Source organism: Streptomyces sp. OR43 (genome assembly GCF_008042275.1).
Classification (GTDB): Bacteria; Actinomycetota; Actinomycetes; order Streptomycetales; family Streptomycetaceae; genus Streptomyces.
The window spans coordinates 271,881-328,093 of record NZ_RDBK01000022.1 but is presented as its reverse complement, the minus strand read 5'-3'; the positions used below and the strand labels follow the sequence as shown (position 1 = coordinate 328,093).

The following is a 56,213-nucleotide window of genomic DNA, read 5'->3' as shown; positions in this document are numbered from 1 at the left end:
TCCCAAAGCTGCGGAGTGGCGGCGTGGCGTAGGGGTCAGGCTGCGAAGAGAAGTGCGGCCGAGACAAGGACTGCGACTGCCGTGGCCAGGTGGATTCCGAAGGCCACTGCTCTGGTACCACCGTTACGGAGGACGATCACCGTGTCTCCCAGCGGGGTCAGCGCGATCACGAGCATGAACCAGGCCGCTGCGTCGGCGTCCGAGAAGGCCAGCAGGGCGAGCCCGAGAAGGCCCGAGACGAGGTCGCGCAGCCCTTTGATGGTCAGGTACGCGGAGTCGCCGTTCTCCTTGGCCGGCACGCCGTAGCCTGCGGCAGCGGCCCGCGGCTGGAAGAAGAAGCGGAGCCCGATGAAGACCACCAGGAGATCAAGCACCACGGCCAAGCCGTACGCGAGCGGTGTGAGCACGTCATCTCCCTGCGCCTGCGCTGAGTATCAGTGGATGTCCGTGAAGAGGATGGGATCCAGGATGCAGCGCGCGAAACGCGCGAACAACGCCCGGCTGCACATGGTCTGATAACCCAGGAGTTATCGCTGAAGGCGGGGGCAATGGAACTACGGGACATCGAGATCTTCCTGACGCTGGCCGAGGAACTGCACTTCGGCCGGACCGCGGAGCGCCTCCACGTGTCACAGGCGCGAGTGAGCCAGTCGATCGCCAAACAGGAACGGCAGATCGGCGCGCGCCTCTTCGCCCGGAACAGCCGCCAGGTCGAGCTCACTGTCATCGGAACACAACTTCGGCAAGACCTCAGCGCGGGCTACCAGCAGATACTCGAAGGCACTCGTACCGCCACCGCTGCCGCCCGCGGTACCACCAGCACGCTGACCCTCGGGCTGCACGGCCCGCAGGCACACGACCAAGTACGCATACTTGACCTGTTCCGGAGCCGGCACCCCGAGGTCGACCTCCGCATCCAGGAGATCATCTTCACGGACCCCTTCGGCCCCCTGAGGAACGGCTCGGTCGACGTGGCGACCGCCTGGCTGCCCGTCCGTGAACCAGATCTCACCGTCGGGCCGATCGTCATCACCGAACCCCTGCTTCTCATGGTCGCCACCGACCACCCTCTCGCCCGCCGGGAAACCGTCAGCATGGAGGACCTGGCCGACTGGCCTTTCCCCCACCCCGCCACGCCCGTCCCCGACTACTGGCTGCAGACGCTCGTCCCCACCCACACCCCCGGCGGCCGGCCCATCCGGCGCGGCCCGAAGGTCTCCTCGTTCCAGGAGCTCGCCGCCGTGGTCGCGGCAGGCGAGACGATCAGCCTGGTCCACGGCGATGCCGCACGCTACTACCAGTGGCACGGCCTCCGCTATCTCCACCCGCACGACGCCCCGATGGCGAGCTGGGCCCTGATCTGGCCGACGGCCGGAGAGACAGAACTGGTCCGTGCACTCGCAAGGGCGGCGCGGGACACGGGACCACTCACAGGGTGAGAGGCCACCCGAAGAGCCCAGGCTCAGTTCTCCCTCGGGCTCGAGATGGTGCGACGCCGTCGGCATCGTCTCGGTCGGCTCCGTCCCTTCTGTCCCGAGGCTCGGGCTTCCACCACGCCGGAGGGACAGATCAGCGCCCGAGTGCCAAAGTCGGTGGCATCGCCACGTACAAGGCGGCAGGGTCGAGGCGCGGCCGGAGGTACGGGACCGGATCCGGGCGGCCTGACAGCGTGGCTGCCCGGCAAGGCGGGTCCGGCCGCCGGTCCGCCCTTCGTGCGGCCGGCCTCCCCTCATCCGCGTCACCAACACCACGGGTCAACGCACTTGGCGTCAGCGCCCCCGAGCGCTTGCCTCCACACTGTCCCCCAGAGCACCGAGCAGACCGGCGAGCCGGCGTCTGTCCGCCGCGCTCAGACCGGCGAGCAGTTCCTGCTCCTGGGCCGACCGCACGGCGTGGACCCGGTCGGCCAGTTCGAGACCCTCCGCGGTGAGGCGGAGCCGGATGATCCGGCGGTCGTCCGCGTCCCGTTCCCGCTCGACCAGGCCCGCCGCCTCCAGGCGGTCCACATGCTGGGTGAGGCCACCCGCGCGGACCCGGCCGGCTGCCGCCACCTCACCCGTCGTCCGCCGGTAGGGTTCTCCCGCATCGCGGAGCGCGGCGAGCACGTCGTAGGCGGACAGGCTGATGCCGTACTCACGCAGGGTTCTGCCGATCAGTTCCTGATGGGCGGCGGAACATGCGTCGAGTCGCGCGAAGAGTGCGGCCGGAAGTCCGTCCGCCGCCGGCCCCTGGAACTGCGGACGGAAGTCGGCGGGAAGCGGAGGAGCGGGGGCAGCCGGGGAAACGGGGTCCGTCTCGCCGTCCGCCGTCCCGTGCCGCGCAGGCGGTGGGGGTACGGCGTCGAGGGCGTCGCCGAAAGCGGTGACGAGCACGTCCGTCAACGCCGGGGCGAACTCCTCGGCCGGGACGGAGGCCGCCGGTTCATGCGCGAAGAGGTAGCGCTCCATGATCACGCCGAACAGGACACTGCGGATGAGCGCGGCACGCACGTCCGCACCGGCCGAGTCGCCGAGCAGACGCGCGAGGGGCTCGCCGACCTGCTTCTCCAGGATCGTACGCAGGAGTTCGGCGCTCGGTGGATGGCTGAGGGCGGAACGGATCAGGGCGGGCCAGGGGTCGTCGGCCGGCAGGCTGTCCCACCGGCCGAGGTAGGCGCGGGCGAGTGCCGCGGGCACTTTGTCCGCTCCGGCGGACATGGCGGACAGGACGTCACCGGTGACGCCCGTCCCGCCCGCCACCGCCTCGCGGAACAGGCCGTCCTTGGTTCCGAAGTACGCCATCACCAGGCCGGGTGTCACTCCGGCCTCGGCAGCGATGGCACGGACGCCCACGCCTCTGTACCCGTGCGCGCCGAAGAGCCGCCGGGCCGCTTCGAGAACCGCATGGCGGTTGCCCTCCGGGTCGTGCGAGCCGGGGCGGCGCTGTGATGCCTGTCCCGGCTCGGGGCGCTCGGCGGGCCGTCGACGGCTCTGGTGCTCTGGATCCACGGGTTCTACATTAAACGAGCGTTCAAATTAAACGGTCGTTCATAAAAACACGCGTTCAAAAACAGTCACCTTGCGTGGACAGGCCCCGTCCCCAGAGTGAGCGGCAGGGCGGTTCCGCCCCGCCTCACCGCCACGATCTCGGCCAGGATGGACAAGGCGGCCTCTTCAGGGCCCCTGCCGCCCAGATCGAGCCCGATCGGCGAGCGCAGCCTCGCCGTCTCCGCCTCCCCCACACCCGCCGCGCGCAGTCGGTCCATCCGGTCCTCGTGCGTCCGGCGGCTTCCCATGGCTCCGACGTATCCGGCCGCGCTACGCAGGGCGAGGGTGAGAACCGGCACGTCGAACCGTGTGTCGTGGCTCAGCACGCAGACGGCGGTCATGGCGTCGATCCGGTCCTCGTGGGTGCGGAACCAGCGGTCCGGGCGTTCCACGACGACCTCGTCGGCGCGCGGGAACCGCTCGGCCGTCGCAAAGGCGGGCCGGGCATCGCAGACCGTGACCCGGTGGCCGAGCGCTGCGCCCATGTCGGCCAGGGGCCGGGCGAACTCCGCCGCACCGAAGATCAGCAGGCGGGGCCGCGAGCCGAAGGACTGCACCAGCAGCTCACGCCCCGGCGCGCAGACCGCCCCGCCGGCTGCATCGTTTCCACTGGTCACCAGCCCTTCGGCGGCATCATTTCCGCTGGTCACCAGCCCTTCTGCGGCATCGATTCCATTGCCCACCGACCCGCGGCCGACATCACTCCCACTCGTCACCAGCCCGTCAGCGTCACGGCCGAGCATCCCCTCGGCCGCCAACGCCGCAGCTCGGTCCCTCCGCGGGTCGCCCAGCGAGCCGCTCACCGTTCCACCGCCGACGACCAGCCAGCCATCGCCGACCACCGGGGTGACGAGAGCCACCGGCACGCCGGCCGCGATGTCGGCGGCAAGCCGGCCGAGAGGCACCTGCGCGGCTATCTCCCTGATCAGCACCTCGATCGTTCCGCCGCAGGTCAGGCCCACCGCGAAGGCGTCCTCGTCGCCGATGCCCCAGCGTGCGAGCACCGGGGCCGCGCCCGCGAGCACGTCCTCCGCCAGCGCACAGACCTCGGCCTCGACACAGCCCCCGGAGACGCTGCCGACGACGCGGCCGTCCTCGGACACGAGCATCGAGGCACCCGGTCCGTGCGGGGACGAGCCCCAGGTACGCACGACGGTCGCCATGACGAAGCGGGTTCCGGAGCGTTGCCAGGCGGCCGCCCGGTCGATGACATGTCGCATATCGCCCTCCGCGGGCCGTGAAGTTTCGGACAGCCTCTTGCCAAGAGGAAACTTTAATGTAAATCATTTCAGGTACTAGATAAGTCGCTCGTTCCGAAGACGACGGTGCGACGAGAACACGAGAGGTTCGGTGGCAGCGGGTTGAAACCCACATCCTTCGACTACACCGCCCCCAGCACCGTCGGCGAAGCGGTCGCCCTCCTCCGCGACGAGGAACGGGAGGTCAAGGTCGTCGCGGGCGGCCAGTCCCTGATCCCCATGCTGAACATGCGCCTCGCCAGGCCCGAGCTGCTCGTGGACATCACCCGGATCCCCGAACTCGGCCGCCTCCACGTGGACGGGGCGGGCGACCTGCGTATCGGAGCCGCCGTGCGGCAGGCCCACGCCGCCGCGGACAGCTCCGTACGGGCCGGCTGGCCGCTCCTGGCCGCCGCGATCGGCCGGATCGGGCACCCCCAGATCCGCCACCGCGGCACCGTCTGCGGCAGCCTCGCCCACCATGACCCGGCCGCCGAACTCCCCACCGCGGCGCTGTGCCTGGGCGCCCGCTTCGTGATCACCGGGCCCCGGGGCACCCGTACCGTCGGCGCCGAGGACTTCTTCGTCGCCACCTTCTCCACGGCCGTCGAAGCCGACGAGCTTCTCACCGAGGCCGTGTTCCCGGCGCTGCCCGCACACCACGGCTGGGCCTTCGAGGAACTCACCCGCAGGCACGGTGACTTCGCCACCGTGGGAGTGGCCGTCGTCCTGGAACCGGACACCGCCACGGACACCGCCCGCACCGCCCGCGTCGTCTTCTGCGGCGCGGGGCCCGTCCCCGTACGCCTGCCCGCCGTCGAGGACGCCCTCGTCGGCACCGACGTCGGCGAGCACGCCCTCGCTGCCGCGGCCCGCGTCGCGCTGGCCGGCCTCACCCCCGCCGACGACGTCCACGCCACCGCCGAGTACCGGCGCGAGGGCGCCGCCCATCTCCTCGTCCGCGCCTGCACCACCGCCTGGGAGCGCTGCTGATGACCACCTCCGTCCCCGCCCCGCTCGTCGCGCGCACACCGCCGCTCGCCGAGCCCTCCGCCTGGCACGCGATCGGGCTCACCGTCAACGGACGGCCGGTCACCGCGCAGGTCGAGTCGCGGCTGCTGCTCAGCGACTTCCTGCGCGACCGGCTCGGTCTGACCGGCACCCATGCCGGCTGCGAACACGGGGTCTGCGGCGCCTGCACCGTCCTCGTCCACGACGAGCCGGTACGCGCCTGTCTGACCCTGGCCGTGCAGTGCGACGGGACCGTCCTGCGCACCGTCGAGGGCCTCGCTCCCGCCGACGCCCCGCTCTCCCCCGTACAGCGGGCCTTCCACGAGTGCCACGGCATGCAGTGCGGGTTCTGCACACCCGGATTCGTCATGACGACGACCGCCCTGACCGAGCAGGGCGAACGCCCCGACGAGGAACAGGTCGCCGACGCGCTCAGCGGGCACCTCTGCCGGTGCACCGGCTACCGCAACATCCGCCGTGCCGTGTGCCAGGCACTCGACGAGCGATTCGGGGAGTGATCCGCATGTCCCACGCCTCCGACCGGGACCGGTCCGGCCAAAGCAACGGCAACTGGATCGGCCGGTCCGTCCCGCGCGTCGAGGACGACCGCCTGCTGCGCGGTGCCGGCCGCTATGTCGACGACATCGCCCTCCCGGGCGCCGTCGAGGCGGCCTTCCTGCGCAGCCCGCACGCCCATGCCCGTATCGAGTCGGTCGACGTGACCGCGGCCCTGACCGCGCCCGGCGTCGTCGCCGTGTGGACCGGCGACGACGTGGCGGACCTGCCCGCGATGCTGAACAAGGAGGAGTTGCGCACTCCGCCCGGTCTCGCCGCACTCCTCGATCCGCTGGTCCGCATGACTCCCATGCCGCTGCTGGCCCGCGACAAGGTCCTCTACGTCGGCCAGCCCGTCGCCGTCGTCCTCGCGGAGAACCGCTACCTCGCCGAGGACGCCCTGGAGCTCGTCGAGGTCCGGTACGCCCCGCTGCCGGTTCTGGTCGACCCCGAGCACGCCCTGCGCGAGGACGCGGTCCGGCTGCACGAGGACCTGCCGGACAACACCGCGGTCGCCGTCGCCGCCCGCGTCGGCGACCCGGAGACGGCGTTCGCCGGCGCGCACGCCGTGGTCAGCGAGCGGTTCGAGGCCCACCGGTACGTCGCCTCACCGATCGAGACCCGCGCCGTCTCGGCCCAGGTCGATCCGTACAGCGGCCGGCTGACCGTCTGGTCGGGCACCCAGACCCCGCACCGGCTCCGGGACGCCGTCGCCCACACCCTCGGCCTCGATTCCGCCGCGGTCCACGTCATCGCGGCCGATGTCGGCGGTGGCTTCGGCCAGAAGGGCATCCTCTACGTCGAGGAACTCCTCGTGCCGCACGCCGCTCGTCGCCTCGGCCGCCCCGTGCTGTGGCGCGAGGACCGCAACGAGAACCTCACCGCCTCCTCGCACGCCCGAGAACAGATCCACCGCATCGAACTCGCCGCGGACGCCGGAGGACGCATCGTCGCCGTACGCGACAGGATCACCGTCAACTTCGGCGCGTACAACATGACCGGCCTGGTCGTGCCGTACAACTCGCTGTGCCATCTGCTGGGGCCCTATCGCGTGCCGAACGTGCACATCGATGTCACCGGCGTACTCACCAACACGACCTTCGCCACGCCCTACCGGGGCGCCGGACGTCCGGAGACGGTCTTCGCCATGGAACGGGCCATGGACCGGCTGGCCGTGGAACTCGGCATCGAGCCAGAGGAGTTGAGAGCACGCAATCTGGTGCGGCCCGACGAGATGCCGTACGCGACCGGCCTGGTGGACCGCTCGGGCAGCCCGCAGTCCTACGACTCCGGGGACTTCCCCGAACTCCTGCGGCGGGCGGTGGCGAAGGCCGACGTCGAAGGGGTGCGCGCCCGGCAAAGCGCTCGCCGGAAACCCCACCACGCCTCCCGGCAGCCTTCCCGCCGACGCGAAGACGGCCGCGACGGCAAGCACCTCGGCATCGGCTTCGCCCTGTACATCGAGGCGACCGGCCTCGGGCCCTTCGAGACCGCCCGCATCGACCTCCTGCCCAGCGGCCGGGTGCGGCTCGCCATCGGCGCCCCGTCCCAGGGGCAGGGGCACCGCACGTCCATGGCACAGATCGCCGCCGACGCCATCGGGGTGCCGCTCGATGTCATCGACGTGATCGGCGGGGACACCGACGCCACCCCGTTCGGTGTGGGCACCATCGCCAGCCGTGCCCTCGTCAACGCCGGGAACGCCACCCACCGGGCGGGCCGGCTCGTCCGCGAGCGGATCGTCGAAGCGGCTGCCCGCCGCCTCGGTGTCACGGCGGAGAGCCTCGTCCTGAGCGAGGGCGTCGCGTCGTCCGACCAGCCGGGTGGCCCTTCCATCGGCCTGGCGGAGCTGGCGGGCAAGGCACCGCTGCCCGGCGTCCCCGAGCCCACCGACGGCCGGCACGGAACCGAGATCAGCGAGACCGTGCACTTCCGTCCGCCGGGTTTCGCCGTCGCGAGCGGCGCGCACGCGGCGGTCGTCGAGGTCGACGAGCACACCGGCGAGATCGAGATCCTGCACTACGTCGTCGTCCATGACGCGGGCAACATCGTCAACCCGATGATCGCGGAAGGCCAGGTCACCGGCGGCATCGCGCAGGGCATCGGCGGAGCGCTGTACGAGGAGATGGTCTACGGCCCCGACGGCCAGCCCCGCACCGGCACGTACATGGACTACCTGGTGCCCACGTCCTCGGAGATCCCGGACCTCGACATGGACGAGATCTTCACCCCGAGCCCCATGAACGACCTCGGCGTCAAGGGACTCGGCGAAGGCGGCGCGATCGCACCCCAGGCGGTCCTCGCCGGCGCCGTCGAGGACGCGCTGCGCCCCTTCGGCGTGGTCGTCCGCCGCGGCCCCCTCTCACCGAGCCGGGTACGCGCGCTGATCCGCGCGGCAGTCGACGCCTGAGTCCTCCCCACACCCGGACCGGCTCCTCCATCACAGCCGGCCGCTCCCAGATCGGACGATCATGCAACTGGACCACTCCTTCACCGTCCCCGCCGGCCCCGACGACGCCTGGGAGCTCTTCCAGGAACTCGACCGGGTCGCGCCCTGTATGCCCGGCGCCGTGCTGGACACCCTCGACGACGACTCGTTCACCGGCCGCGTCAAGGTCAAGGTCGGTGCGGTGCAGATGAGTTACCGCGGCGAGGGAACCGTCTCCCGCGACGGAGCCGCCCGGTCGATGTTCCTCGACCTCAGCGGGAGCGAGACCCGTGGCGCGGGCACCGCATCGGCCCGCGTCACCGCGACCCTGAGCGCCGCGCCGGGCGGCACCCTGGTCCGCGTGCGCACGGATCTGGACATCACGGGCCGGCCGGCGCAGTTCGGCCGGGGCATCATGACCGAGGTCGGCGACCGCATCGTCCAGCAGTTCGCCTCCCGGCTCGAAGCGCTGTTGCGGGATGCCGGTCCTGTCCCGCCGCCGACATCCACGGCGAGCGCCGCCCAAGCGCTCCGTGGCGGGCCCGCACCGGAGCCGGAGGCCATCGACCTGGGCGCGGCCGCGCTGCCCGTCCTGCTCAGGAAGGCCGCGGCGCCCGCGGCGGCCGTGCTGTGCGCGGTGGTGGTGATCCGGCTCCTGCGTCGGCGTACGCGCGGCTGAGCACCACTACGCTGAGCGCCCTCACACCTGGGAGGTCCGGTTGGTACGCGGGAACGCGCTCGGGCGGGACTTCCGGCGGCTGTGGGGCGCGTACGCGGTCAGTGCGGCGGGCAGCGCCGTCGGGATGGGGGCGCTGCCGCTGGTCGCCCTCCTGGTGCTGCACTGCTCGGCGTTCCAGGTCTCCCTGCTCGCCGCGATGTCCGCCGTGGCCAGCGCCCTCATCGCCCTGCCGCTCGGTGTCCGTATCGAGCACCGGTACAAGCGGCCGGTCATGATCACCGCCGATCTGGTCCGCTGCGCGGTGCTGGCGAGCATTCCGGTCGCCATGGCCGTCGACGGGCTCACGTTCACCCAGCTGTGCGCCGTCGGAATTCTCCAGACGGCCGCGTCCGTCGCGTTCGACGCGGCGAGCGGCGCGCATCTCAAGGCACTCGTCCCGCCCGCGCACCGGCTTCGCGCCAACAGCCTGCTCGAGACCACCACCTGGATCAGTGTCAGCGCGGGTCCGCCCGTCGGCGGGCTGCTGATCGGGGTGCTGGGCGCCGCCGCCACGATGGTGGCCGATGCGCTGTCGTTTCTCGGCTCGGCCCTCGGGATCCGTCGCGTCCGGCAACCCGAACCCGCGCCACCGGTGCGCGCGGCCGGCTCGCACCCGGGGCGCGACATCGCCGCCGGCTGGCAGTACCTCCTGCGGCATCCAGGGCTGCGCCCGCTGTTCTTCAACGCGCTGCTCTTCGGCGGCTCCGTCATGATGGCGTCTCCGCTGATGGCCGTGCTCATGCTGCGTGACCTCGGTCTGGAGCCGTGGCAGTACGGACTCGCCCTGGGCCTGCCGTGTCTGGGTGGCGTGCTCGGTTCGCGGCTTGCGCCGCCGCTCACCCGGCGGTTGGGACAGCGCCGCGTTCTGCTGCTCTCCGGAGTCCTGCGCACGTGCTGGCTGGTCCTGCTGCCCCTGGCGCCGTCCGGCGCCCCCGGTGTGTTCACCGTCGTGGCCGCCGACTTCGGACTGCTCCTTTCCGCCGGCGTCTTCAATCCGTCGTACACCACCTATCGGATGGCGGCCACACCCGACGCGTTCATGTCCCGCGTCGGCACCTCCTGGTCGGTCGGCGCGAAGACCTCCCAGGCCGCGTTCATGATCGCCGGTGGCATCCTCGCCGGTGCGGCGGGCGTACGCGGCGCCCTGCTCATCGCCGGACTGCTGTGCGTGACGAGTGCGCTGCTTCTGCCCTGGCAGGAGGCGCGCACCGCCGCCGCGATTCCGGCCCCTTCGGCGGAAGCGGCATCCGACGCACATCGCGCTTGACCCTCACGTGGCGTCAGGCCGCATAGTCGGAGCCGTGGAAGATCACTGGACCGTGGGACGCGTGGCGGAGCTGGCCGGCGTGAGCGTCCGCACGCTGCATCACTACGACGCGATCGGCCTCGTCCGGCCGTCGGCACGGACCCCGGCCGGCTACCGGGCCTATGCGGCGGCCGACGTGGAACGACTGCGCGAGGTACTGGCCTACCGGCGGCTCGGCTTCGGGCTGCGGGAGATCGCGGAACTGGTCGGCGACCCGGCCGCCGACACGGTCGCGCACCTGCGCCGGCTGCGCGGCCTGCTGGTGGAACGGCGTGATCGCGCCGACGCCATGGTAGCGGCCATCGACAGCGAACTGGTAGCCCGGGCGAAGGGACTGAAAGTGACACCGGAGGAACAGTTCGAGATGCTCGGTGCACGGCTGTACGACGCGATCGGCGGCGCCTACACCGCGACCCGGCGTACCGACCCGAGGATCGCCGCACAGATCTGGGACGCGCTCGGGGACGCGCGGACGGTGCTGAACGTCGGGGCCGGCACCGGCTCCTACGAGCCGCCCGACCGCGACGTGACCGCGGTGGAGCCCTCGGCGGTCATGCGGGAGCAGCGTCCGGCCGGGTCGGCACCGTGTGTGGCCGCCGCGGCGGAGAGCCTGCCGTTCGAGGACCGCTCCTTCGACGTCGCGATGGCCGTCTCTACGGTTCACCACTGGGAGGACCCGGTGGCCGGGCTACGCGAGATGCGGCGTGTGGCCCGCCGCGTGGTGGTGCTCACGTTCGACACCGACGAGCCCGGATGGCAGGACCGGTTCTGGCTCACGCGTGACTACCTCCCCGAATTCGCCGGTGTTCTGACGGGCTTTCCCTCGCTGGCCGGGATGGCCGGCGCGATCAGCGCCCGCGTCGAGCCCGTGCCCGTCCCGTGGGACTGCGCCGACGGGCTGTTCGAGGCGTACTGGCGCCGGCCCGGGGCGTATCTGGAGGATCATGTGCGGCGTGCGATGTCGGTGTGGACGAGGGTGGGTCCGGAGGCGGAGCAGCGGGCGGTTCGCCGTCTCGGCGACGACCTCGGCTCCGGCCGGTGGGCCGAGCGCAACAGCGGCCTCGCCGGCCTCGACGCGGCAGATCTGGGTCTGCGTCTGCTCATGGCCTGAGCCCCGCGCCGGAGCGAGGGGGCGGGGCGGGCCCGCTCAGAGCACTCCTGCCAGCACGACGGCCGTCACCAGGGCGAACACGCCTCCCACCGCGGGGACGAGCACCCTGATATGACGCGGCACGAAGGACGGCGTGCGGGCGGTCGCGGAATCGGGCGCGTCCTCGGCGTAGTACACCGTGACGAACTCGCCCGTCTTCACGTCGAGTCGGGCCTGGCGTTCCTCGAAGGAGACGGTCCGGCCGTCGGGCGTACGGAATTCCAGCGTGTGATGGTGCTGGGTCATCGGCGCACCCTCGGAGTCCTGGATCTCCTCCGTACGCACCGCTGTGCACCGCGCCTCGGCGGTGAGGCCGTCCCAGGCGCTCCGCAGCCGCGGGCCCTGGAGCTGGTGGTCCAGGCTCCTGCCGAAGAACAACGCGGCGCCCAGGGCGACGAAGAAGTAGACGACAGCGACAGCCATGACTCTCCAGGGACGATTCCGGTCCGGCTGCCGCCCCCTGCGGAGGCCGGGCGCCGCGGCGCGCTCACCATGATCTCCCGGTGCGGGTACGGCCGACAAGGGCCGGGGCCGGCCTCGCGCGGCCCCGAAGTACGCCTTGTCGTGGAGAGATCGTACGGATTCCCTACGCGGGGGTAGGCCCGCACGGCCCTCTTGCTATACCTTCCGTCTAACAGCTTGCTAGACGGAGCGTCTAACAAGCGGGAGGCGGCGCCCGGCGGCCGTCGCTCTCATCGGGCAGACACGGGATGAGAGAGGAGTCCGGGCACCGTCGGGTCGATCTGTCTCGATTCAAGGAGCCGCACCATGGCAAGCAGCACCGTCCGGCCGGAGGACCAGGACCGTCTCGCCGGGGAGGACGTCGCCCGGCGCCTGCTCGACTCGGCCGCGAAGCTCTCGTACGACCCGTCCACCGAGGTGGACTGGAACACGCCCCTGGACACCGCGCACCATGGCGCGAGCCCGGAGTGGAGCACCCTCTACGGCACCGCGTACTGGCAGGAGTTGACCGATGACCAGCGCAAGGCACTGACGCGCCAGGAGGCGGCCTCCGTCGCCAGCACCGGCATCTGGTTCGAGATGATCCTCCAGCAGATGGTGCTGCGCGACATGTACGCCAAGGACCCCACGGACCCCCGTTTCCAGTGGGCGCTCACCGAGGTCGCCGACGAGTGCCGGCACTCCATCATGTTCGCGCGCGGCGCCGCGAAGCTGGGCGCACCGGCCTACCGGCCGCGTCGCCCGGTGGTCGAACTGGGCCGCGCCTTCAAGACACTTGCCTTCGGCGAGGCGGCGTACGCGGCGATCCTCGTGGCGGAGGAGGTGCTCGATGTGATGCAGCGCGACTGGATGCGGGACGAGCGGGTCGCGCCGTTCGTCCGGACGATCAACAACATCCATGTGGTGGAGGAGTCGCGGCACATGAAGTTCGCCCGCGACGAGACCCGCAGGCGCCTGCGCACCGCGGGGCCGCTGCGCCGGCAGATCAACTCACTCGTGGTCGCCATCGCCTCGTACTACATCGTCACCAGCATGGTGAACCGGGATGTCTACGCGAACGCGGGGCTGGACGGCGCACGCGCCCGCGCCGAGGCGAAGGCCAACGAGCACCACAAGTCCCTGATGCGCTCCAGCTGTTCGGGCCTGATGGAGTTCCTGGCCTCGGCCCGCCTCCTCACCGGACCGGCCCTGTTCTTCTACAAGCGCGCCCACCTGATCTGACCCCCGGTCCCCCGCGGGCGCGCCGCCCCGATCCGATCCGAGCCGAGAGCCCGAGCTGACGCGATGACCTACGCCATCACCCAGACCTGCTGCAGCGACGCCACCTGTGTCGCCGTGTGCCCCGTCAACTGCATCCATCCCGCGCCCGGGGAGCAGGCCTTCGGCAGCACGGAGATGCTGTACGTCGACCCCGAGACCTGCATCGACTGCGGCGCCTGCGCGGACGCCTGCCCGGTCGACGCGATCTTCCCGGTGGACAGCCTCTTCGGAGCGCAGCGGGAGTACGCCGGCATCAACGCGGCGTACTACGCGGACCGGAAGCCGGAGCGGGCCGCCGGCCCGAACTTCCACGCCTGGGGCGAGCCGTCGTTCCCCCGCAGCCTGCCGTCGGACTTCGCCCCGATCCGGGTGGCCGTCGTCGGCACCGGCCCGGCCGGGATGTACGCGGCCGAGGACCTGCTGCTGCACACCAACGCCGAGGTGTCGCTGATCGACCGGCTGCCGGTGGCGGGCGGCCTCGTCCGGTACGGCGTGGCGCCCGACCACCCCGCGACGAAGGGGGTCGGCGAGACCTTCGCGCGGTTCCACTCCCACCCCCGGGTCCGCATGCATCTGGGGGTCGAGGTCGGCAAGGACCTCACCGTCGAGGAGCTCGCCGCCCATCACGACGCGGTGATCTACGCGGTCGGGGCGTCGGACTCCCGCCGGCTCGGCATCCCGGGCGAGGAGCTTGCGGCCAGCATCCCGGCCACCTCGTTCGTGTCCTGGTACAACGCCCACCCGGAGGTCCCGCCGCATGCCTTCGACCTGTCCGCGGAGCGGGTGATCGTCGCCGGCAACGGCAACGTCGCGCTGGATGTGGCGCGCATCCTCGTCACCGACCCCGCCGCGCTCGCGGGCACGGATATCGCCGGGCACGCGCTGGCGGCCCTGCGGGAGTCCAAGGTCCGCGAGGTCGTCCTGCTCGGCAGGCGCGGCCCCGACGACACCGCCTGCACCGCGTCCGAACTGCTCGCCCTCCGGCACCTGCCCGGCGTGGAGCTGGTGGTCGACGACGGCGACCCGCGGACCGGAGCGGCGATCGAGGCGGCGGCCACGGGCGAAAAGGCTGCCCTGCTACGTGAATTGCTCCGGGAGGCGGTCGACTGGTCGCAACCCCCGCCGCCCGGGCGTCGTCTCGTCTTCCGCTTCCATTCCTCGCCGGTGGAGGTGCTCGGCGGCGATGGCGTCGAGGCGGTGCGGGTGACGGCCGCCGACGGCGAACAGGTCGTTCCCGCCGGGCTGTTCCTGCGGGCGATCGGCTACCGGGGCCTGCCGGTGCCCGGTCTGCCCTTCGACGAGGCGACCGGCACCGTGCCGCACGAGGGCGGCCGGGTGGCGGGCATGCCCGGCAGCTATGTCGTCGGCTGGATCAAGCGCGGCCCCTCGGGCGGCATCGGGGCCAACCGCACCTGCGCCGCCGAGACCGTCGGCACCCTCCTGGCCGACGCCGTCGCGGGCGCGCTGCCCTCACCCGCGTACCCGGCGAAGGCGTTCGCGCGGCTGGCCCGCAACCGTGGCCGTCAGGTGGTCGACGCCCGGGGCCTGGCCGCCATCGACCGCGCCGAGCAGGCCCGGGGCCGCGAACAGGGCCGCCCGCGCGTCAAGTTCGAGACGGTTCCCGCGCTGATCGCCGCGTCGAAGGCGAGCCGCTGGAGGCCGGTGCGCTGAGCCCGGCACCCAGCAGGGCTCAGAACTCCTCCGGCTCCGCGACCTGTCCCTTGGCCCGCTTGCCGACGACGGCGACCGCGGCCGCGGCGCTGCCCACGAAGGCCAGCGCCACCATCCAGGGCTGGTTGAACGCGTGCCGGGTGGCGTGGTCCACGGAGTAGCGGCCGGGTCCGGTCAGGCCGATCGCGGCAGCGGTGAAGCCGAGGAAGGCGGGGTATTCGTAGCCGCCGCCCTGCGCGAAGAACCCGGCGGGGGCATGGACGGCCACGGCTCCCGCCATAGCGCCCGCCGCGGCCGCGCCGGCGGCCGGGGTGGCCAGGCCCAGGGCCAGCAGGACGCCGCCGCCGGCCTCGCCCAGGCCGGCGGCGATGGCGCTGTGCTTCGGCGGGTGGAAGCCCATAGCCTCCATCGCGGCCGTGGTGCCCTCGATGCCGCCGCCGCCGAACCAGCCGGCGAGTTTCTGGCTGCCGTGCGCGGCCAGCACCGCGCCGGTGCCGACACGAAGGACAAGCAGGCCGAGGTCACGACGGTTGACGCTGCCCATGAGGGTCTCCGGAAGGGTCGGGGGCCCGGCCGGAAGGAAGGGGCCCGGGTGCGCTACGTCATCCACTCTCCGCGCACCGGGGTCCCGAGGGGTCACGTTGTTACGCCGTCCGGGGGACCCGGGAGCGGCGCGTGACCCGTGACACAGTGCGACGTACCTCATTGTGCAACTTGTTGCACAACAGCGATCCGGTGGTCTAGAACTGGCGTACCCACACCGCGCGAGGAGCCCCCGCATGAGCCCGTACCCGCATCTGCTGAGCCCGCTCGACCTCGGGTTCACCACCCTCCCCAACCGGGTGCTGATGGGGTCGATGCACATCGGCCTGGAGGAGGCCGAGAACGGCTTCGAGCGCATGGCCGCCTTCTACGCGGCCCGTGCCCGCGGCGGTGTGGGCCTCATGGTCACCGGGGGCATCGCGCCGAACGAGCGGGCATGCTCCCTGCCCGGCGGCGCCAAGATGACGACCGAGGCGGAGGCGGCGCAGCATGCCGTGGTGACGTCTGCCGTGCACGAGGCGGGCGGCCGGATCGCCATGCAGATCCTGCACTTCGGGCGCTACGCGCACCACCCCGCTCTGGTGGCGCCGAGCGCGATCCAGGCGCCGATCAGCGGCTTCGTCCCGCACGCCCTGACCGACGACGAGGTCGAGTCGACGATCGAGGACTTCGTCACGGCTGCGGCGCTGGCCCGGAGCGCGGGGTACGACGGCGTCGAGATCATGGGCTCCGAGGGCTATCTGATCAACGAGTTCATCGCGTCGGCGACCAATCACCGCGAGGACCGCTGGGGCGGCTCGTACGAGAACCGCATCCGTTTCCCCGTCGAGATCGTGCGGCGGGTCCGGGAGCGGGTCGGCAGCGACTTCATCCTGATCTACCGGCTCTCGATGCTGGACCTGGTGCCCGGCGGATCGTCGCTGGAGGAGGTCGTGCGGCTGGCCCGGGAGATCGAGGCGGCCGGGGCCACGATCATCAACACCGGCATCGGCTGGCACGAGGCCCGCATCCCCACCATCGCGACGTCCGTGCCGCGCGGCGCCTTCACCTGGGTCACCGAGAAGGTGCGCGGCGCCGTTTCCGTACCGCTGGTGACGAGTAACCGCATCAACACCCCCGAGGTCGCCGAGGACATCCTGGCGGCGGGCCGGGCGGACATGGTGTCGATGGCCCGGCCCTTCCTCGCGGACCCGGATTTCGTCGCGAAGGCGAGCGAGGGCCGCGCGGACGCGATCAACACGTGCATCGGCTGCAACCAGGCCTGCCTGGACCACGTCTTCAGCGGCAAGGTCACCTCCTGCCTGGTCAACCCGCGCGCCTGCCACGAGACCGAACTCACCCTGTCGCCGACCCGCACCCGTAAGCGCGTCGCGGTCGTCGGTGCCGGTCCGGCCGGGCTCGCCTGTGCCGTGACCGCCGCCGAGCGCGGGCACGGGGTGACGCTCTTCGACGCGGCGGAGGAGATCGGCGGGCAGCTCAACGTGGCACGCCGGGTGCCGGGCAAGGAGGAGTTCAACGAGACGCTGCGCTACTTCCGTACCCGGCTGGCGGAGGAGAAGGTCGAGCTTCGGCTCGGCGCCGAGGTCGGTCCCGAGGAGCTCGACGGCTTCGACGAGGTCGTCCTGGCCACCGGTGTCACGCCCCGGACGCCGGTGATCCCGGGCGTGGACCACCCGAGCGTGGTCAGCTACCTGGACGTGCTGCGGCACGGGGCGCCGGTCGGTGACCGGGTGGCACTGGTCGGTGCGGGCGGGATCGGCTTCGACGTGGCGGAGTTCCTGACCGACGGCGGGGACGCGGCGAGCCTGGACCCGGAGGCGTTCTTCCGGCAGTGGGGCGTCGACACCGAATACCGCGAGCGGGGCGGACTCGGCACCGCCGAGCGCCCGAAGTCCGCGCGCACCGTCCATCTGCTCCAGCGCAAGGCGAGCAAGGTCGGCGCGGGTCTCGGCAGGACGACGGGGTGGATCCACCGCACCGAGCTCCGCCACCGCGGTGTCACCATGATCGCGGGAGTCGGCTACGACCGGATCGACGACGACGGACTGCATGTCACGGTCGACGGAGAACAGCAGCTGCTGCCGGTCGACACGATCGTGCTCTGCGCGGGCCAGGAGCCCCGCCGGGACCTGTACGAGGAACTCCTCGCCGCCGGCCGTCCCGCGCATCTGATCGGCGGCGCCGATGTGGCGGCCGAGCTGGACGCCAAGCGGGCGATCCGCCAGGGCACGGAACTCGCCGCCACGCTCTGATCACGGTCTCCGGGGGCCGGACCTCCCGTCCGGCCCTCCGGGGCTCCTTAGGATGCACCCCATGTCACTCCCGCACGCGATCCTCACCGCCCTGCTCGAGAAGCCGTCGTCGGGGCTGGAGCTGACCCGCAGGTTCGACCGTTCGATCGGCTACTTCTGGTCGGCCACGCATCAGCAGATCTACCGCGAGCTGGGGAAGCTGGAGCAGGCCGGACAGATCAGGGCACTGGCGCCCGCACAGCCGGCCCGGGGGCAGAAGAAGGAGTACGAGGTGCTGCCCGCGGGCCGCGAGGCACTGTCCGCCTGGGTCGCCCGCCCGGAGGACCCCAAGCAGATCCGCGATCCGCTGCTGCTGCGGATGCGGGCGGCGGCGGTCGTGGGCGCGCCCGGCCTCGACGCGGAGCTGCGCCGCCACCTCGCGCTGCACCGGCTCCGGCTCGCGGAGTATCTGGAGATCGAGGAGCGGGACTTCCCGCCCGGTCGGGACGCCGCTCAGGACCGGCTGCGCCATCTCGTGCTGCGCGGCGGCATCGATCTGGAGAACTTCTGGGTCGGCTGGCTGACCCGGGCACTGGACGAGGACGCCGGCGCCGCGGCGGCCGATCTCGGGTAGCGGTCGCCGGGCGGGCCGGTCCTAGGAGCGGCCGGCCCGGATCCGGCGCAGGTGGCCGTGTTCCTGGTGGAGTGCGGCCCGCGGGCTCTTGATGACCACCCTCGACGGGGTGGCCGGAGGCCGTCCGGCCGGGACCGCGTCCACGGCCGGCGCGGTCTGCGCCTGGGCGCGGCTGAGCAGGATCACGCCCCGCACCGCCGCCGCCGAGCCCAGCAGCGCCGGGACCAGGCTGATCGTCCCGCCCTGGAGCCGCTCCCCCAGCAGGGCCAGGCCGATGGCCGCCGCCGCGACCGGATTGGCGAGGGTGACCACGGCGAGCGGCGCACCGAGGCCGCCCCGGTAGGCGGTCTGGGAGAGGAGCAGTCCGCCCATCGCGAAGGCCGACACGAGCACCGCGACGACCACCAGGCGCCAGCTGAACAGCGGGCCCGTGGTGTGGTCGGTGACGGCGACGGTCAGCGTCTGCGTCAGCGCGGAGGCGACGCCCGAGGTGATGCCCGAGGCCGCGGCGTGCCGCAGGCCGGGGCGGGCGCCGGGGCGGCTGAGCCCGGCGACGACGGCCACGGTTCCCGCTCCGACGGCGAGCGCCTCGACCAGGCTCAGCGTCTCGTGCGGAGCGGAGCCGCCCGCGGTCATCAGCAGGGCGCCCAGGCCCAGCAGCGTCAGGAGGGTGCCGCGCCACTCGGTCGTCGAGACCCTGCGGCCGGCGGCCCGGGCCCCCAGTGGCACGGCGGCGACCAGGGTGAGCGCGCCGAGCGGCTGGACGAGGGTGAGCGGACCGTACTTCAGTGCGGCGACGTGCAGCAGGGCGCCACCGGCGTTCAGCCCGACGGCCGACCACCATGCGCCGCTGCCGAGCAGCCGGAGCGTCCCGGTGCCGGGCGTGGTGCGTCCCGCGAGCCGCGCCTGCGCCACCGCGGCGGAGGCGTAGGCGGCGGCGGAGACGAGCGACAGCGCGACGGCGACCAGGGTGGCGTTCATCGGCCGGCCCCAAAGGAGGCGTAGGAACGGCCCGACACGTCGGTGGCGGCGACGGCGTAGGCCGGCTCGCCGGCCGTGGACGGCCACGGCAGATGCTTGCGGACCGGCTCCGCGCGCGGCAGCCGCAGCGCCGCGAAGGCCACCGAGAGCAGCGCGGCCACCACGATCGAGTCCAGCCAGTAGTGGTTGGCGGTGCCGACTATGACGAGCAGCGTGATCGCCGGGTGCAGCAGCCACAGCCAGCGCAGGCGCGAGCGGGTGGCGACGACCAGGCCGACGCCGACCATGACCGCCCAGCCGAAGTGCAGCGAGGGCATCGCGGCGAACTGGTTGGCCATCGAGTCGGTGGCGGGCGTGGACCCGTACACCGTCGGTCCGTAGACCTGACCGGTGTCGATCAGGCCGGTGGCGGCGAGCAGCCGGGGCGGGGCGAGCGGGAACAGCAGGTGCAGGGCCAGTGCGGCGCCCGTGAGGACGGCGAGGATGCGGCGGGACCATACGTAGTGGCGCGGACGGCGCCAGTACAGCCAGCCGAGGAAGAGCAGGGTGGCCGGGAAGTGCACGGTCGCGTAGTAGGTGTTCGCGAGGTGGACCATCGTCTCGTCGTGGAGCAGCAGCCCTTGCACGGCGCCCTCGCCGGGCAGGTGGACGGCCCGTTCGAGATCCCATACGCGGGCGGCGTTGTGGAACGCCTCGTCGACGTGACCGTTGGCCGCCTGGCGGCCGAACTTGTAGATCACGAAGAGTCCTACGACCAGAAGAAGCTCGCGGACGAGGGGTGGTCGGGCAGTGGTGTCCGGCTCCCGATCGGCGGGCCTGCTACCGGCGAACATCATCCGGTGCCCCTTTGCTGACGAAGCGGTGTTTCGGTGGCAGGGACGGGTCCGCGCCGTATCGATACGCCAGTGTACCGATACGGAGGCGTATCGGAACACTCGCGTATCGGTACACTGGCGTATCGATGGACCTCGTCGCAGAGTCGCAGAGAGGGAAAGCGCATGTCGTCGCTGGAAACGGAGCCGGAACAGGCCACCGCGTCACGCCGCTCGAAGATCACACCGGAACGGGCCCAGGAGCTCTACACGGCCGTGCTCGACATGCTGAGGGAGAGCGGCTACGAGTCACTCACCATGGAGGGCGTCGCCTCCCGGTCCCGCTGCGGCAAGTCCACTCTCTACCGCCAGTGGGGCTCGAAACCCGAGCTGGTGGTCGCCGCACTGCACGGGACCCGGCGCGGACTGCTCGGCCGGATCGACACGGGCACACTGGCCGGCGACCTGCGTGAGGCGGCGCGCGCCATCGGCGAGGGCTCCGGACGCGACACGCCCCTGATGCTGGCCCTGAGCCATGCCGCGCTGCAGAGCCCGGAGCTGCTGTGCGCGCTGCGCGAGTCACTGATCCTGCCCGAGCTGGCGGCGATTGACGCCATGGTCGCGCGCGGCGTGGAGCGCGGCGAGGTGGCCGCGGACAACCCGGCGGCGGAGTTCGTCTCCGCCCAGCTGCTGGGCGTGATGCGCGCCCGGCCGCTGCTGGACTGCGCCTACGCGGACGAGACGTTCCTCGTCCGCTTCGTGGAGGGCGCGGTCTTTCCCGCACTCGGCCTGGACGCACGGGTGTCCGGGTCCTGACAGACGTGGGCCGTCGTCCCAGCGGATGACGACGGTCCGCCCGCGCCGCACCGTGGGGACGGGGGCGGCGCACCTCCCGGCCGGCCGGTGACCTCTGCGGAGGTCACCGGCCGTCCGCGTTTCCCGCCATGTCCCGGGCCTTCTTTTCGTCCACTTGACGATATTCAGGGCGACCCCATATCGTCTCAATGACGAGAACAAGGGGGTCCCACCATGGCCGACATCACCCGGCGCTTCGGCTGGCGTCATCTGCGCTCAGCTCCCACCGCCCACATCCGCCACCACAAGCGCGGCCGGCTCGCCCACGACGGGGCCGGGCTGAGCTTCTGGTACCGGTCGCTGAGCGCCGCGCTCTCCGAGGTCCCGGTCAACGACCGCGAGCTGGCCATGGCCTTCCACGCCCGGACGGCCGACTTCCAGGACGTCACCGTGCAGGCCACCGTCACGTACCGGATCAGCGATCCGGCCGAAGCGGCCGCACGCCTCGACTTCTCCGTCGACCCCGACACCGGCGCCTGGCGCGGCGCCCCGCTGGAACAGATCGCGACCCTGCTGACCGAGACCGCCCAGCAGCACACCCTGGACGTCCTGGCCCGCACCCCGCTGGCCGCCGCACTGGTGGACGGCGTCGCCTCCGTACGCGAACGCGTGGCGGCCGGCCTCGCCGACGAGCCCAGGCTCCCCGCCACCGGCATCGAGGTGGTGGCGGTGCGCGTCGTCGCCATCCGCCCCGAGGCCGAGGTCGAACGGGCGCTGCGCACCCCCGCCCGCGAGCAGATCCAGCAGGAGGCCGACCGGGCCACCTACGAACGCCGGGCCGTGGCCGTCGAGCGCGAGCGGACGATCGCCGAGAACGAACTGGCCAGCCAGATCGAGCTCGCCCGGCGCGAGGAACAGCTCGTCGAGCAGCGCGGCACCAACACCCGTCGGGAGGCCGAGGAGCATGCGGCGGCCGACGGAGTGCGCGCCGAGGCCGAGGCCGCGCGCACGGTGCGCCTCGCCCGCGCCGAGGCGGAGGCGGCCCGCGAGGTCGGCGCGGCCCGTGCCGAGTCCCAGGCGGCCTGGCTCCGGGTGCACGCAGAGGTGGCCCCCGCGACCCTGCACGCACTGGCCGCGACCCGGCTCGCCGAGAACCTGCCGCGCATCGACAGCCTCACCCTCTCCCCCGACGTCCTCACCGGCCTGCTCACCAAGCTCGGCCGGACCACGCCGGAGACCCGGGCGTGAGCCTGGCCCCGAGGGCGGTCCTGGTCCACCGCACCACGGAGTACGAGGAATTGCTGGCCCGGCACGGCACGCACGGCCAGGCGGCGTTCTTCCTCTCCAGCCGCGGCCGGTCCATCGACGAGGTGGCCGGGCGGCATCGACGGACCCAGCAGGCGCTGGCCGATGTGGCGGCGGCCGTTCCGCTCCAGTGGCGCCACTCGCGGGTGGAGCGGGCGGATCTGGACCGGTTCCTGTTCGCACCCGAGGACGTGGTGGTCGTCGTCGGCCAGGACGGCCTGGTCGCCAACGCCGCCAAGTACCTCTCCGGCCAGCCGGTCCTGGGCATCGACACCGACCCAGGCCGCAACCCCGGCGTCCTGGTCCGCCACCGGCCGGGCGACGCCGCGGCCCTCCTGCGGGCGGCCGTGGCGCCGGGTGCCGCGGCGGACGAGCTCACCATGGTGGAGGCGGTGGCCGACGACACCCAGCGGCTGCTGGCACTCAACGAGATCTACCTCGGCCCGTCCGGGCACCAGACGGCGCGCTACCGGCTCGGCGCCGGACCGGCGGACTCCCCCGCCGAGCCGCAGGCCTCGTCCGGTGTCCTGGTCGGCYCGGGCACCGGCGCCACCGGATGGCTGCGCTCCCTGTGGCAGGAACGCCGCAGCCCGCTCACCCTGCCCGCGCCGACCGACCCCCGGCTGCTCTGGTTCGTCCGGGAGGCGTGGCCGTCGCCGGCGACGGGCACCTCACTCGTCTCGGGCGAGCTGGGCAGCGGTCAGGCACTGCGGCTGACCGTCGAGTCCGACCGGCTGGTGGTCTTCGGCGACGGCATGGAGACCGACGCGCTGGAGCTGACCTGGGGCCAGACCGTACGGCTCGGCATCTCGGCCACCTCGCTGCGGCTGACGGTGTGACCGCGGCCGGAGCCGCGCGTACCGGCCCCCCGCCCGTACGCTCTATGCCTCGTACCGGTCACCGAACTGCATGAGGAGCACCATGGACACGGTCCCCGCCCGCAACTCGTCCCCGCCCGCAACTCCCGCCCGCCCCTGGCCCAGGCGGCGCTGGGTGTCGGGGTGCTGGTGCAGGACGGGCAGCGGCGGATCCTGCTCGGGCGGCACCACAGCGGCACCTGGGAACTGCCCGGCGGCAAGGTCGATCCGACGCATGAGTCGATCGCTGCGGCGGCCGTGCGGGAGCTGCGGGAGGAGACGGGGCTGGCGGCCGCCGAACGCGAGGTGCGGGTCTTCGCGATGCTGCACGACGCGGTCCACGGGATCAACCGGGTCACGATGGCCGCGCTGGTGACCATCGGGGACGGCACCGCGCGGGTGACCGAACCCCATCTCATCAGCACCTGGCAATGGATCCGGCCCGAGGACCTGCCCGCGCCGCTCTTCGACCCTTCGGCGCAGATCATCGCGGCCTGGCGCCCCGACCTCGGGATCACACACCCGCCCGTGCACCGGCTGGACATCGCGGCCGGGGGCATCACAGCGAGCGCCGAAAGCATTCAGCCTCAGCCCTACACCCATTAATCATTTGCCTAGGGCTCATAGGCGGCGTTAGCGTCGTCGGTATGAAGGCCGTGACCGAGCAGGACATCCGCACATCGTTCGTCAACTGCTCCAAGGGAGAAGCAGGGCGTCTGCCGCTGCCCCGCGATCTCGACGAGCTGGCATGGGACGATCTCGACTTCCTGGGATGGCGTGATCTCTCCGCCCCCGGGCGGAGCTACATCGTCACCGAGCACGAGGGCCGGCTGACCGGCATCTCGCTGCGCTTCCCCTCCCAGCAGCGCGGGTTCCTCCACCGCAGCATGTGCTCGCTGTGTCTGACCACGCACCCGGGCAGCGGGGTGTCGCTGCAGACCGCCCGCAAGGCGGGACCGGCGGGGCGTGACGGCAACTCGGTCGGTCTGTACATGTGCACCGACCTGGCCTGCTCGCTCTACGTGCGGGGGAAGAAGGCCGTGGCCTCGGGCGCCCGCTTCAAGGAGTCGCTGACCGTGGAGGAGCAGATCGACCGGACGAAGGCGAATCTCGCGGCGTTCGTCGCCAAGCTCTTCGGCTGAGCGGGGCGGGGCGGACCCGGCCGTGTCCGTCCCGACGGGTTGTCGGGACGGGCACGGCGCGGGCTGCGGGCCGGTTACCGCGCGGCGCGCCGTGCGGCGACAGCCGCGTAGCCGGGTGCCGTGTTCTGCGTACCCGCGACTCCTCCCAGCACGGTGCCCTGGTTCACCAGCTCGACCGAGTCGGGTCCGACACCGGGCTGTTCGGCGGTGACCGCCAGCGCGATGGTGTTGTCGCCCTGCGCCTTCAGGAAGCCGGCGGGGATGACGAACTCCTTCTGCGGACCGACGTTGTTCACGTACTGCCCGGTGTTCCAGCCGTTGACGAAGAGCTGGACGCGGTACTTGTCCGCCTTCGCGCTGTCATCGTCGATCCGCAGGGCGACCGCCGTGTCCGCTCCCCTGGGCAGGTTCAGCCGGGCGGTGGCGCGGTACCACCGCACACCCGGGCGGTCGCTCTTGAGGGCGCCGGTCCGCTCCCAGGACGCGTCCGGTGCGCCCGGCAGGTGCCAGCCCATGCGCTCTCCGTACAGACCACCGTTGTTGTAGAGACCGCGGGCGGTGTCGGCGGGGTCCGGGCCGTCGAGGGCACCCTGGATCCGCCAGTCGACCCGGCCCGCTCCGGCGATGTCGACGTCGGCCAGGCCGCGTCCGCCCTTGGAACGGCCGTCGGAACTCCAGTCCTCGTACTGGCCCATGTTCCGTACGAGGACCGCCAGTACGGCGGGCTTGCCCGGCACCGTCAGTCCCGCCGGGACCGTATGGGTGGCGGTGCCGTCGCCCTGGGCGCCGAGGTAGTGGCCGTTCAGCCAGACCAGGGCGTGGCCTGCGGTCCCGGTCTTCACCGTGACCTTGACCGAGGCGCCCTCGGCGGCCGGTGTGTAGTGGCCGCGGTACCAGGTGTCGCCCTCGTGGAATCCGTACTCGTCCGTGTCCAGTACGACGCCGGAGACCGCGCCGGGTCCGTGGCGCGGGTTGGCGGCCGCGGTCCGGTCCGCCTTCGTCCAGCCCGAGTCGTCGAACGCGGTCGTTCGTTCCGGGTCGGACTCGGCGGTGCGCCAGGTGTCCAGGACCGGCAGCGCCACGTCCGCGGGGCCGGGCAGATCGGCGACGAGCGCTCCCGCCGCGTCCCGGACCGTCCGCAGAAGGCGGTGGTTCCACGCGAGGGTGGTGACGCCGGCGGGGGCGAAGACACGCAGCCGTCCGGCCTTCCGGGTGTCGCCGGTCAGCTCCAGCCGGGTGCCTGTGACCCGGGCGGTACGGGCGAGTTCCGGCCCGACGACCAGGACCTCGACGCCCCCGGCGTCGAGCTGCCAGGTGCCGGCGACGGCTTGCCGGTCGGAGATCACGAGGGTGAGGACCCGGCCGCCGCCCGAGACGCGTACGGTCCGGGTGCCGTCGTGCACGTAGTTGATCCGCAGGTCCTTGCGCTCCGGGTCCCAGGTGCTTTCCACCGGCGCCCCGTCCAGGGTGGTGACCTCCGGCTTCTCCGCGTAGCGCAGCACGGTCTCGCCGTCGGTGCCCCTCGCACCGTCGAGGACGAGCAGATCGCGGCCGGCGTTCAGCTGGGTGAGCACCTGTGAGGTCGAGTAGACGAGCCGGTGCGGTCCGAAGGCGTAGTCCGCGACGAGGGTCGTGGCATCACGGCCGTCGACGGTGATCGCGGTGCCCGGCTTCTGGGGAACGCGCGGGTACTCCGCGGTCGACGGGGCCGTGGTGGCCAGGTCCAGGGGGAAGGTGACGCGGCTGGTCGTGGTGTCGTTGGAGTCGGGGTGCCGCAGCGTGATCAGCCGCATGCCGTGGCCCGAGACGGAGGTGCCGGCCGCGTCCTCGGTGGACAGGCGCTGCTGGGACTTGACGGGGCCGCCGCCCGTGGCGGTGACCGGCGGGGCGGTGACGGCGCCGGCGGAGGCGATCGGCTTCACCGCGTGCTGCAGGTAGCCGAACTCCTTCTGGACGGCGAGGTTCGGGGTGATCGTACGGTTCTCGGATATCGCCGCCCCGTAGTCGTAGGAGGTGAATCCGGAGCCGGGGTCGCCGGTCCAGCCCCAGTTGGTACCGCCGTACTCCATATAGGAGTTGAACAGGGTCGCCCCGTTGGCGAGGTTGTTCACGGCGAACTGGCGGGTGAACGCGGCGTCGGTGAACTTCGCGCAGTCGCTCGCCTGGAAGTCGCGGCCCCAGGCCGTGAACGCGCCGCCCTGACCCTCTGCGATGAAGACGGGCGTGCCGGGCGAGTAGCCGCGGACCCGGGACTCGTAGTCGCTCAGCTGTCCCCGCCCGCCCGCGCAGTCGAAGCCCAGCGGATACGTGTCGACGGCGTAGAGGTCCAGTTGGGACCCGCCGGGGCCGCCGGGCACGTTCCAGCCGTGACCGTTGCCGTAGTCGTTGTGGAACAACGGGACGGTGATGCCCTGTTCGACGACGGCGCCCTGCAGCTTCTCGATGTAGTCGATGTGCTGGGGCGCGTTGTCGACCTGCTCGTTCTCGACCTGGTAGGCGATGACGCTGCCGCCGCCGTCGGTGATCTGGTGCCTGCCGATGATGCCGTTGACGGCCTTCAGCCACTCCAGGTCGGCGGCCAGGTTCTGCGGATCGGCCGTGCGCTGCTCGCCCGCGTACGTACTCATGTAGGGCGGCAGACCGCCCATGCTCACTTCGGCGTTGATGTACGGCCCGGGGCGCGCGATGACGTAGAGGCCCTCCTGCTCGGCCATGGTGAGGAGCCGGTCGATGTCGCGGACGCCGGTGAAGTCGTAGGAGCCCGGCGCGCTGGAGTGGTAGCCCCAGAAGAAGTACAGCGACACGGCGTTGAAGCCCGATGCCTTGAGCTTCTGCAGGACGTCGCGCCACTGGTCGGGGCTCGGCAGCCGCCAGTAGTGGAACTCGCCGGACCACACGACCAGCCGCTCTCCGTCGACCTTCAGGGACTTCTCGTCCCACGCAACGACGTGGGGGCGGTTGTCGTTGCCCGGGAAGCGGTGGGTGGTGGCCATGGCGGTGGGTGCCGCCGCCGGCTCCGCGGTGTGCGCGGAGACCGGCAGCGGTGAGGCGAGGGACAGCACGAGGCCGGTCGCCAGGCCGCCGACGACGGCGGCGCGTCGTTGTAACGCGCGCGGCCGGTGGGGGTGTTTCGTCATGAACGCCCTTTCGCTGGAGTGCTCGTGGTGCGGTTCCGTGGGCTGTGCGACCGGTCGTGGTGAGCCGTGGGGTTGGTTCAGCCGACGACGGCCTCCACGTCGGCGGGGACCAGCCGGGTCCCGTCGGCCAGCCGGAAGTCCAGCGTGATCCGGCCGGTGCCGGGCACCGCGTCGGCGGTGGCCCGCACGGCCACCCGCTGGACCCCGCCCCGGGTCCCCCGCACCGTCAGCGTGCCGCGGGCGGGTTCCACGAGCACGCCGTCCGGCGCGGTGGCCGACCAGTGGACGGTGTGGCCGGTGAAGTCGACGTCCTGGGCCTCCACGTCCAGCGGCACGGAGTCACCGGCCGGTTCGAGCGCCAGGAGGCCCGGGTTACCGAAGCCCGCCGCCGGGCTCGCGTAGGTGTCGACGACCGTCTGACGGATCCGCGCGTCGTCGTACGGTGCCTGGCCCTGCGGGCCGTTCCACCGCCACCAGGCCTGCATGTGGGGCAGGCAGACGCCGGTGAACCGGTTGCGGTGCACGAGGGCCCGGTACTCCTGCCGGGCCGCGTCGAGTTCGGTGCTGCCGGCCGGAGCCAGGCCGACCCTCATATCGGCCAAGGCGATGTCGAGGTTCCGGGTCAGCCGGTCGAGCAGGGTGCGGGGCGCGGCCCCGGTCACCTGCCCGGCGGCCTCCTGGAGCGCGGCCCGTGCCTGGGTGTAGCTCGTGGTGAGTACGGCCGGTCCGTGGGTGTCCGGGTCGAAACGCGTGAGGTCGTAGTAGCGCCCCATCGCCGCCGCGGCACCGGCGCCGAAGCGCGCCCGGAGGTAGCCGTCGAGGTACGCGCCGGCGTCCAGGGTGCTGTCCCAGGCCAGCGCGGCGAACAGGTTCTGGACGTGTTCGTACGTGATCCAGTCGCCCGGCTCGCTGTACATCCCGTAGCCGTTGATCCCGAGGCCCGCCTCGAAGCCGGCGTCGCCCGCGATGGTGGCGAGCGGGTGGACCGGCAGGCTGCGCCAGCGGTAGCGCCGGTAGTACTCGTACATCGCGAGCGGGCCCCGGTGTGTGGCGCGCCAGGCGCGCAAGTTGTTCGCGAAGGAGACGTTCGCGCCGATCGCGGGATCGCCGAGGTGCCCGTCGTAGTTCCGGGAGTACGGGGCGAAGTCCACGATGACCTCGGGGTCGCTCGCGTACTCCGGGTCGGGGGGCCGCACGGTGGAGGCGTACGCGATCCGTTCGACCCGGACCCCGGGCAGTTCCCGGCGCAGCACCCGGACCAGTTCGTTGACTACCACCGACTCCGCGTTGGCCGGGCTGCCGTAGCGGTCGAGGATCGGCTTCTGGAAGGCGCCGACGTCCGGCGGCCAGCAGTCGAAGACCGTGATCTCCGGACGCTCCCGGAGGAACGCGACGACCTTGGCCACGTACGCGTCCAGGGCCTCGGGGTTGTAGATGTCGAAGAGCGGCCCGCCGGAGGCGTAGTACTGCGGGTAGTCGGCCTTCGGCAGGAAGCTGTCGTAGCCGTGGCCCCCGGTCTCGATGGTCAGCGCGCGCTTGCCGGCCTCACGGACCAGTACGCCGCGGACACCGTCGTACGTGGTGACGCCGAGGCCCAGGTAGTCGGTCGGGTAGACGAAGGTGTTGAGCCGGTTCTTCGCCATCCAGTCGAGCAGCGGCGGCAGGCTCTTCGCGGTGTGGCTGAAGCCCTCTTCGGCGTACTGGCGCCGCAGTTGCGAGCCCGGACGGTCGGTGAGGCGCACGGCGGGGAGGGTGAGGACGCGGGTGTGCGGGACGTGCTCGTGATGGCCCTCGTACGCGGGGAGGGCCGGGGCGAAGAAGCGTACGCCGGTCCGTTCCAGGAGGGCGTAGACGGCGTACAGCGGCGCCCGGCCGCCCCGGCCGGTCAGCAGGAGGCAGGTGTCGTCGCCGAGGAGGGTGAAGGAGTCCTCCGGCGCGCCGGCGAGTTCCCGGCCGGCGTCCGCGAGCCCGGCCTCGGGTATCCCGGCCCCTCCGCCGGTTCCGGCGCTCAGGGCCACGAAGCCGGTGACGCCTTCGGGCCGGGCGGCGCCGGGGTCGGGGACGGCGCGCAGCGGGAGCCGGGCCCCGGTGATCCGGTGGAGGTAGTCGCGTAGTTCGGTGGCGGCGAACTCCGCGCTGCCCCCGCCCCACCAGAGCACCGTGGCCTTGGCCCGGCCGCCGGCGGCCACCTTGAGCGGGGCGCCGGCCGGGGCCGCCGAGGCCTGCGTGGCGGTGAGGCCCGGCAGGAGGGCGGCGCAGGCCAGGCCGGCCGCTCCCACCAGGAGTCCACGCCGTCTCACCGCGCTCGGCGCGATGGTGCGGTCTTCGTGCGAGGCGTCGGTCATGAGCGGTCCGCCTTTCCGGCTGCGGTGTACAGGTCACCGAGGTAGTAGTCCGAGGCCTTGCCCGCCTTCGGCAGCTTTCCCATCCGGTTGAAGACGCCGGCCAGTTCGTCGAACCAGCCGTCGACCGTGCCGTCCTGGGTGAGCTTCGTGAGCTCGGCCGAGGGAAGGATCTTCACGTACTGGGTGGAGCCCTTGAGCTGGTCGGCCGGCAGCTTCAGGAAGTCGGCTGCGACCGTCTCCGACTCCTCCGGATGCGCCGCGATCCAGTCGCCCGCCTCCTTGAGCACCCCGGTGACCTTCTTGACGAGCTCCGGGTTGCCGGAGGCCAGCTTCGGCTGGGTGACGAACACGTTGGGGAACGTCATCTTGGGGTAGTAGTCCTGCGTCTCGCTGATCTCCTTGAGGTCGGGGACCTTCTTCTTCATCGTGTCGATCAGCGGGTACCAGGTGGCGGCCGCGTCGACCTGCCCGGAGGAGAACGCCGTGACGACGGTCGAGGCGTCCATGGCGACCTTCTTGATGTCGTCCGGCTTCAGACCGGCCTCGTTCAGCGCGAGGTTGAGGATCATGTCGCCCGAGGTGCCTTCGGCGACGGCCACCTTCTTGCCCTTGAGGTCGGCCGGCTTCTCGATGCCGGATCCGGGCCGGGCGATGACGCGGTCGGCGAGGCCGAGCATGTTGACGGAGACGATGGAGGCGCGGCCGGAGGCCGGCAGCCACAGCGCGCCGGGGCCGAGGTAGCCGAAGTCCAGGCTTCCGGTTCCCAGGGCCGTGACCTGGAGCGGGCCGTTGGTGAAGACCCTCAGATCGGGGGTGATGCCCGCCTTCTTCCACAGCCCCTGCTTCTGGGCGACGGCCAGGGCGACGGAGCCGCTGTAGTCGGCGATATAGCCGAACTTCACCTTCTGCGCTCCGCCGGCGGCGTCCGTGGAGTCGTCGCCGCAGGCGGTGGCGGTGGAGAGGAGGGCCAGGGCCATGAGCAGACCTGCGGTTCGGCGGCGTACGGCGGGGATCGACTTCATGACACCATTCCTTCGAGCGGGGCGGGCTGGTGGTGGACGGCGTGCCACACCTGGGCCCGCAGTTCGGCGAATCCGGGCGACAGGCGCTGCTCCTCGGTACGGGGATAGGGCAGCGTGACCGGGATGATCGTGTGGATGCGGCCGGGGCGGGCCGCCATGACGACGACGCGGTTGGCGAGGAAGACCGCCTCGTCGACGTCGTGGGTGATGAACATGACGGTGCGCCGGTCGCGGCCCCAGGTGTCGAGGAGCGACTCCTGCATACGGACCCGGGTGAGGGAGTCGAGCGCGCCGAAGGGCTCGTCCATGAGGAGGACCTTGGGGTCCACGGCGTAGGCGCGGGCGATGGCGCAGCGCTGTTTCATGCCGCCGGACAGGGTCTTGGGCAGCGAGTCGGCGAAGTCGGTGAGGCCGACGAGCTCGATGACCTCGCGGGCCCGGCGCCGGCGCTCCGCCTTCTTGACGCCCGCGACCTTGAGGCCGTACTCGACGTTGGCGGTGACGGTCATCCATGGGAAGAGCGCGTACTGCTGGAAGATGACGCCCCGTTCGGGAGCCGGGCCGTGGACGGCCACGCCGTCCACGGTGACCTCGCCTTCGGTGGCGTCGAGGAGTCCGGCGGCGATGTTCATCAGGGTGCTCTTGCCGCAGCCGGACGGGCCGACGACGGTGACGAACTCGCCGTCCTGGATGTCGAGGTTCACCCGGTCCAGGGCCAGGAAGTCGCCGTCCTTGACCGCGAAGTCCCGTGTCACGTCGTTGAATTGGATGGTGGGCATGGTTACCGCCGTTCCTGCCAGTGGGTGAGCCTGCGCTCGGCGACGAGCAGCAGCCGGTCCATGGCGAGTCCGATCGCGCCGATCGCGATGAGCTGGACGAAGATGGTCGGCAGGTCGTAGTAGAGCTGTGCCTGCTGCATCCGGAAGCCCAGTCCGCCCTGGGCCGCGATGAGTTCGGCGGCGACGACGGTCGCCCAGGAGGCGCCGAGCCCGATCCGCATGCCGACCAGGATGAAGGGGGTGGAGGCCGGCACGACGACGCCGAGGAAGACCTGCGGGTCGCGGGCGCCGAGCACCCGGGCCGCGTTGACGAGAGTGACGTCGACGGCGACGACGCCCTGGAACGTGGAGACGACCGAGGACAGGAACGAGGCCAGGAAGATGACGAAGATCTTCGGGGTCTCGTCGATGCCCATGAGGACGATGGCGAGCGGGATGATCGCGAGCGGCGGCACCATGCGGAAGAACTGCAGCCACGGCTCGATCAGCCGGCGGACGACGGGGTACCAGCCCATGACGAATCCGACGGGCACCGCCAGGACGACACCGAGGACGTAGCCGATGAGGACGCGCTTGAGGCTGGCACCCGCGTCCTCGAACAGGGTGCCGTCGGCGATGAGTTCACCGGCCCGGCGGCCCACGGCGACGGGGCCGGGGAAGCCCTCGATGCCGCTGTTGGCGAGAACGACCCAGACGAGCAGTCCCAGGGCGGCGGAGGCGAGGCCGAGCAGGACGGCGGTGATCCGGCCCGTTGTCCGCGCCTTCTTCCCCGTACTGCCCGTGCGCTTCGGGCTTTTCACGTCGTCCGGGTCCGCGCGCTCGGACCGGCGCTCCACCGGAGCGTCGACGGGTGTCTTCATGCCACTTCCTCCGCGACGCCGTCGACGTCCGCTGCCCGGTCGCCGCCGATGTCGGCCATGTAGCTCATCCAGGTGTAGGCCGGGTCGCCGCGGCGCAGCAGTTCGCGGTAGAGCCGGACGGTGAGGTCGCGCCGGACCCCGGCGTAGGCGGGCGCGTCGTACACGTTGTGCAGTTCGTGCGGGTCGGTCTCCAGGTCGTACAACTCGTGCACGCTCTCCGGGTTGTGCACGAGCTTGTGGCGCCGGTCGCGGAGCATGCGCTGGGAGTACGGGAAGTGGTGGCCGTGGAACTCGGCGACGATCTCGTCGCGGGTGCCGTCGGAGTCGGCCCCGTGCAGCAGCGGGAGCAGGCTGGTGCCGTCGCACAGTTCGGGCACGGGCGCCCCGGCCAGTTCGAGGATGGTCGGGTTGAGGTCGACGAGGGAGGCGAAGTCGTCGCTGACCTGGGCGGGTGCGCCGGGGATCCGGGCGATGCCGGGGATGTGGTAGATGTCCTCGTACATCGCCGGGCCCTTGTCGTTGAGCCGGTGGGCGCCGGTGAACTCGCCGTGGTCGGCGGTGAAGAAGACCGCGGTGTCGTCCCACAGGCCATGACCCTTGAGGGCCTCGATCAGCCGGCCGGCCTGGTGGTCGATCATCGTGACGTAGCCCCAGTAGACGGCGATCAGCTTGCGCCAGGCGGCGGCGTCGAAGTCGTCCGACGACCAGTAGGCGCTGTACTGGCGCTGCACCTCGGGCTTCCCCGCGAACGTCTCGGCCATCGAGGCGGGCAGGGGTACGTCGTCGGGGTCGTACAGGTCGTAGTAGCTGTCGGGGATCAGATAGGGCAGGTGCGGGCCGTACCAGTGGCAGGACAGCATGAACGGTGTGCCGCTGGCCTTCCAGTCGGCCGCGTAGCGGTCGAGGAGGCCGAGTGTGCGGTCGGTGAGGAAGGCCTCGATGGTGGCTTCGGCGGGCTGCTGGAGCCGGCCCGCGATGAGGTGGCCGCGGCCGGTGCCGTTGGCCGCGGTCCCGAAGACGGGTTCGCTCACGGAGAAGGGCGGGAACCCGTTGTCCTCCAGCCACTTCTCGTACGAGGGGTGGTGGACGGGGTTGAGGGCGCCGGGCAGGTGTTCGCCGTCCAGGCCGTAGAACTCGGGGCCGCGCTCGCGTCCTATGTGCCATTTGCCGGCGTGGCCCACCGAGTAGCCCCGGTCCTTCAACTGGGCCCAGAGCATGGGGTCGTCGTCGGAGAGCTCGTCCTTGCTCCCGCCGTTGCGCTCGGGGTTGTTCAGCATGCCGTGGCGGAAGGGGTGGAGTCCGGTGGCGAGCGAGGCGCGGGCCGGGGTGCAGATCGCGGTCGGGGTGTAGAAGCGGTCGAAGCGGGTTCCCTCGGCCGCCAGTGCGTCCAGGGCGGGGGTGTCGACGAGTGGGTTGCCGTAACAGCCGAGGGTGTCGACCCGGTGCTGGTCGGTCATCAGGAACAGGACGTTGCGCGGAGCCACTCGGGCCGCCCTTTCGGTGGTCGCTCATGGTGCTGCCGGGGAGCCGGCCGGCACGCGGGTCCGGCGATGCCTCGACGCGTGCCGGTGCAGGCAATTGACCGGAACTGTAGGGACGGCGGCTTTTTTACGTCAACCCTTGGGAATAAACATTGCGTGAATTCGTCCGGTGCATTGACAGAAACCCCTTGACCGATCGACCATGCGTCCATGACGGAACGCACCGATGCCCTCCAGCGCCTGCGCAGGGCGAACGAAGCCGCCGTACTCGGTGAACTGCGCAGGTCGGGCGCGCTGAGCCGCGGCGAGCTGAAGGCGCGGGTCGGTCTCTCCCGCACCACCCTGTTCGCGATCGTGTCCGATCTGCTGGAGCGCAAGGCCGTCATCGAGCAGCAGGCCCCCGACACCGAGCAGCCGCGCGGGCGCGGCAGGCCGGCCCTGGAGATCTCGCTCAACTCCCGCGGCGCCGAGCTGATCGGCATCGATCTCCAGCGCCACCACATCCATGTGGTCGTGGCCAACTGCGCCCACGAGATCGTCGGCCGCCACAGCGCCCCCGTCCCGGCGGACAGCGGAGCGGCCGAACGCGCCTCGCAGGCGATCCGCGCCGTCGAGGAACTGGTGCGGCGCGAGAACATCAGCCTCGCCCCCGTCGCGGGCATCGGTCTCGGGCTGCCGGGCTTCGTACAGAACCCGGCCTCCGGCGACCGGCACACCATGACGCCGTTCGCGGGCCATGTCGCCGAGGAACTGGGCCGGCACTTCGACGCCCCCGTGCTCACCGACAACAACTCCCGGCTCGCGGCCCTCGCCGAGGTGACCTGGGGAGCGGCACGCGGCATCGACAACGCGGTCTATCTGCGCTGGTCCGAAGGGGTCGGCGGCGGACTCGTCGTCCACGGCGCGCTGGTGCACGGGGCCCACGGAACCGCCGGGGAGATCGGCCACACCAGCTGCGACCCCGAGGGAAAGCCCTGCCACTGCGGGGGCCGGGGCTGCCTGGAGGGGCTCATCTCCATCCCGGCGCTGCTCGCCGCCTGCGCCGATCGCGGGGTGAGCGCCGCGAACGCCGCGGAACTGATCGCACTCGCGGCCGAGGGCAGTCCGGAGACGGGCGAGGTGATCCGGAACGCCGCCGTCGTCGCGGGCCGGGTGCTCGCAGCACTCGCCGCGCAGGTCGACCCCGAGTGCATCGTCGTCTACGGGGAACCGGCGGCCCTCGACGCGCTCGTCCTCACGCCGATCCGCGAACAGCTGGCCACGCTCTCCCTCCCGTCCGCGCCCCGCACGATCGAGGTGCGCGGCTCGACGCTGGGCGGCGACGCGGCCGCGCTCGGCGGGGTGGCGCTGCTGCTGCGCACCACCGGCCAGGACCTGGCGGAGCTGCTGGACCCGGGGGCACCGCGATGAGCGCCTGCTGCGGGCCCGCCCGCGAGAGCGCGGTGCCGGTCACGGCCACCCTCACCGCTCCCCCGGCGGACTTCGTCGTCCCCGAGCGCCGCCCCGCCGAGCTGCTGCGCGGCATGGTGGCGGTGCCGGGCGGGCCGTTCCTGATGGGCGGCGAGGACGAGGACGCCTTCCCGGCCGACGGCGAGGGGCCGGTACGGGAGGTGACGCTCGCCCCGTTCCACATCGACGCGGCCTGTGTCACCAACGCCCGGTTCGCCGTCTTCGTCAAGGCCACCGGCTATCGCACCGAGGCCGAACTCATCGGCTGGTCCTATGTGTTCGGTTCCTTCGTCCCGCCGGAGGCACGCCACGCCGTACTGCCGGGCACGGTGCCCGGGGCCCCCTGGTGGCGCGCGGTGGCCGGAGCGCACTGGCGTGCCCCCGAGGGACCGGGCACCTCGGTCGGAGACCGCCGCGACCATCCGGTCGTCCACATGTCGTGGAACGACGCGACGGCCTACGCCCGCTGGGCCGGCAAGCGGCTGCCGACCGAGGCCGAGTGGGAGAAGGCGGCCCGCGGCGGACTCGTCCGGGCGCGCTTCCCGTGGGGCGACGAGCTGACGCCGAACGGCCGGCACCGCTGCAACATCTGGCAGGGCGACTTCCCCGTACGCAACACGCGCGAGGACGGCTTCACGGGCACCGCGCCCGCCAAGGCGTACGCCCCCAACGGCTTCGGCCTCCACAACGCCTCGGGCAACGTGTGGGAGTGGTGCGCCGACCGGTTCAGCGCCGACTGGCACGCCGAGGCCCGGCCGGAGACCCGCTCGGACCCGGCCGGGCCGCCGCACGGCGAGAACCGTGTGCTGCGCGGTGGCTCGTACCTGTGCCACCGCTCGTACTGCAACCGCTACCGGGTCGCCGCGCGGACCTCCAACACCCCCGACAGCACGACCGGTCACGGGGGCTTCCGCTGCGCGGTCACCCTCGGGACGGCCCCGGGCCCTTCGTGAAGGGAAGCACGAGCCGCGAGGGGTGCGCCGCGTCGCGGTAGATCTTGTGCGTGACGGGCCGGCCCACCGGCAGGTGGAAGGCGTCCGGCGGCAGCAGCGCGTTGTGCTCGTCGGCCAGCGGCTCGTCGTTGGACAGCTCCACGACCAGCTTGTGCCCGGGCAGGAAGGTCGCCGCGAACGGGTAGACACGCAGGACGTACTCCTCGATCCTCCCCGGCTCGACGGGCACCGCGCGGGTGTGCGGGTGGTAGGGGTCGCCCTTGGTGGTGCGCTCCTCGTCGAGCTCACGGTGCGAGGCCTTGAGATAGGCGGTCGTGATGAGCTGACGCCTGCCGGCCGGGGCCTCGTCCCACATGCGCAGGATGAAGTTGGTGTCCGGCTGGTCGATCTCCGCGAAGAGGTGCGCCGCGCCCTGGCCGATCATCTCGGTGGGCTCGGTGAAGGGCTCGGTGCTCCAGTCGAGGATCTCCACCTTGTCCGTCACCGTCAGCGGCGCCTGGTAGAAGCCGTCGGGCGCGGCGTGCTCGGCGCCCATGAGCTCCGGCTCGAAGGACAGCTTGCGGCGCGGACGCAGGTAGAGCGACTCGTACGTCACGTCCTTCGGCGGCCACTGGGCGCCGGTGACGGTCTCGCGCGAGCCCTCGACGTGCACGGTGACGGCCGGCTCGTCCATGATCCCGTTGTCGATGCCCTTGAGCCAGTACGCGTACCAGCGGAACATCTTGTCGTGCTCCTCGATGAAGGGGCGCGACTGCATCGGCGGGTAGGGGCCGATGTCGAGCTTCTTCGGGCCCTTCAGCGCGTGGTAGGTCTCGATGGTGCCGTCCATCGTCCAGCCGCGGCCCTGGTCGATCTGGAGCCAGACCGGGATGTCGATGTTCGGCGCGAGCGTGAGGGGGTTGCGCTCCTCGTACCACTCGCCGTCGACCTCGTTCATGACGATGTCGAACCAGGCTTCATGGTTCTTCGGGTAGTTCAGCACATGGAAGAGGTTCGGCCAGGCGGCCACGTCCGGGTCCTGGAGCCGCCTCGCGACGCGCTCCTTGATCTCCTCGGGCGAGAACGTCTCCAGCATGCGGGACTTGACGCCGTCGGTGAACGCCCAGCCGGAGTCGCCGCCGCGGCCCTCGCGGGCGGCGCGCGGCATGAACCACATGATGCCGCCGTGGTACGTGGTCTCGTAGAAGTCGTAGTGCCCGCCGCTGACGAAGATCGCCTTGAGGCTAGGGGGACGCTCCGCCGCCGCCAGGACCTGCATCGAGCCGAAGTAGGAGATGCCGATCATGCCGACGTTGCCGTCGCACCACGGCTGCGCCGCGACCCACTCGATGAAGTCGTAGGCGTCCTGGCCGAGCGAGACCCCGCCGGCGTTGTAGTTGCCGATGTGCTCGCCCTCGGAGGCCCCGGAACCGCGCAGGTCGCCGATGACGTGGACGTAGTCCTCCTGGACGACGCGCGCGATGTCACCGGCCTCGATGCAGCCGTCCCACATCGGGCTGGGACGCCGTTGCGGCGGAGTGGTGAGCGCGAGCGCCTGGAGCTCCTTGCCGTACGGGCTGAGCGCCACGAGCGCCGGACGCGGCTTGTCGTCGACGCCACTGTAGGTGTCGGCGGCGAGCACGACACCGTCGCGCATCGGCACGCGGAGATCCTTGCGGACGGTGATCTTCTGCCCGCCCGCCTGAATCGTCTGGTAGTCGGTCATGGTGCGAAGCTCCTGTGCTACGAGTTCTGGTGGTGCTGCGTGCGGTAGCCGTGCATCGAGGTGAAGAACGGGGACGGTTCGAGCGTGGGGTCACCCGTGTAGCCGAGTTCCTCGGCTGCGGGGGCGAACGGGGAGTACGGGGATGCCGTCTCCCGCAGGCCGGCCTCCAGGCAGCCGCAGGCCGCGGCTCCGACCCGGTGCTCGGCTTCGAGGCTCTGGCCCAGCGCCTCCCGCGCCTGGGCGGCGTCGAGTTCGACGCCGTAGGGAGTGCCGTCGGCACGGCGGTACGGGTGCCCGAGGTACAGGTGTTCCGGACGCAACTCGTCCCGCACGTACTCCAGTCCGGCGCGGTAGGCCGCCGGGTGCGTGTAGCCGGGGAAGCCGTTGGCGGCCCCGTGGACCTGGACGGCGTCGCCGACGAACACCGAACGCTGTCCGTCGAGGCAGTAGGCGACCGATCCGGGGGTGTGGCCCGGGATCGCGTGCACCGAGACGGTGACATCGCCGCCGAGGGAGAGGGTCTCCCCGCCGTTGACGAGCAGGGAGGGCTCCATCTCGCCGGAGATGACGGCCTGCGTGGCCGCGGTGACCTTCGCCTCGCCCTCGGGGTGGCCGAGGTACTGGCCCCGCCCGGCGAGGTACTCGTCGACGTGGGCCCGCCGCGAGCGGAGCATCGGGGCGTCGGCCTCGTGGATGACGACCTGGGCACGGCGGCCGGTGAGCTCCCACAGCGCGTGTGCCCCGCCGATGTGGTCGATGTGACCATGGGTCAGCAGGATCCAGCGCACGTCCTCGATGCGCCGGCCGATCGCCTCCAGGGCGGGCGCCATCCCCTCGGCCGGGGAGGAGGCGATCCCCGTGTCGACGATGGCCGGCTCGGGTGCGTCGATGTAGAAGCTGTAGAGGCCGAACCGGCCCCACGGCGAGAACAGGGGATGGACGTTGACTGCGTGCGACATGGTCTTCTCTTTCCGGACTCGTACGTGGGGCGGAGCGGCCGGGTCAGTGCCGGCCGAGGAAGGCGCGCGTCTCGTCGAACACCCGGTGGTACTCCGGAAGCCAGGAGAAGTGCTGGACGAACCCGTGGCCCGCCCCGTCGTACCGGCTCACCGTCGCGTCCACGCCGGCCTCCCGCAGCCGCCGTCCGTAGAGCTCGCCCTCGTCGCGCAGCGGGTCGTGCTCCGCGGTGACGACGAGCGCCGGCGGCAGCCCGGTGAGGTCCGTCCGCTTGACCGGGGAGACGAGCGGGTCCGCGGGGTCGGCGCCGCTGTCGAGGTAGAAGGCGTTGAAGGGCTTCAGCCCGGCCGTCTCCATGCCGTAGCCCACGGCGTTCTCGCGCAGCGAGGCGTAGCGGTCGGTGTCGAAGTCCAGGTCGAGTGACGGGTAGTAGAGGATCTGGTGGGTGATCCGGTGGAAGCCGTCGTCGTGGGCCCTGGCCGCGACGGCGGCGGCGAAGGTGCCGCCGGAGCTGTCGCCGGCGACGGCGAGCGTCGTGCCGTCCCAGGCCAGGCTCCCGCCCTCCTCGGCGGCCCAGCGGACGACCGCGTAGCAGTCGTCGAGACCGGCGGGGAACGCGGCTTCGGGTGCCAGGCGGTAGCCGACGGAGAGGACCTTGAGTCCGGTCTCCTTCGCCAGTGAACGCGCGACGTGGTCGTGCGTGTCCAGGCTGCCGAGGAAGAACGCGCCGCCGTGGAAGTAGACGAGTACGCCGTAGCTGTCGGCCTCGGCGGGGGTGTAGATCCGCACCGGTACGTCGCCGGCCGCGGTCCGTGCCGTCACGTCGTCGACCGCGTGGAGCGGCAGGCGCTCGTCGAGGGGCGGGACGTGTGCCTCGTCCCCGGCGCGCATGGCGACGGGGTCGAGCGGGCCCGGGGCGGGGGCCGGCAGACCGGCGATGAACGAGGCGATCTCGGGATGCAGCGTCATGACGTCAGCCCTTCGCGCCGGCGGAAGCGGGCTTCTGCCCGGGGAAGACCTCGTCGATCTCGTCCTCGCTCCAGCCCTGGCGCGAGACCGCCTGCAACTGGTCGGTCACCGGTTTCCGGGTGGCCTGGAACAGGGCCAGCGCCTCCTTCACGGAGTCCGCGTCCCGCAGGGCGTCGGCGAGCGCTCCGGCGTCCTCGACGGCGGAGTTCGCGCCCTGGCCCTGGTGGTGCAGCATCGAGTGGGCGGCGTCGCCCATCAGGACGACGGAGTCCGAGTGCCATGTGTCGATCGAGTCGATGTCGTAGACGGCGCGGATGTTCACGGTGTCCATGTCGAGGTCGCGCGTGATGTTCACCAGGCGCTCGTCGAAGCCCTCCACCGTCGCCAGGAGGTCGTCCTTGGTGACCTCGGGGACCCAGGTGCCGTCCGGGCACAGGGCGGTGATGTCGAACGACACCTGGTTGCGGTGGCGCAGCGGCAGCAGATAGATCTTCGTGCCCCGGCCGATGTACATCCGGAGGTTGTCGTCGACGACCATCCCGTAGGCGTCGTCGGCGGAGATGACGGCGCGATAGGCGTGCTCGCCGGAGAAGACCGGCTCCTTGTCGCTGAACAGCTCCCGCCGGACGACCGACTTGATGCCGTCCGCGCCGATGACCAGGTCGGCCTCGACGCTCGCGCCGTTGGCGAAGGTGAGGACGGCGCCGTCGCCGTTGTCCTGGACGCTCTCCAGCTTGTGGCCGAGGTGCACCATGCCGTCGGGCAGCACGCCCAGGAGAGCGTCGATGAAGTCACCGCGGTGGATGAGGTGGGTGCGGGTCTGCTCGCCGGCGACCGGCCACTCCTCTTTCATGATCCGGTCGCAGGTGGGCGTGAGGATCTCGAAGGCCTCGCTCGGCGAGCTGACCTTCGCGATCGCGTCGAAGATGCCCCACTCGCGGAACCGGTTCATCGTGGAGGGCCGCAGACCGATGCCGGCGCCGGCCTCACGGATCTGGTTCGCCTGCTCGTAGACGTTGACGTCCGCGCCGAGCAGGCTCAGCGCCTTGGCCGCCGACGCACCGCCGTACCCGGCCCCGACGATGGCGATCTTGAGGTTCTTGAGGTCTGAGAGCTGCATGGTGGTTCTCTCTACTTCTGGATGGTGAGGAAGTCGGCCGGGTTGTCCACGAAGATCGTCTTGATCGCGGCCTCGTCGAGACCCGCGGCGCGGAGGTCCGGGATGAGGTCCTCGAAGAGGTAGTTGACGGTGTGGCCCTTGACGCCCGGCCAGCCCAGCGCGCTGCAGTTGGCGTCGGCGGAGGCGAGGACCTGCGTCAGGCGCCCGTCTCCGATGAACCGGAGGAAGTGGTCCAGGCGTTCCTGGCGGGGGCGGGCCCAGAACGGCGGGTCCGGCAGCTCGGTCTCGTAACCGAAGGTGTCGAAGCCGATGCGTCCGCCCTGTTCCGCGATCCAGACGTCACGCGTCTTGTCCGCGTTCACGCCGTCGTCGACGTGTCCGAACAGGACGCGGTCCAGGGGCAGTCCCTCCTCGTTGAAGATCGCGATGGCGTTCTCCGCGTCGATCGCGAGGTGGGTCAGGACGGGGACGCCCGTGGTGAGCGAGGCGCGGGCCGCGGCGCGGTAGATGCGCTTGTCCAGGTCCGTCATGCGGCCGCCGCGGCTCACGCCGACCTTGATGACACCGGCGCGGCTGCCGGTGCCGCCGATGCCGACGGTGATCTCGTGGACGAACTGCCGGTTCAGGTAGTCCACATCGGCCCGGGCGAAGTGCGCCAGCGCGGTGTCGCCGCCGACGAAGCCGGTGCAGGCGACGATGTGGACGCCGGTCTTCGCCGAGAGCGACTTGTAGTAGTCGACGTCACGGCCGTTGCAGATCCCGGTCGCGTCGACGAACGTCCCGCCGCCGTACTCGTGGAACGCGCGCAGCTTCGGGACGGTCTCCTCGTACCGCTGCTCGGGGGACTTCCACCACTTCGTGTCCAGCTCGGAGCCGGGCATGCCGTAGCCAATGTGCTCATGGATGGCCACGAGGCCCAGCTCCTCGGCCGGGATCGTCCCGAGGACGGTGTTCACTCTCGACACAGCACTCACCTTTGAATGAAGAGACTTGATGGTCGTGCGGGTCGGTGCGCTCAGCTCACCGACAGCAGGTCGCGCGGGTTGTCCACGAGAATCCGCCGCGCGTCCTCGTCGCCGACGCCCTGTGCCTTCAGGAGCGGGACGAAAGTGGTCAGGACGTAGCTGTACGGAAGGCCGTTGCCGGCATGGCCCTTGGCCACTCCGGTCGAACTGCTGGACAGCAGGACCCGGTTGCCGTGGCCGGACCGTACGAGGCCGGCGACCAGGGCGGCGCGCTCGGCGTCGCTGATGTGGGCCTCGTCCTGGACGCCGACGTGGTCGAGTGCCACGTAGGCGCCGCGGCGGGCGACCTCCTGGGGTGCGCCGGCGACGACGGCGTCCTTGCGGTCGAGTCCCGCGACGACGACGCGGTCGGCAGGCAGTTGCTCGTCCAGGGCGACGCCGAGGTCGTGCAGGGCGTCGTCGCCGTAGCGGACGGAGAGCGCGACGCCGGTGTCCCTGGCGGTCCGGGCGGCGCCGCGGAGCAGGCTCTCGTCGGTCGCCGTCATACCCGCGGGGGTCGCGACGGTGGCGACCAGGCCGGCGGCGGCGCGTCGCTCCACGCGGGGGACGACCATGCCCTCGGTGACCTCCTGGGTGAAGAGGTCGGCGAACTTCTCGGCCGGCCAGGGCGTCGGCGGGTTGGTCTGCGGCGTGAGGAAGTAGCCGCCCAGCATCTCTTCCGGGCCCTGTCCCGTCGAAGCGACGATATGTACGCCGGTCGCGCGGGAGAGGGCCTCGTAGAGCCGGACGTCCCGGCCGTGGAACATCCCGGTGCTGTCGACGATCGTGCCGCCGCCCTGGGTCCGGAAGTCCGTCAGCTTCGCGGCGAGGGTCTCGAAGACCTCCGCGCGGTCGATGGTGATGTCGAAGGCGTACTCCGCACCCGGAACCACCGACAGCAGGGCCTCGTGGACCGAGACGACCCCCAGATCCTCGGTGGGCACCGGCCCCAGAACAGTGTTCACGGTGTTGGTCTTGACGCTCATGCCTGCCCTCACATGTACGGGTGGGGTGCATCGCACCTTGTGGCTGGCCTCACCGTAGCCATTCGCTTTACATGGCGTCAATGAATCAGACACCTAGAAAAAATATTCATCCAAGGGTGTGCCGAGGGTCGCCACTACAGGGGCGTTCATCGATTTTCTGCATGCCACCGCATGCCAATCATTCACTTGTTGGATGCGAGCGCGGCCACTTCACTGGCCGCATGACCACTCCATGTGCCTCCGATATCGACCTCTTCGCGGACGAGGTCGTGCTCGACCCCTATCCCGTCTACGCCGAGCTGCGGGAACTGGGCCCGGTCGTCCATCTCCGGCGGAACGACGTCCATGTGCTCACCCGGTACGAAGCCATCCGCGGCGCCCTCGCCGACTGGCAGTCGTTCTCCTCGGACTCCATCGGGTTCAACCCGATGGTCAACGAGGCCCTGAGCGGCACCTCGCTCGCGTCCGATCCACCGGCGCACACCTCACTGCGGGCCACCCTCACCGAGAACCTCTCCCCGCGCGCGCTGCGCGGGCTGAAGGGGCGGATCGAGGCCAAGGCCGACGCGCTGGTCGCCGAACTCGTCGAACAGGGCAGCTTCGAGGCGATCGACGCCCTCGCCCGGGCGTTCCCGCTCGAGGTCGTCGCCGACCTGATCGGCTTCACCGGCCAGGCACGCGCCAACATGCTGCGCTGGGGGCAGGCCGCCATGCAGGTCATCGGTCCGATGAACCGGCGCACGGCGGAGAGCTTCCCGATCGCCGGCGAGCTCTACGCCTGGTGCTCCGAGGTCCGCGCCGCCGATCTGGCCGAGGGTTCCGTGGGGCGCGGCATCTTCGACGCCGAAGCACGCGGCGCCATCGCGCCGGGTTCGGCGGGCGCCATCATCCACCAGTACCTCGGTGCGGGGATCGACACCACGGTCGCGGCGATCGGCAACATCGTCGCCCTCATCGGCTCGCATCCCGGCCGGCTCGCACAGATCCGCAAGGACCCCTCGCTGGTACCGGCGGCGTTCAACGAGGTGCTCCGCTTCTGGTCCCCCGTGCACGCCTGGGGCCGCCGCGCCACCGAGGACGTCGAGATCGACGGAACCGTCATCCCCGCCGGCGCCCAGGTCGCCGTCCTCTTCGGCGCCGGCAACCGCGACCCACGGCATTTCGAGGACCCGGACACCTTCCTCGTCGAGCGCAACCCCGTCGACCACCTCTCGTTCGGCTACGGCCCGCACGGCTGCGCGGGCCAGGGACTCGCCCGGCTGGAAGCCCACGCCGTGATCGACGCGCTGTCCCGGCGTGTCCAGCGCCTCGTGGTCGGGCCCGAGGTCCGCGTTCCCGGCAACATCACCCGGAGCATCGAGGAGCTCCCCGTCCTGGAGGTGGTCGCGGCATGAGGATCGTTCTCGACCGCCCCCGCTGCGAGGGCCACGGCCTGTGCGAGGAGGCCGCGCCGCAGCTCATGCACCTCGACGACGACGGCGAGCTCGTCCTGGACCGCGAGGAGATCGACGGCGCCGACACGGCCCCGGCGAACGCCGCCGTCCGGGTGTGCCCGGTCGCCGCGCTGAGGATCGCGTGAGCGGCGCCGGGCCGGCCCGCGTGGTGGTCGTCGGCAACGGGATCGCCGGGCTCACCGCCGCCGACACACTCCGCGCGACCGGCTTCGACGGCGAGCTGACGATCGTCGGCGACGAACCCCACCCGGCGTACAGCCGCCCGGCGCTCTCCAAGGCGCTGCTGCTCGACGGCACCGACACGACGTCGCACGAACTGCCTCCGGCCGGGCACGGGGCGACGGAACTCCTGGGCGTACGCGCGACCGGGCTGAACCTCGACCGCCGGCTCGTCACGCTCGATGACGGCACCGCCCTGCCGTACGACCGTGTCGTCCTCGCCACCGGCTCCCGGTCACGACGGCTGTCCGCCCTGTCCGGCGAGCTCACCCTGCGGGGTCTCGACGACGCCCTCCGGCTGCGCGGCCGGCTGGCGGCCGGGCCGTCGGTCGTCGTGGTCGGCGGGGGCCCGCTCGGGATGGAGATCGCCTCCGGGTGCCTGGCCGCCGGCTGCCGGGTCACCCTGGTCTCCCGGGGCCGGCCCCTGGCCGGGCAGCTCGGCCCGTACCTCGCCGACGTCTTCACCGCGGCCGCGCGGGAACGGGGGCTCATCCTCGTGGAGTCGGGAGCGGTACGGATCGAAGGGTCCGGGGAGAACGCCCGGGCCGTACTCGCCGACGGCACAGCCCTCGAAGCGGAGCTTCTCGTGTCCGCCGTCGGCGACGTCCCCAACACGGAGTGGCTCGCGGACACGGGACTCGTCCCCGAGGGAGGCGTCATCCCGGTCGACGCGCGCGGGCTCGTCCGTCCCGACGTCGCGGCCGTGGGCGACCTCACGGCCTTCCCCACCCCGCACGGTCTGCGTCGTCTCCCGCTGTGGAGCAGCGCGATCGAGCAGGCGAAGGCCGCGGCCCGGGCACTCGTCCACGGCGAGGACGCACCCGCGCTCCGGCTCCAGCCGTACTTCTGGACCGAGCAGTTCGGACTGCGTCTGAAGGCCGTGGGCTTTCTGCCGCTGGTGGGTGAACCCGTCTACGTCGACGGCGGACCCGGTGGCGAGCCGGCGCTGATGCGCTGGACCCACGCCGACGGCAGCGGTGCGGCCGTGGCGCTCGACTACCGGATCCCGATCCCCCGGCTGCGCCGCACGGCCCGGGCGGACTCGTAAGGTCTGGTCCATGAATGACGGCGAAGAGGGCACCACACGTTCGGGGCTGGACCGGCTGGCCTCGGTCAACCTCAATCTGCTGGTGCCCCTTCTCGCGCTCCTGGAGGAGGGATCGGTGACCAGGGCGGCGGAACGGGTCGGGCTTTCACAGCCGGCGATGAGCCACGCCCTCACCCGCATGCGGCGGCTGCTGGGTGACGACCTCGTCGTCCGGCAGGGCACCGGCGTCACGCTCACCCCGCACGCACTGGAGCTGATCGCACCGTTGCGCAGCGCCCTGGAGCAGACGGCACGCATCGTGGACTTCCCGAGCTTCGACCCGGCCACGGACCGGCGCGTCATCACGGTCGCCATGACGAACAGCACGGCGTTCGTCATCGGCCCCCACCTGACCCGGCTCGTCGCCGAGCGCGCCCCGCACGCCACCTTGCGCGTGCGCACGATCACGGTGCCGACCGAGGCCACCTTCACCGACCGGGGCGTCGACGTCGTGCTGCTCTCCGAGGGCCACTTCTCGCCGTACCCGCGCGAGCGGCTGTACAACGACCGCTGTGTGGTGGTGGCCTCGCCGGACACCCCGCCCGAGGCGAGCGCTCTGGAACTCCTCACCACGCAGCGGCACATCGTCGTCGACACCGAACGGCGTGTCTTCCCCTACGCGTTGCTGGAGGAGCACCGGGTCACCTACCGGGTCGGTCAGCTGATCTCCGACTTCCTGCTGGTGCCGTTCCTGGTCGCCCGGGCCGGGGGCGGCGTCGCGCTCCTGCGGTTCCAGGTGGCCACCGCCATGCGGGCGCTCACCGAGCTGCGGATCGAGGAGTTCCCGTTCCCGCTCCCGGGGCTCGGGATCGACATCGTATGGAACCCGCGCCTGACCGATCAGTACTTCACCGAATGGCTGCGGGCCTTGCTGTTCGACGCCGCGGCGAGCCTGTGAACCACGACGGCGGGCGCTGCTGTTCGACGCCCGCCGTCGTGCCGCTTACCCCGGCCTGCTTCAGTCCAGCGGGTGTCGTGCCGGTGGCCCCGCCCCGGTTCAGTGCAGCGGGCATCGTGCCGGCGTCCCCGGCCTCGTTCAGTGCAGCAGACGTACCCAACTGGTCCCGAGCTCCTCGAGCATCTGGTCGCGGGTGAGCTTCCACTCCGCGCGGTGCCAGTTCTGCGCGACGAAGTCGAGCTCGGCCATCGCCAGCACACCCCGGAAGTGGCGCTGATACGGCTCCAGGCGCCCGGCCGCCGTCAGTCCGTCCTCGATGTCGCCGATGGCCTCCTCCATCCATCGCTCGACCAGGTCGGTGAGTTCCGGATCGACCACGGCGGCGTCGCGGCCGATCCGGATGAGGGGCCAGATCGCCGGCCAGCTGTCGGCGGTACGCCGCAGCCAGTCCGTGATCGCCTCCGGCGATCCGTCGGCGACGGTGGCCACGAGGCCCTGCGCGGTGGAACCGTGCTCGGGCGAGCCGACGCGCTGCAGCACCTCGTTCAGCTGCTCGTCGATGAGGGCCTGCATCAGCTCGCTGCGGGAGGAGAAGTACGCGTAGAAGGTCGCCCGCGTCGTACCCGCGGCGGTCGCGATGTCGTCGACCGTGGTGACGGCGTACCCCTTCGCCTTGAACTGCTCGATTCCCGACTCCAGCAGCAGACGACGGGTCATCTGCTTCTGTGCCTCACGAAGGTTCGCCATGACCGGATCCTAACGCGACGCGGAGCGTCGACCGCACGAAGCGGATGGGTACCACACAGACCGCACCGAGTCCTGACGCACCGTGTACCGAGCGGCCACGGCGGCTCATCGGATCAGGTCTACGGCCAGCAGTTCCCGCAGTTCCTCGACCGTGGCCCCGTACGTCTCCAGGACCCTGACCCCGTCCGGGCCGGGCACGAAGACGCCGTAGTCGGTGTAGACGCGGCTGACGCAGCCGCTGCCGGTGAGCGGGCAGGTGCAGACGGGCACGAGCTTGGGGGCGCCGTCCCGGGTGAACAGCCGCATCATCACCAGGACCTCCCGGGCACCGACGGCCAGGTCCATCGCGCCGCCGACTGCGGGGATGGCGTCCGGGTCGCCGGTGTGCCAGTTGGCCAGGTCACCGTGGGCCGAGACCTCGAAGGCGCCGAGGACGCACACGTCCAGGTGACCGCCCCGCATCATCGCGAAGGAGTCGGCGTGGTGGAAGTAGGCCGCGCCGGGCAGCTCGGTGACCGGGACCTTCCCCGCGTTCGTGAGGTCGGGGTCGATCGCGTCGCCGTCCGCGGCGGGGCCCATGCCGAGCATCCCGTTCTCGGTGTGCAGCACGATCCCCGCGTCCGGCGGCAGATGCTCGGCGATCCGGGTCGGCTGTCCGATGCCGAGGTTGACATAGGAGCCGGGCGCGATGTCGCGGGCGATGCGGGCCGCTAGTTCGTCGGTGGTGAGCGGGCCCCGTCCGAGGTGCTCCACGGGTCCGGCGCCGGGCGCGGCGTGGGTGGCCGTCATCAGCGGGCTCCTTGCACGGTGAGTCGCCGGGCCTCGGCCCGTACGAGACGGTCGACGTGGATTCCGGGCGTGACCACGGTCTCCGGGTCGATCTCCCCGGCGGCCACGATGTCGGTGACCTGGGCGACGACCGTCGTGGCCGCGGTGGCCATGACGGGGCCGAAGTTCCGGGCCGTCCTGCGGTAGACGAGGTTGCCCAGGGTGTCCGCGCGGTGCGCCGCGATCAGGGCCACGTCTCCCTTGACCGGGTACTCCAGGACGTGGGCACGCCCGTCGATCTCCCGGGTCTCCTTGCCCTCGGCGAGGAGGGTGCCTGCGCCCACGGGGCAGTAGAAGGCGCCGATGCCCGCGCCCCCGGCGCGTATCCGTTCGGCGAGGGTGCCCTGCGGCACGACCTCCAGCTCGATGCGCCCGGACCGGTACAGCCCGTCGAACACATAGGAGTCGCTCTGCCGGGGGAAGGAGCAGATCACCTTGCGGACCCGGCCCGCCTTGAGCAGCGCGGCCAGTCCCGCATCGCCGTTCCCGGCGTTGTTGGAAACCACCGTCAGCTCGCCGGCGCCCTGCCGGATCAGGGCGTCGATGAGGTCGAACGGCATGCCCGCCAGACCGAATCCGCCCACCAGGACCGTCGAGCCGTCCTCGACATCCGCGACGGCCTCGTCGGCCGTCGCGGCGATGGTCGTGATCATGCCGGGGCCACCTGGTGAGCGACGTCGTCCCCGAGCCGGGCCGAGGACAGCGGGATCGGGGTGAACATCGCGGGTTCCTCGTCGGGGTCCAGCGCCGTGGGGCCGTACACCCAGTCGGTGAAGGCGTAGTCGTGGTCGTCCCGGTCGCGCATGATCGCGTTGCGCCGCAGCCGCTCCTCCCCGTCCAGGTGCCACAGCTCGCCCCAGGCGCGGGCGGTCGTCTGCACCCGGCGGCAGTGCTCGACGCGCACCGCCTCGTACGAGGCGAGCACCGCGTCCCAGTCCGGCGCTCCGGCGCTCCCGTCCGCTCCGGCCCCGGCGTCCGCTCCGGCGTTCGCGGCGCTCTGGCGGGCGACATGGCGGGCGAAGACCCAGCCGTCCTCGATCGCCATGACCGCGCCCTGCGCCATGTACTGGAGTGGCGGGTGGGCCGCGTCGCCGAGCAGGGCGATCCTGCCGTGCACCCATGTCTCAACCGGGTCGCGGTCGAGCATCTGCCACCAGCGGTCGCGCCACATCAGGGGGATGCCCTTGCGTACGGTGTCGCAGGTGCCGGCGAAGGCCGCGTCCAGCTCGTCCGGCGTACCCCAGTCGTCCTTCCCCGCCAGGGCCTTCGGCGACTCGAACACGGCGACCTGGTTGAACATGTCGCCGCCGCGCAACGCGTACTGCACGAAGTGGCAGCGCGGGCCGACGTACACGGTGACGTCCTTCTCGGCGATGCCGTTGTCACGCACCTCGTCGATCGGGACGGCCGCGCGGTAGGCGACGTAGTCGGAGCTGACCACCGCGTCGCCGACCAGCTTGCGCCGCGCCACCGAGTGCAGTCCGTCGGCGGCGACGACCACCGGCGCCTCCTGGGTGCTGCCGTCCGCCAGGTGGATCCGGGCGCCGCCGTCGGTGTGCTCGTAGTCGGTCACCGTCCGGTCGGTCAGCAGCTCCACACCGGCCCGGCGGCAGGCCCGCAGGAAGATGCCGTGCAGGTCGCTGCGGTGGATCACCATGTACGGGAAGCCGTAGCGCCGCTCCACGTCCCGCAGGTCGAGCCGGGTCAGCTCGCGCGCGTCGAGGGCGTCGCGCATCACCATGTTCTCCGGGAGCACGCCCAGCTCCCTGGCCTCGTCGAGCAGACCGTACTCGTCGAGGATGCGGGTGCAGTTGGGCGCGATCTGGAGGCCGGCGCCGACCTCGCCGAACTCGGGGGCGCGTTCGAGGACACGCACGCGCAGTCCCTGCCGGGCGAGGGCGAAGGCGGAGCTGAGGCCGCCGATGCCTCCGCCGACGATGATCGCGTCGGGGTTCTCGCCGGTGGGTGGGGTCGCAGGGTGGTTCATCGTCTCTTCCTCGTATCGCGTACGGGCTGCAGAAGGGGTCGGTGCGCTGCCGGTCCGGCGGCTCAGAGCCAGCGGGCCAGGGCGGGCACGGGCCTGCCGTCCGGTGCGGTCAGTGCATGCGCCCGCCCGGTGAGGTAGGCCGTGATCTCGTGGAGGTCGCCGACGACGACGGCCGGCTCGCCCTCCCCGGGAAGCTTCCAGAACACGCCGGTGCCCCTCGCCTCCAGCACCAGCGCCGGCCCGCCGCCCTTGGCGCGCTTGGCGACGACGTCATCGCAGAGCGCGGCGAGGAAGCCGGCCGGGAGGTCGGCGAAGGACGGTCCGGTCCCCAGGTCGACCGCGTGGACGCACACCTCGCGGGCGCGCATCCAGGGCAGTTCGGTGGCGGGCACGGTGCGGCCCTGTGCGGTCACGACCGGGGACGCCCACTGCTCGTCGCCGAGAGCGGCCGTGGAGCGGGCCAGCTCCTCCGCGGACCCGCGAAGCCAGGCGGTCAGTTCGGCGGCCGGCATCCCGGCGCCCCGCTCGATTCCGGCGGCACGCTCCTCGGCGGACGCGTACATCGGTGTGCGTTCGCCGGTGGCGGCCCAGTGGACGAGATTGCCCAGGGCATCGGCGTTGGCGGCGACGTGCGCGACCAGGTGTTTGCGGGTCCAGACCGGCAGGGTGCTCGGCTCGTCCAGGGCGTCGGCGCCGAGGTCCGCCGCCTGGACGAACAGGGTGGTGCCGAGCTGCGCCCAGCCGCGGGCTTCTTCGAACGTACGGGACATCAGAGGGACCGCTCCTTGACGACGCGGTTCTCCAGCCGGCCGAGGCCGTCGATCTCGGCGACGACGCTCTCGCCGCCCAGCAGGTAGCGCCCCGGCTTGCGGGCGTGCCCGACACCGCCCGGGGTGCCGGTGGCGATGATGTCGCCGGGGTTGAGGCGTGTGATCGTGGAGACGTACTCCACCAGCGCGACCGGGTCGAAGAGCAGGTCGGCCGTGGTGTCGGACTGCATGACCTCGCCGTCCACCGTCAGCCGGACGTCGAGAGCGGGGCGTACGCCGCCCGGCAGTTCGTCGGGGGTGACCAGGAAGGGGCCCACCGGGGTGCTGGAGTCCCACATCTTGCCCTGCAGCCACTCACGGGTACGGAACTGCCAGTCCCGGCAGGTGATGTCGTTCAGGACGGTGAACCCGGCGATCGCCTGCTCGGCCTCCTCGCCCCGGGCGCGGCGCACGCGCTTGCCGATGACCACGGCGAGCTCCACCTCCCAGTCGAACTGCTCGGTCTCGTCCGGCCGGAGGATGTCGTCACCCGCGCCGATGAGGGAGTCGGCGAACTTCGCGAACAGGGTGGGGTGTTCGGGCAGGTCACGGCCCATCTCCGTGATGTGCGTGCGGTAGTTCAGCCCGACGCAGATCACCTTCGAGGGCTGCGGGACGACGGGGGCGTAATCGGCGCCTTCCGCGGGGTACGTCCCGGAGTTCCCGGCGGTGGCCGCGGCGGCGTGCCCGGCCCAGTCCTCCCGGCCGAGGAGGGTGCCCACGTCCGGGACGCCGAGGTCGATCAGGACGTCGCCGTCGAGCCGGACGGCCTTCGTGGTGCCGCCGGTACGGAGGGTGGCGAGCTTCATCGGGTGGTTCCTTCCACATGGGTGCGGTCGAGCCGGAGGGCTTCGAAGATCGGGGAGTCGCTGAAGCGGAACAGGTCCAGGGCGCCGGAGTCGGAGTCCGTGGCGCCGGCCTCGGACCGCACGGACAGGGGCTGCCAGGACGGGACGACGAACAGGTCACCGCGCGTCACCGTCCAGGACTTCTCCCCGACGGTGACGGTGCCGGAGCCGTCGAAGACCTGGTAGACCGACGAGCCCGTCTCGCGGACCGGGGCGGTCTCCGCGCCGCGCGCGACGCGGTGCATCTCGGCGCGGATGGTCGGCAGCACATCGGCGCCGGTCGCCGGGTCGGTGAACCGTACGGCGGCGTGGCCGGCCCCGACGGTGCCGGCGAATCCCTCGGCCTCCAGGGCGAGTTGGTCGTCGAGTGCGCGGTCGGTGTGCTCCCAGCGGTACGCCAGCAGGGGCGAGCCGGGAGCCGGCGCGGTCGCGGAGACCGGGCGCAGACCGGGGTGTCCCCACAGGCGTTCGGCGCGTGAGCGGTCGGGGGTCGTGTGCTCGGCCTCGCTGATCGCGTCGCGGCCGAACTCGAAGAACTGGGTCTCGTTCGCGTACTGGAACGGGATGTCGAGGCCGTCGATCCAGGCCATCGGCTCGCTGGTGGCGTTGTGGTGCGCGTGCATGTTCCATCCGGCCTGCGGCAGGAAGTCGCCGCGCCGCATGGCCACCGGATCGCCGCCCACGACCGTCCACACGCCCTCGCCCTCGACGACGAAGCGGAACGCGTGCTGGGTGTGGCGGTGCTCGGGCGCGTCCTCCCCCGGCATGAGGTACTGGATGGCGGCCCAGAGGGTGGGGGTGGCGAACGGCCGGCCGCCGAGGGAGGGATTGGCCAGGGCGATGGCCCGGCGCTCGCCGCCGCGCCCGACCGGGACGATCTCGCCGGCCCGGGCCGCGAGCGCCCGCAACTGTTCCCAGCGCCACACGTGCGGGACCGCACGTGAGCGTGGATGGGCCGGCATCAGGTCGCCGATCTCGGTCCACAGCGGGACGAGGAGTTCCTGTTCGAAGCCCCGGTACAGCTCTTCGAGCTCCGGGGTGACCGTGGGCTGGTCCGCTGCGGAAACGGCCTGCAGCCGGACGGGTGAGCCCGTCGCGATGTCTGGGGCGGGAGAGGACTGAGTCACGGGCTCAGCGTGCGTCGTGTTCGCAGACAAGACATGTAGATTCTGGAGAGCAGAACCGTCGTGTGGGAGCGCAACGCGACCCGGTCGGCCCGCACCCGGAGGTCCCCATGGACAAGCCGCTCAAGACGCCGCCGCCTTACCCCATCGCGAGCGTCGACCACGCCCTGCGGGCGGCGGCTCTGCTGCAGCTGGAGGGCGCGGCGACCGTCTCGCAGATCGCCGAACGGCTGGGGGTCGCCCGGTCCACCGCCCACCGGCTCCTGGCGATGCTCGTCTACCGGGACTTCGCCGTGCAGGACGAGAACCGCGTCTACCGGGCGGGTCCCGTCCTCGAACTGGCGGCGCACTCGCAGTCCCAGGTCTCCCGGCTGCGGGCCGCCGCCCTCCCCCACCTGCACCGGCTGGTCGGCCTCCTGGACGAGACCGCGAACCTCACCATCCGCACCGGGGACACGGCCCGGTTCATCGCCAGCGTCGAGAGCCGGCAGGCGCTGCGGGTCGGCTCCCGGGAGGGGATGGTGTTCGCGGCCCATCGCACCACCGCAGGACTGCTCCTCCTGTCGGGCCTCGACGAGGCCGGACTGGCGGAGATCTACTCCGCCGCGCGCTACCGCGACCGCCCCGCGGACCGCCCGGACCTCGCCCAGCTGCGGAAGGAGCTGACGCGCATCGCCCGCAACGGTTTCGCCGTGAACCAGGAACGCTCCGAGCGCGGGCTCGTCGCGGTGGGTGTCCCGGTGCGCGACCGGGACGGGACGGCACAGGCGGGTCTTTCGGTGTCGATGCCCAGCGTGCGTTACGACTCCCACGCGCTTCCTTCACTGGTCGCGACCCTCAACGCCGCGGCGCGCGCGGTGGAAGCGGATCTGGCCGCGGCGTACTGATCCGGTCGTCCGGACAGCTCCCACCCCAGCCTCGACCTACGTTGAGGCTATTCACTTGAGTCTACGAACATTTCATTGACATGGCGTATGGCCAAGTGTCATTCTCCACGACACCGCGCCGGAATCGAGCCGTGCCTCCTTCCCCCTCAACCGTGAGCACGGCAGCGTCCGGCACCACCGGTCCGCACGGCACGGACCCGCGGCACCCGACGACAACTCCGTCGGCCTGCCCCGGCCCTGGGTCCCTGCGCGACCGGTGAGCGACGGATCGCGCACCTCCCCCCTCCCCTCGCTACGGCCGTCGGCCGGAGCCCGTCCCGCCCGACGACGGCGGGGCACTCACCTTCCCAGCCAGGGAGAAAGCAATGACGCTGAACAAAGGGACAACGACGTCCCACGGCCCAACCGCGGGGGCTGCCCGGAAGCCGGGCTACGCGGGAACGCTGGCTGCCACCAGCTGTGCGGTGTTCGTGGCGCAGGTCGCCAACGCACTGCCGGCTTCCCTCAACGGACTGTTCCAGGAGGACCTCAACACCCACGGCTCCCAACTGACCTGGATCACCTCGGCCTTCATGATCGCGGTGGTCTGCTTCGAGTTCACCTTCGGTGTGCTCGGTGACCGGTTCGGCCGCAAGAAGCTGATCACCGCCGGCGCGGCGCTCATCGCCGCCGGCAGCACCGTGGCCGCGGTCGCGCCCAGCGTGCAGGTCCTCTGGATCGGTGCCGCGATCAACGGTCTCGGCGCCGGCGCCCTGTTCCCCGGCTCGCTCACCATGCTCGCGTCGGTCACCCGCAACCCCCGGGAACGGGCCCAGGCCGTCGCGCTGTGGAGCGGCTTCCTCTCCGCGGGCGCGGCCGTCTCCCCCCTGATCGGCGGGGCCTTCGCCAAGGTCGGTTCCTGGCGTGGCTCCTTCTGGGTGCTGGTCGGGCTCGCCGCCCTGAGCATCGTGCTCACGCTCTGGCTGACCTCCGAGTCCAAGGCGTCGAAACACCGTGAACTCGACGTCCCGGGCCAGATCACCTTCGCCCTCGGTCTCATCCTGGTGCTGTACGCCGCAGTGGAAGGGCCCGAGTCGGGATGGACGACCCTCCCCGTCATGCTCTCCGGCATGCTCGGCCTGGTCTTCCTCGCCGGTTTCGTCCTGGTCGAAGTGGGCGCCGCTTCCCCGATCTTCGACCTGACCCTGTTCAGGAACCGGGCCTTCGCGGTGTCGTCCGCCGTCGCGGTGATCGGCATGCTCGCCTTCCTCGGCGCATGCTTCGCGACGAGCATGTGGCTCGGGCCGATCCAGCACCAGGACCCGCTGCGGGTCGCCGTCCCGTTCCTGCTGCTCCAGGGGCCCGCGTTCGTCCTGATCCCGGTCGTCTCCCGGCTGCTGCACCGAGTCGCGCCGACCTGGCTGCTGACCTCGGGCTTCCTGCTGATGGCCGCCGGCTGCCTCCTCTGCACCCGGCTCGACGTCACCGACCTCGACCTGAGCGCCTTCGTGGTGCCCGACCTGCTCATCGGCATCGGCTTCGCGCTGTGCGTGAGCTCGGTGACGGCCGTGGCGCTGGACAGCGTGCCGCCGCATCTGGCCGGCATGGCGAGTGCGACGACCAACATGCTCCGCGACCTCGGATTCGCGCTCGGCCCGGTCGTCGTCGGGGCCGTCGCCCTGTCCAAGGCGGCGTCGGCGTTCTCGTCGAAGCTGGGCGGGGCGGGCCTGTCCGCGGAGCACCTCGGGGCCGCGCGCGGGGTCGCCTCGGAGGGCGGACCGATCGCCGTGAACAGCCTGCCGCCCGGCACCCCGGGATCGGCGGCGCACGACCTGGCCCTCGACGCGCTGGGCAGGGGCTTCGGCAACGCCTTCCTGATCTGCGGCATAGCCGCCGCGGTGGCAGCGGTCCTGACCGCTGTCGGCATGATCGGCGTCAAGCCCCACCGCTCCCCCGCCGAGCCTTCTGCCGAGGCCCCCGCGACCGCGCCGGTGGCGGTGTAGCGGCAGCCGACCGAGGGCCGGGCCCCGCCGGCGTGCGGAGACCCGGCCGGCAACCGCCGGAGGGCMGGGTCCCCGCCGGCGTGCGGGGACCCGGCCCTGCGGGGCGGAGGCTACGGGGCGCAGTACTGCGGCGCTTCGTCCAGATTCTCCTTCGTGATGAGGGCGAGAGGGATCTGGGCGATCTTGTCGGCCTTCTTCTCGTCGTCGAGCCGGGCGACGGCGTTCCGCACCGCCGTCTGGCCGATCACCTGCGGCGAGTTGGCCACGGTGGCGGAGAACCGGCCGTCCTTGACCGCTGCCAGCCCCTTGTCCGTACCGTTCTCGGTCACGATCCTGACGTCCTTCGCACCGGCCTCGTCGAACGACTTGCGCACGGCGAAGGCCATCTCCTCGTTGGCGACGAAGGCGTAGTCGAGACCCGGGTGGGCCTGGATCATGTTCTCCGCGACCG

Annotated in this window: 51 protein-coding genes (1 of these 51 only partly in view); 24 read left to right on the top strand and 27 right to left on the bottom strand. The window is 71.7% G+C overall.

Going from position 1 to position 56,213, the window contains the following annotated elements; all coding sequences use genetic code 11:
- Window positions 1–35 precede the first annotated feature (35 nt).
- Window positions 36–407, bottom strand: a complete 372-nt coding sequence (locus EAO72_RS11285; RefSeq protein ID WP_148017122.1) for a DUF4267 domain-containing protein — start codon at window positions 405–407, stop codon at window positions 36–38.
- 141 nt (window positions 408–548) lie between these two features.
- Here EAO72_RS11285 and EAO72_RS11280 point away from each other — a divergent pair, with 141 nt between their 5' ends.
- Window positions 549–1,439 (top strand): LysR family transcriptional regulator, encoded by an 891-nt coding sequence (locus EAO72_RS11280; protein ID WP_148017121.1) that lies wholly within the window; start codon window positions 549–551, stop codon window positions 1,437–1,439.
- A 330-nt stretch (window positions 1,440–1,769) separates the two neighbouring features.
- Here EAO72_RS11280 and EAO72_RS11275 read toward each other — a convergent pair whose 3' ends face one another.
- Window positions 1,770–2,987, bottom strand: coding sequence for a TetR/AcrR family transcriptional regulator (locus EAO72_RS11275; RefSeq protein WP_148017120.1), 1,218 nt, complete (start codon window positions 2,985–2,987; stop codon window positions 1,770–1,772).
- A gap of 65 nt (window positions 2,988–3,052) precedes the next feature.
- Entirely contained in the window at window positions 3,053–4,246 is a 1,194-nt protein-coding gene (locus EAO72_RS11270) for an XdhC family protein (RefSeq protein ID WP_148017119.1), read from the bottom strand.
- Between the two features lie 141 nt (window positions 4,247–4,387).
- Here EAO72_RS11270 and EAO72_RS11265 point away from each other — a divergent pair, with 141 nt between their 5' ends.
- The 6 genes from EAO72_RS11265 to EAO72_RS11240 all read left to right on the top strand — a co-directional run bounded on the left by EAO72_RS11265 (window position 4,388) and on the right by EAO72_RS11240 (window position 11,393).
- Window positions 4,388–5,257, top strand: a complete 870-nt coding sequence (locus EAO72_RS11265) for an FAD binding domain-containing protein (RefSeq protein WP_148017118.1) — start codon at window positions 4,388–4,390, stop codon at window positions 5,255–5,257.
- Window positions 5,257–5,793 (top strand): (2Fe-2S)-binding protein, encoded by a 537-nt coding sequence (locus tag EAO72_RS11260; protein WP_148017117.1) that lies wholly within the window; start codon window positions 5,257–5,259, stop codon window positions 5,791–5,793. The genes EAO72_RS11265 and EAO72_RS11260 overlap by 1 nt, the downstream gene beginning before the upstream one ends.
- Before the next feature lie 5 nt (window positions 5,794–5,798).
- On the top strand, window positions 5,799–8,240 hold the full coding sequence (locus EAO72_RS11255) for a xanthine dehydrogenase family protein molybdopterin-binding subunit (protein WP_148017116.1): 2,442 nt from the start codon (window positions 5,799–5,801) through the stop codon (window positions 8,238–8,240).
- A 61-nt stretch (window positions 8,241–8,301) separates the two neighbouring features.
- Window positions 8,302–8,937, top strand: coding sequence for an SRPBCC family protein (locus tag EAO72_RS11250; RefSeq protein WP_148017115.1), 636 nt, complete (start codon window positions 8,302–8,304; stop codon window positions 8,935–8,937).
- Window positions 8,938–8,977: 40 nt separating this feature from the next.
- Window positions 8,978–10,243 carry an MFS transporter gene (locus EAO72_RS11245; protein WP_148017114.1) on the top strand — a complete coding sequence of 422 codons (1,266 nt, stop codon included), beginning with the start codon at window positions 8,978–8,980 and terminating at the stop codon, window positions 10,241–10,243.
- A gap of 52 nt (window positions 10,244–10,295) precedes the next feature.
- Window positions 10,296–11,393, top strand: coding sequence for a MerR family transcriptional regulator (locus EAO72_RS11240; RefSeq protein ID WP_187285016.1), 1,098 nt, complete (start codon window positions 10,296–10,298; stop codon window positions 11,391–11,393).
- A gap of 36 nt (window positions 11,394–11,429) precedes the next feature.
- Here the strand turns inward: EAO72_RS11240 and EAO72_RS11235 are convergent, their stop codons facing one another.
- Window positions 11,430–11,855, bottom strand: a complete 426-nt coding sequence (locus EAO72_RS11235) for a DUF3592 domain-containing protein (RefSeq protein ID WP_148017112.1) — start codon at window positions 11,853–11,855, stop codon at window positions 11,430–11,432.
- Between the two features lie 345 nt (window positions 11,856–12,200).
- Here EAO72_RS11235 and EAO72_RS11230 point away from each other — a divergent pair, with 345 nt between their 5' ends.
- Window positions 12,201–13,115, top strand: a complete 915-nt coding sequence (locus tag EAO72_RS11230; protein ID WP_148017111.1) for an AurF N-oxygenase family protein — start codon at window positions 12,201–12,203, stop codon at window positions 13,113–13,115.
- Between the two features lie 63 nt (window positions 13,116–13,178).
- Window positions 13,179–14,825 carry an FAD-dependent oxidoreductase gene (locus EAO72_RS11225; protein ID WP_148017110.1) on the top strand — a complete coding sequence of 549 codons (1,647 nt, stop codon included), beginning with the start codon at window positions 13,179–13,181 and terminating at the stop codon, window positions 14,823–14,825.
- Between the two features lie 19 nt (window positions 14,826–14,844).
- On the opposite strand, the gene EAO72_RS11220 is transcribed toward EAO72_RS11225, so the two are convergent.
- A complete protein-coding gene (locus EAO72_RS11220) occupies window positions 14,845–15,369 on the bottom strand; it encodes a DoxX family protein (protein WP_148017109.1) in 525 nt (174 codons plus the stop codon).
- Window positions 15,370–15,604: 235 nt separating this feature from the next.
- Here EAO72_RS11220 and EAO72_RS11215 point away from each other — a divergent pair, with 235 nt between their 5' ends.
- Both EAO72_RS11215 and EAO72_RS11210 read left to right on the top strand, forming a co-directional pair.
- Window positions 15,605–17,620 (top strand): NADPH-dependent 2,4-dienoyl-CoA reductase, encoded by a 2,016-nt coding sequence (locus tag EAO72_RS11215; protein ID WP_148017108.1) that lies wholly within the window; start codon window positions 15,605–15,607, stop codon window positions 17,618–17,620.
- Window positions 17,621–17,681: 61 nt separating this feature from the next.
- Complete coding sequence (locus tag EAO72_RS11210; protein ID WP_148017107.1) at window positions 17,682–18,233, top strand: PadR family transcriptional regulator; 552 nt, start codon at window positions 17,682–17,684, stop codon at window positions 18,231–18,233.
- A 21-nt stretch (window positions 18,234–18,254) separates the two neighbouring features.
- Here the strand turns inward: EAO72_RS11210 and EAO72_RS11205 are convergent, their stop codons facing one another.
- Both EAO72_RS11205 and EAO72_RS11200 read right to left on the bottom strand, forming a co-directional pair.
- The gene (locus EAO72_RS11205) at window positions 18,255–19,214 is read right to left on the bottom strand and encodes a DMT family protein (RefSeq protein WP_148017106.1); all 960 of its coding nucleotides are present in this window, start codon (window positions 19,212–19,214) and stop codon (window positions 18,255–18,257) included.
- Complete coding sequence (locus tag EAO72_RS11200; protein WP_261991418.1) at window positions 19,211–20,050, bottom strand: phosphatase PAP2 family protein; 840 nt, start codon at window positions 20,048–20,050, stop codon at window positions 19,211–19,213. The genes EAO72_RS11205 and EAO72_RS11200 overlap by 4 nt, the downstream gene beginning before the upstream one ends.
- Before the next feature lie 162 nt (window positions 20,051–20,212).
- Here EAO72_RS11200 and EAO72_RS11195 point away from each other — a divergent pair, with 162 nt between their 5' ends.
- From EAO72_RS11195 to EAO72_RS11175, 5 genes are all read left to right on the top strand, one after another.
- Window positions 20,213–20,842, top strand: a complete 630-nt coding sequence (locus EAO72_RS11195) for a TetR/AcrR family transcriptional regulator (RefSeq protein WP_148017105.1) — start codon at window positions 20,213–20,215, stop codon at window positions 20,840–20,842.
- Window positions 20,843–21,055: 213 nt separating this feature from the next.
- Window positions 21,056–22,069 carry an SPFH domain-containing protein gene (locus tag EAO72_RS11190; protein ID WP_148017104.1) on the top strand — a complete coding sequence of 338 codons (1,014 nt, stop codon included), beginning with the start codon at window positions 21,056–21,058 and terminating at the stop codon, window positions 22,067–22,069.
- The gene (locus EAO72_RS11185; RefSeq protein WP_148017103.1) at window positions 22,066–22,965 is read left to right on the top strand and encodes a diacylglycerol kinase catalytic domain-containing protein; all 900 of its coding nucleotides are present in this window, start codon (window positions 22,066–22,068) and stop codon (window positions 22,963–22,965) included. The genes EAO72_RS11190 and EAO72_RS11185 overlap by 4 nt, the downstream gene beginning before the upstream one ends.
- A gap of 66 nt (window positions 22,966–23,031) precedes the next feature.
- Entirely contained in the window at window positions 23,032–23,589 is a 558-nt protein-coding gene (locus EAO72_RS11180; protein WP_148017102.1) for a nucleotide triphosphate diphosphatase NUDT15, read from the top strand.
- 41 nt (window positions 23,590–23,630) lie between these two features.
- Window positions 23,631–24,125: an FBP domain-containing protein gene (locus EAO72_RS11175; protein WP_148017101.1), complete on the top strand. Its 495-nt coding sequence runs from the start codon at window positions 23,631–23,633 to the stop codon at window positions 24,123–24,125.
- A gap of 74 nt (window positions 24,126–24,199) precedes the next feature.
- On the opposite strand, the gene EAO72_RS11170 is transcribed toward EAO72_RS11175, so the two are convergent.
- The 6 genes from EAO72_RS11170 to EAO72_RS11145 all read right to left on the bottom strand — a co-directional run bounded on the left by EAO72_RS11170 (window position 24,200) and on the right by EAO72_RS11145 (window position 33,752).
- Window positions 24,200–27,262 carry a beta-galactosidase gene (locus tag EAO72_RS11170; RefSeq protein ID WP_148017100.1) on the bottom strand — a complete coding sequence of 1,021 codons (3,063 nt, stop codon included), beginning with the start codon at window positions 27,260–27,262 and terminating at the stop codon, window positions 24,200–24,202.
- Between the two features lie 77 nt (window positions 27,263–27,339).
- Window positions 27,340–29,607 carry a DUF4838 domain-containing protein gene (locus tag EAO72_RS11165; protein ID WP_148017099.1) on the bottom strand — a complete coding sequence of 756 codons (2,268 nt, stop codon included), beginning with the start codon at window positions 29,605–29,607 and terminating at the stop codon, window positions 27,340–27,342.
- Entirely contained in the window at window positions 29,604–30,629 is a 1,026-nt protein-coding gene (locus EAO72_RS11160; RefSeq protein WP_148017098.1) for an aliphatic sulfonate ABC transporter substrate-binding protein, read from the bottom strand. The genes EAO72_RS11165 and EAO72_RS11160 overlap by 4 nt, the downstream gene beginning before the upstream one ends.
- Window positions 30,626–31,408, bottom strand: a complete 783-nt coding sequence (locus EAO72_RS11155; RefSeq protein WP_148017097.1) for an ABC transporter ATP-binding protein — start codon at window positions 31,406–31,408, stop codon at window positions 30,626–30,628. Before EAO72_RS11155 ends, EAO72_RS11160 begins: the two co-directional genes overlap by 4 nt.
- A gap of 2 nt (window positions 31,409–31,410) precedes the next feature.
- On the bottom strand, window positions 31,411–32,268 hold the full coding sequence (locus EAO72_RS11150) for an ABC transporter permease (protein WP_148017096.1): 858 nt from the start codon (window positions 32,266–32,268) through the stop codon (window positions 31,411–31,413).
- On the bottom strand, window positions 32,265–33,752 hold the full coding sequence (locus tag EAO72_RS11145) for a sulfatase-like hydrolase/transferase (protein WP_148017095.1): 1,488 nt from the start codon (window positions 33,750–33,752) through the stop codon (window positions 32,265–32,267). Before EAO72_RS11145 ends, EAO72_RS11150 begins: the two co-directional genes overlap by 4 nt.
- 207 nt (window positions 33,753–33,959) lie before the next feature.
- Between EAO72_RS11145 and EAO72_RS11140 the strand changes: the two genes are divergently transcribed.
- Both EAO72_RS11140 and EAO72_RS11135 read left to right on the top strand, forming a co-directional pair.
- The gene (locus EAO72_RS11140) at window positions 33,960–35,159 is read left to right on the top strand and encodes an ROK family protein (protein ID WP_148017094.1); all 1,200 of its coding nucleotides are present in this window, start codon (window positions 33,960–33,962) and stop codon (window positions 35,157–35,159) included.
- Window positions 35,156–36,151 (top strand): formylglycine-generating enzyme family protein, encoded by a 996-nt coding sequence (locus EAO72_RS11135; protein WP_148017093.1) that lies wholly within the window; start codon window positions 35,156–35,158, stop codon window positions 36,149–36,151. Before EAO72_RS11140 ends, EAO72_RS11135 begins: the two co-directional genes overlap by 4 nt.
- On the opposite strand, the gene EAO72_RS11130 is transcribed toward EAO72_RS11135, so the two are convergent.
- The 6 genes from EAO72_RS11130 to EAO72_RS11105 are packed head-to-tail and all read right to left on the bottom strand — an operon-like array spanning window position 36,120 to window position 42,892.
- On the bottom strand, window positions 36,120–37,856 hold the full coding sequence (locus tag EAO72_RS11130) for a CocE/NonD family hydrolase (protein WP_148017092.1): 1,737 nt from the start codon (window positions 37,854–37,856) through the stop codon (window positions 36,120–36,122). The two genes, EAO72_RS11135 and EAO72_RS11130, sit on opposite strands and share 32 nt — an antisense overlap.
- A gap of 17 nt (window positions 37,857–37,873) precedes the next feature.
- On the bottom strand, window positions 37,874–38,815 hold the full coding sequence (locus EAO72_RS11125) for an MBL fold metallo-hydrolase (protein ID WP_148017091.1): 942 nt from the start codon (window positions 38,813–38,815) through the stop codon (window positions 37,874–37,876).
- Between the two features lie 43 nt (window positions 38,816–38,858).
- Window positions 38,859–39,782 (bottom strand): alpha/beta hydrolase, encoded by a 924-nt coding sequence (locus tag EAO72_RS11120; RefSeq protein ID WP_148017090.1) that lies wholly within the window; start codon window positions 39,780–39,782, stop codon window positions 38,859–38,861.
- 4 nt (window positions 39,783–39,786) lie between these two features.
- Window positions 39,787–40,902, bottom strand: coding sequence for an FAD-dependent oxidoreductase (locus EAO72_RS11115; protein ID WP_148017089.1), 1,116 nt, complete (start codon window positions 40,900–40,902; stop codon window positions 39,787–39,789).
- A gap of 11 nt (window positions 40,903–40,913) precedes the next feature.
- Complete coding sequence (locus tag EAO72_RS11110; protein ID WP_148017088.1) at window positions 40,914–41,867, bottom strand: phosphotriesterase family protein; 954 nt, start codon at window positions 41,865–41,867, stop codon at window positions 40,914–40,916.
- A gap of 50 nt (window positions 41,868–41,917) precedes the next feature.
- Window positions 41,918–42,892: a phosphotriesterase family protein gene (locus EAO72_RS11105; RefSeq protein WP_148017087.1), complete on the bottom strand. Its 975-nt coding sequence runs from the start codon at window positions 42,890–42,892 to the stop codon at window positions 41,918–41,920.
- 221 nt (window positions 42,893–43,113) lie between these two features.
- Here EAO72_RS11105 and EAO72_RS11100 point away from each other — a divergent pair, with 221 nt between their 5' ends.
- From EAO72_RS11100 to EAO72_RS11085, 4 genes are read left to right on the top strand one after another with little or no spacing between them, the layout of a single operon-like run.
- The gene (locus tag EAO72_RS11100) at window positions 43,114–44,286 is read left to right on the top strand and encodes a cytochrome P450 (RefSeq protein WP_148017086.1); all 1,173 of its coding nucleotides are present in this window, start codon (window positions 43,114–43,116) and stop codon (window positions 44,284–44,286) included.
- Complete coding sequence (locus EAO72_RS11095; protein ID WP_148017085.1) at window positions 44,283–44,471, top strand: ferredoxin; 189 nt, start codon at window positions 44,283–44,285, stop codon at window positions 44,469–44,471. Before EAO72_RS11100 ends, EAO72_RS11095 begins: the two co-directional genes overlap by 4 nt.
- Window positions 44,468–45,613 (top strand): NAD(P)/FAD-dependent oxidoreductase, encoded by a 1,146-nt coding sequence (locus EAO72_RS11090; protein WP_261991417.1) that lies wholly within the window; start codon window positions 44,468–44,470, stop codon window positions 45,611–45,613. Before EAO72_RS11095 ends, EAO72_RS11090 begins: the two co-directional genes overlap by 4 nt.
- A gap of 10 nt (window positions 45,614–45,623) precedes the next feature.
- Window positions 45,624–46,550 (top strand): LysR family transcriptional regulator, encoded by a 927-nt coding sequence (locus tag EAO72_RS11085; protein ID WP_148017083.1) that lies wholly within the window; start codon window positions 45,624–45,626, stop codon window positions 46,548–46,550.
- Between the two features lie 138 nt (window positions 46,551–46,688).
- Here the strand turns inward: EAO72_RS11085 and EAO72_RS11080 are convergent, their stop codons facing one another.
- From EAO72_RS11080 to EAO72_RS11050, 7 genes are all read right to left on the bottom strand, one after another.
- Window positions 46,689–47,297 carry a TetR/AcrR family transcriptional regulator gene (locus EAO72_RS11080; protein WP_148017082.1) on the bottom strand — a complete coding sequence of 203 codons (609 nt, stop codon included), beginning with the start codon at window positions 47,295–47,297 and terminating at the stop codon, window positions 46,689–46,691.
- Window positions 47,298–47,402: 105 nt separating this feature from the next.
- Entirely contained in the window at window positions 47,403–48,086 is a 684-nt protein-coding gene (locus EAO72_RS11075; protein ID WP_148017081.1) for a 3-oxoacid CoA-transferase subunit B, read from the bottom strand.
- Entirely contained in the window at window positions 48,086–48,778 is a 693-nt protein-coding gene (locus EAO72_RS11070; RefSeq protein WP_148017080.1) for a 3-oxoacid CoA-transferase subunit A, read from the bottom strand. Before EAO72_RS11070 ends, EAO72_RS11075 begins: the two co-directional genes overlap by 1 nt.
- Entirely contained in the window at window positions 48,775–50,112 is a 1,338-nt protein-coding gene (locus EAO72_RS11065) for an FAD-dependent oxidoreductase (RefSeq protein ID WP_148017079.1), read from the bottom strand. The genes EAO72_RS11070 and EAO72_RS11065 overlap by 4 nt, the downstream gene beginning before the upstream one ends.
- 62 nt (window positions 50,113–50,174) lie before the next feature.
- Window positions 50,175–50,882 carry a maleylpyruvate isomerase family mycothiol-dependent enzyme gene (locus EAO72_RS11060; RefSeq protein ID WP_148017078.1) on the bottom strand — a complete coding sequence of 236 codons (708 nt, stop codon included), beginning with the start codon at window positions 50,880–50,882 and terminating at the stop codon, window positions 50,175–50,177.
- Window positions 50,882–51,730 (bottom strand): fumarylacetoacetate hydrolase family protein, encoded by an 849-nt coding sequence (locus EAO72_RS11055; RefSeq protein ID WP_148017077.1) that lies wholly within the window; start codon window positions 51,728–51,730, stop codon window positions 50,882–50,884. The genes EAO72_RS11060 and EAO72_RS11055 overlap by 1 nt, the downstream gene beginning before the upstream one ends.
- On the bottom strand, window positions 51,727–52,896 hold the full coding sequence (locus EAO72_RS11050) for a cupin domain-containing protein (RefSeq protein WP_148017076.1): 1,170 nt from the start codon (window positions 52,894–52,896) through the stop codon (window positions 51,727–51,729). Before EAO72_RS11050 ends, EAO72_RS11055 begins: the two co-directional genes overlap by 4 nt.
- A 107-nt stretch (window positions 52,897–53,003) precedes the next feature.
- Here EAO72_RS11050 and EAO72_RS11045 point away from each other — a divergent pair, with 107 nt between their 5' ends.
- Together EAO72_RS11045 and EAO72_RS11040 are read left to right on the top strand one after the other, a co-directional pair.
- Window positions 53,004–53,780, top strand: coding sequence for an IclR family transcriptional regulator (locus tag EAO72_RS11045; protein ID WP_148017234.1), 777 nt, complete (start codon window positions 53,004–53,006; stop codon window positions 53,778–53,780).
- A gap of 365 nt (window positions 53,781–54,145) precedes the next feature.
- Window positions 54,146–55,762 (top strand): MFS transporter, encoded by a 1,617-nt coding sequence (locus tag EAO72_RS11040; RefSeq protein WP_148017075.1) that lies wholly within the window; start codon window positions 54,146–54,148, stop codon window positions 55,760–55,762.
- Window positions 55,763–55,872: 110 nt separating this feature from the next.
- Here EAO72_RS11040 and EAO72_RS11035 read toward each other — a convergent pair whose 3' ends face one another.
- Window positions 55,873–56,213 carry the end of a sugar ABC transporter substrate-binding protein gene (locus EAO72_RS11035; protein ID WP_148017074.1) on the bottom strand. The gene runs 616 nt beyond the window's last position, so the window shows 341 of its 957 coding nt (coding positions 617–957); its start codon lies off the right edge, out of view — the gene reads right to left on this strand; the stop codon is at window positions 55,873–55,875.

Coding starts and splice junctions, on each gene's coding strand:
- EAO72_RS11225 (WP_148017110.1), top strand. CDS start 13,179: ATGACCTACGCCATCACCCAGACCTGCTGCAGCGACGCCACCTGTGTC.
- EAO72_RS11130 (WP_148017092.1), bottom strand. CDS start 37,856: ATGACCGACTACCAGACGATTCAGGCGGGCGGGCAGAAGATCACCGTC.
- EAO72_RS11065 (WP_148017079.1), bottom strand. CDS start 50,112: ATGAACCACCCTGCGACCCCACCCACCGGCGAGAACCCCGACGCGATC.
- EAO72_RS11195 (WP_148017105.1), top strand. CDS start 20,213: ATGTCGTCGCTGGAAACGGAGCCGGAACAGGCCACCGCGTCACGCCGC.
- EAO72_RS11235 (WP_148017112.1), bottom strand. CDS start 11,855: ATGGCTGTCGCTGTCGTCTACTTCTTCGTCGCCCTGGGCGCCGCGTTG.
- EAO72_RS11040 (WP_148017075.1), top strand. CDS start 54,146: ATGACGCTGAACAAAGGGACAACGACGTCCCACGGCCCAACCGCGGGG.
- EAO72_RS11070 (WP_148017080.1), bottom strand. CDS start 48,778: ATGATCACGACCATCGCCGCGACGGCCGACGAGGCCGTCGCGGATGTC.
- EAO72_RS11160 (WP_148017098.1), bottom strand. CDS start 30,629: ATGAAGTCGATCCCCGCCGTACGCCGCCGAACCGCAGGTCTGCTCATG.
- EAO72_RS11080 (WP_148017082.1), bottom strand. CDS start 47,297: ATGGCGAACCTTCGTGAGGCACAGAAGCAGATGACCCGTCGTCTGCTG.
- EAO72_RS11170 (WP_148017100.1), bottom strand. CDS start 27,262: ATGACGAAACACCCCCACCGGCCGCGCGCGTTACAACGACGCGCCGCC.
- EAO72_RS11270 (WP_148017119.1), bottom strand. CDS start 4,246: ATGCGACATGTCATCGACCGGGCGGCCGCCTGGCAACGCTCCGGAACC.
- EAO72_RS11055 (WP_148017077.1), bottom strand. CDS start 51,730: ATGAAGCTCGCCACCCTCCGTACCGGCGGCACCACGAAGGCCGTCCGG.
- EAO72_RS11115 (WP_148017089.1), bottom strand. CDS start 40,902: ATGCAGCTCTCAGACCTCAAGAACCTCAAGATCGCCATCGTCGGGGCC.
- EAO72_RS11255 (WP_148017116.1), top strand. CDS start 5,799: ATGTCCCACGCCTCCGACCGGGACCGGTCCGGCCAAAGCAACGGCAAC.
- EAO72_RS11165 (WP_148017099.1), bottom strand. CDS start 29,607: ATGACCGACGCCTCGCACGAAGACCGCACCATCGCGCCGAGCGCGGTG.
- EAO72_RS11095 (WP_148017085.1), top strand. CDS start 44,283: ATGAGGATCGTTCTCGACCGCCCCCGCTGCGAGGGCCACGGCCTGTGC.
- EAO72_RS11075 (WP_148017081.1), bottom strand. CDS start 48,086: ATGACGGCCACCCACGCCGCGCCCGGCGCCGGACCCGTGGAGCACCTC.
- EAO72_RS11045 (WP_148017234.1), top strand. CDS start 53,004: ATGGACAAGCCGCTCAAGACGCCGCCGCCTTACCCCATCGCGAGCGTC.
- EAO72_RS11230 (WP_148017111.1), top strand. CDS start 12,201: ATGGCAAGCAGCACCGTCCGGCCGGAGGACCAGGACCGTCTCGCCGGG.
- EAO72_RS11060 (WP_148017078.1), bottom strand. CDS start 50,882: ATGTCCCGTACGTTCGAAGAAGCCCGCGGCTGGGCGCAGCTCGGCACC.
- EAO72_RS11150 (WP_148017096.1), bottom strand. CDS start 32,268: ATGAAGACACCCGTCGACGCTCCGGTGGAGCGCCGGTCCGAGCGCGCG.
- EAO72_RS11125 (WP_148017091.1), bottom strand. CDS start 38,815: ATGTCGCACGCAGTCAACGTCCATCCCCTGTTCTCGCCGTGGGGCCGG.
- EAO72_RS11120 (WP_148017090.1), bottom strand. CDS start 39,782: ATGACGCTGCATCCCGAGATCGCCTCGTTCATCGCCGGTCTGCCGGCC.
- EAO72_RS11140 (WP_148017094.1), top strand. CDS start 33,960: ATGACGGAACGCACCGATGCCCTCCAGCGCCTGCGCAGGGCGAACGAA.
- EAO72_RS11105 (WP_148017087.1), bottom strand. CDS start 42,892: ATGAGCGTCAAGACCAACACCGTGAACACTGTTCTGGGGCCGGTGCCC.
- EAO72_RS11135 (WP_148017093.1), top strand. CDS start 35,156: ATGAGCGCCTGCTGCGGGCCCGCCCGCGAGAGCGCGGTGCCGGTCACG.
- EAO72_RS11085 (WP_148017083.1), top strand. CDS start 45,624: ATGAATGACGGCGAAGAGGGCACCACACGTTCGGGGCTGGACCGGCTG.
- EAO72_RS11280 (WP_148017121.1), top strand. CDS start 549: ATGGAACTACGGGACATCGAGATCTTCCTGACGCTGGCCGAGGAACTG.
- EAO72_RS11250 (WP_148017115.1), top strand. CDS start 8,302: ATGCAACTGGACCACTCCTTCACCGTCCCCGCCGGCCCCGACGACGCC.
- EAO72_RS11260 (WP_148017117.1), top strand. CDS start 5,257: ATGACCACCTCCGTCCCCGCCCCGCTCGTCGCGCGCACACCGCCGCTC.
- EAO72_RS11100 (WP_148017086.1), top strand. CDS start 43,114: ATGACCACTCCATGTGCCTCCGATATCGACCTCTTCGCGGACGAGGTC.
- EAO72_RS11175 (WP_148017101.1), top strand. CDS start 23,631: ATGAAGGCCGTGACCGAGCAGGACATCCGCACATCGTTCGTCAACTGC.
- EAO72_RS11190 (WP_148017104.1), top strand. CDS start 21,056: ATGGCCGACATCACCCGGCGCTTCGGCTGGCGTCATCTGCGCTCAGCT.
- EAO72_RS11200 (WP_261991418.1), bottom strand. CDS start 20,050: ATGATGTTCGCCGGTAGCAGGCCCGCCGATCGGGAGCCGGACACCACT.
- EAO72_RS11215 (WP_148017108.1), top strand. CDS start 15,605: ATGAGCCCGTACCCGCATCTGCTGAGCCCGCTCGACCTCGGGTTCACC.
- EAO72_RS11155 (WP_148017097.1), bottom strand. CDS start 31,408: ATGCCCACCATCCAATTCAACGACGTGACACGGGACTTCGCGGTCAAG.
- EAO72_RS11205 (WP_148017106.1), bottom strand. CDS start 19,214: ATGAACGCCACCCTGGTCGCCGTCGCGCTGTCGCTCGTCTCCGCCGCC.
- EAO72_RS11210 (WP_148017107.1), top strand. CDS start 17,682: ATGTCACTCCCGCACGCGATCCTCACCGCCCTGCTCGAGAAGCCGTCG.
- EAO72_RS11220 (WP_148017109.1), bottom strand. CDS start 15,369: ATGGGCAGCGTCAACCGTCGTGACCTCGGCCTGCTTGTCCTTCGTGTC.